51 protein-coding genes and 2 pseudogenes (1 of these 53 cut by a window edge) are annotated in these 55678 nt (G+C 66.2%); 29 read left to right on the top strand and 24 right to left on the bottom strand.

Translation table 11 applies throughout. From position 1 onward, the window contains the following. A protein-coding gene (gene ku / locus AC1Z3O_RS25530; protein WP_483518714.1) for a non-homologous end joining protein Ku crosses the window boundary here: on the top strand, window positions 1-83 show its 3' end. The gene continues 832 nt to the left of window position 1, outside the view; 83 of the gene's 915 nt are visible here — the last part of the coding sequence; the start codon falls outside the window, past its left edge; its stop codon occupies window positions 81-83. Then, a complete protein-coding gene (locus AC1Z3O_RS25525; protein WP_483518713.1) occupies window positions 80-934 on the top strand; it encodes a tetratricopeptide repeat protein in 855 nt (284 codons plus the stop codon). Before ku ends, AC1Z3O_RS25525 begins: the two co-directional genes overlap by 4 nt. Window positions 935-1246: 312 nt before the next feature. Here the strand turns inward: AC1Z3O_RS25525 and AC1Z3O_RS25520 are convergent, their stop codons facing one another. Next, window positions 1247-1693 (bottom strand): hypothetical protein, encoded by a 447-nt coding sequence (locus tag AC1Z3O_RS25520; RefSeq protein ID WP_483518711.1) that lies wholly within the window; start codon window positions 1691-1693, stop codon window positions 1247-1249. Between the two features lie 378 nt (window positions 1694-2071). Between AC1Z3O_RS25520 and AC1Z3O_RS25515 the strand changes: the two genes are divergently transcribed. After that, the gene (locus AC1Z3O_RS25515; protein WP_483518710.1) at window positions 2072-2386 is read left to right on the top strand and encodes a hypothetical protein; all 315 of its coding nucleotides are present in this window, start codon (window positions 2072-2074) and stop codon (window positions 2384-2386) included. 177 nt (window positions 2387-2563) lie between these two features. Further along, on the top strand, window positions 2564-2899 hold the full coding sequence (locus AC1Z3O_RS25510; RefSeq protein WP_483518708.1) for a GNAT family N-acetyltransferase: 336 nt from the start codon (window positions 2564-2566) through the stop codon (window positions 2897-2899). Window positions 2900-3086: 187 nt separating this feature from the next. On the opposite strand, the gene AC1Z3O_RS25505 is transcribed toward AC1Z3O_RS25510, so the two are convergent. After that, window positions 3087-3989, bottom strand: a complete 903-nt coding sequence (locus AC1Z3O_RS25505; protein WP_483518706.1) for a LysR family transcriptional regulator — start codon at window positions 3987-3989, stop codon at window positions 3087-3089. Window positions 3990-4234: 245 nt separating this feature from the next. On the opposite strand from AC1Z3O_RS25505, the gene AC1Z3O_RS25500 reads away from it, so the two are divergent. From AC1Z3O_RS25500 to AC1Z3O_RS25475, 6 genes are all read left to right on the top strand, one after another. Then, window positions 4235-5377, top strand: coding sequence for an alpha-hydroxy acid oxidase (locus AC1Z3O_RS25500; RefSeq protein WP_483521992.1), 1143 nt, complete (start codon window positions 4235-4237; stop codon window positions 5375-5377). A 57-nt stretch (window positions 5378-5434) separates the two neighbouring features. After that, window positions 5435-6112, top strand: coding sequence for an RraA family protein (locus AC1Z3O_RS25495; protein WP_483518704.1), 678 nt, complete (start codon window positions 5435-5437; stop codon window positions 6110-6112). Further along, window positions 6109-7176: a hydroxyacid dehydrogenase gene (locus AC1Z3O_RS25490; RefSeq protein ID WP_483518702.1), complete on the top strand. Its 1068-nt coding sequence runs from the start codon at window positions 6109-6111 to the stop codon at window positions 7174-7176. The genes AC1Z3O_RS25495 and AC1Z3O_RS25490 overlap by 4 nt, the downstream gene beginning before the upstream one ends. A gap of 57 nt (window positions 7177-7233) precedes the next feature. Then, entirely contained in the window at window positions 7234-8241 is a 1008-nt protein-coding gene (locus AC1Z3O_RS25485) for a tripartite tricarboxylate transporter substrate binding protein (protein ID WP_483518700.1), read from the top strand. Next, window positions 8226-9206, top strand: coding sequence for a Bug family tripartite tricarboxylate transporter substrate binding protein (locus AC1Z3O_RS25480; protein WP_483518698.1), 981 nt, complete (start codon window positions 8226-8228; stop codon window positions 9204-9206). The genes AC1Z3O_RS25485 and AC1Z3O_RS25480 overlap by 16 nt, the downstream gene beginning before the upstream one ends. Window positions 9207-10642: 1436 nt before the next feature. Next, complete coding sequence (locus AC1Z3O_RS25475; RefSeq protein WP_483518696.1) at window positions 10643-10846, top strand: cold-shock protein; 204 nt, start codon at window positions 10643-10645, stop codon at window positions 10844-10846. Window positions 10847-11039: 193 nt separating this feature from the next. On the opposite strand, the gene AC1Z3O_RS25470 is transcribed toward AC1Z3O_RS25475, so the two are convergent. Next, a complete protein-coding gene (locus tag AC1Z3O_RS25470; RefSeq protein ID WP_483518694.1) occupies window positions 11040-11360 on the bottom strand; it encodes an H-NS histone family protein in 321 nt (106 codons plus the stop codon). Between the two features lie 598 nt (window positions 11361-11958). Between AC1Z3O_RS25470 and AC1Z3O_RS25465 the strand changes: the two are divergent. Continuing rightward, window positions 11959-12079: pseudogene (locus AC1Z3O_RS25465) on the top strand (IS3 family transposase); the annotation flags it as partial. A 24-nt stretch (window positions 12080-12103) separates the two neighbouring features. Here the strand turns inward: AC1Z3O_RS25465 and garD are convergent. Together garD and AC1Z3O_RS25455 are read right to left on the bottom strand one after the other, a co-directional pair. Next, complete coding sequence (gene garD / locus AC1Z3O_RS25460) at window positions 12104-13651, bottom strand: galactarate dehydratase (RefSeq protein WP_483521990.1); 1548 nt, start codon at window positions 13649-13651, stop codon at window positions 12104-12106. Window positions 13652-13813: 162 nt separating this feature from the next. After that, a complete protein-coding gene (locus AC1Z3O_RS25455; protein WP_483518692.1) occupies window positions 13814-15169 on the bottom strand; it encodes an MFS transporter in 1356 nt (451 codons plus the stop codon). Between the two features lie 418 nt (window positions 15170-15587). Here AC1Z3O_RS25455 and kdgD point away from each other — a divergent pair, with 418 nt between their 5' ends. Then, window positions 15588-16502 (top strand): 5-dehydro-4-deoxyglucarate dehydratase, encoded by a 915-nt coding sequence (gene kdgD, locus AC1Z3O_RS25450; RefSeq protein WP_483518690.1) that lies wholly within the window; start codon window positions 15588-15590, stop codon window positions 16500-16502. An 84-nt stretch (window positions 16503-16586) separates the two neighbouring features. Here the strand turns inward: kdgD and AC1Z3O_RS25445 are convergent, their stop codons facing one another. Beyond that, complete coding sequence (locus AC1Z3O_RS25445) at window positions 16587-17534, bottom strand: LysR family transcriptional regulator (protein ID WP_483518688.1); 948 nt, start codon at window positions 17532-17534, stop codon at window positions 16587-16589. A gap of 89 nt (window positions 17535-17623) precedes the next feature. On the opposite strand from AC1Z3O_RS25445, the gene AC1Z3O_RS25440 reads away from it, so the two are divergent. The 4 genes from AC1Z3O_RS25440 (at window position 17624) to AC1Z3O_RS25425 (ending at window position 22074) form a co-directional block, all read left to right on the top strand. Further along, complete coding sequence (locus AC1Z3O_RS25440) at window positions 17624-18961, top strand: CaiB/BaiF CoA transferase family protein (protein ID WP_483518686.1); 1338 nt, start codon at window positions 17624-17626, stop codon at window positions 18959-18961. An 11-nt stretch (window positions 18962-18972) separates the two neighbouring features. Next, entirely contained in the window at window positions 18973-19974 is a 1002-nt protein-coding gene (locus AC1Z3O_RS25435) for an NADPH:quinone oxidoreductase family protein (RefSeq protein WP_483521988.1), read from the top strand. Between the two features lie 28 nt (window positions 19975-20002). After that, the gene (locus AC1Z3O_RS25430) at window positions 20003-21043 is read left to right on the top strand and encodes a tripartite tricarboxylate transporter substrate binding protein (protein WP_483518684.1); all 1041 of its coding nucleotides are present in this window, start codon (window positions 20003-20005) and stop codon (window positions 21041-21043) included. Between the two features lie 113 nt (window positions 21044-21156). Beyond that, window positions 21157-22074: a helix-turn-helix domain-containing protein gene (locus tag AC1Z3O_RS25425; protein WP_483518682.1), complete on the top strand. Its 918-nt coding sequence runs from the start codon at window positions 21157-21159 to the stop codon at window positions 22072-22074. 48 nt (window positions 22075-22122) lie between these two features. Here AC1Z3O_RS25425 and AC1Z3O_RS25420 read toward each other — a convergent pair whose 3' ends face one another. The 5 genes from AC1Z3O_RS25420 to AC1Z3O_RS25400 form a co-directional block, all read right to left on the bottom strand. Next, a complete protein-coding gene (locus AC1Z3O_RS25420; RefSeq protein ID WP_483518680.1) occupies window positions 22123-23712 on the bottom strand; it encodes an FMN-binding glutamate synthase family protein in 1590 nt (529 codons plus the stop codon). A gap of 214 nt (window positions 23713-23926) precedes the next feature. Then, complete coding sequence (locus tag AC1Z3O_RS25415) at window positions 23927-24370, bottom strand: HU family DNA-binding protein (RefSeq protein ID WP_483518678.1); 444 nt, start codon at window positions 24368-24370, stop codon at window positions 23927-23929. Between the two features lie 332 nt (window positions 24371-24702). Further along, the gene (locus tag AC1Z3O_RS25410; RefSeq protein WP_483518676.1) at window positions 24703-26394 is read right to left on the bottom strand and encodes a class I adenylate-forming enzyme family protein; all 1692 of its coding nucleotides are present in this window, start codon (window positions 26392-26394) and stop codon (window positions 24703-24705) included. A 121-nt stretch (window positions 26395-26515) separates the two neighbouring features. Continuing rightward, entirely contained in the window at window positions 26516-27478 is a 963-nt protein-coding gene (locus tag AC1Z3O_RS25405) for a cyclase family protein (RefSeq protein WP_483518674.1), read from the bottom strand. Window positions 27479-27882: 404 nt separating this feature from the next. Next, window positions 27883-28380, bottom strand: a complete 498-nt coding sequence (locus AC1Z3O_RS25400) for an Mpo1 family 2-hydroxy fatty acid dioxygenase (protein WP_483518672.1) — start codon at window positions 28378-28380, stop codon at window positions 27883-27885. A gap of 128 nt (window positions 28381-28508) precedes the next feature. Between AC1Z3O_RS25400 and AC1Z3O_RS25395 the strand changes: the two genes are divergently transcribed. From AC1Z3O_RS25395 to AC1Z3O_RS25375, 5 genes are all read left to right on the top strand, one after another. Further along, the gene (locus AC1Z3O_RS25395; protein WP_483518670.1) at window positions 28509-29240 is read left to right on the top strand and encodes a Crp/Fnr family transcriptional regulator; all 732 of its coding nucleotides are present in this window, start codon (window positions 28509-28511) and stop codon (window positions 29238-29240) included. Between the two features lie 66 nt (window positions 29241-29306). After that, window positions 29307-30164 (top strand): arylamine N-acetyltransferase family protein, encoded by an 858-nt coding sequence (locus AC1Z3O_RS25390; RefSeq protein ID WP_483521986.1) that lies wholly within the window; start codon window positions 29307-29309, stop codon window positions 30162-30164. A gap of 293 nt (window positions 30165-30457) precedes the next feature. Continuing rightward, window positions 30458-31222, top strand: coding sequence for an SDR family oxidoreductase (locus tag AC1Z3O_RS25385; protein ID WP_483518668.1), 765 nt, complete (start codon window positions 30458-30460; stop codon window positions 31220-31222). 97 nt (window positions 31223-31319) lie between these two features. Next, on the top strand, window positions 31320-33077 hold the full coding sequence (locus AC1Z3O_RS25380; RefSeq protein ID WP_483518666.1) for a class I adenylate-forming enzyme family protein: 1758 nt from the start codon (window positions 31320-31322) through the stop codon (window positions 33075-33077). A gap of 106 nt (window positions 33078-33183) precedes the next feature. Further along, on the top strand, window positions 33184-34002 hold the full coding sequence (locus AC1Z3O_RS25375) for an acid phosphatase (protein ID WP_483518664.1): 819 nt from the start codon (window positions 33184-33186) through the stop codon (window positions 34000-34002). Between the two features lie 100 nt (window positions 34003-34102). On the opposite strand, the gene AC1Z3O_RS25370 is transcribed toward AC1Z3O_RS25375, so the two are convergent. From AC1Z3O_RS25370 to AC1Z3O_RS25360, 3 genes and pseudogenes are all read right to left on the bottom strand, one after another. Then, the gene (locus tag AC1Z3O_RS25370; protein WP_483518662.1) at window positions 34103-34573 is read right to left on the bottom strand and encodes a CreA family protein; all 471 of its coding nucleotides are present in this window, start codon (window positions 34571-34573) and stop codon (window positions 34103-34105) included. Window positions 34574-34588: 15 nt separating this feature from the next. Further along, window positions 34589-35074, bottom strand: a complete 486-nt coding sequence (locus AC1Z3O_RS25365) for an acyl-CoA thioesterase (protein ID WP_483518660.1) — start codon at window positions 35072-35074, stop codon at window positions 34589-34591. Between the two features lie 169 nt (window positions 35075-35243). Continuing rightward, a pseudogene (locus AC1Z3O_RS25360) lies at window positions 35244-35526 on the bottom strand (HU family DNA-binding protein). A 568-nt stretch (window positions 35527-36094) separates the two neighbouring features. Here AC1Z3O_RS25360 and AC1Z3O_RS25355 point away from each other — a divergent pair. Together AC1Z3O_RS25355 and AC1Z3O_RS25350 are read left to right on the top strand one after the other, a co-directional pair. Then, window positions 36095-37339 (top strand): ammonium transporter, encoded by a 1245-nt coding sequence (locus AC1Z3O_RS25355; protein WP_483518658.1) that lies wholly within the window; start codon window positions 36095-36097, stop codon window positions 37337-37339. A gap of 109 nt (window positions 37340-37448) precedes the next feature. Continuing rightward, window positions 37449-38306 carry a mechanosensitive ion channel family protein gene (locus AC1Z3O_RS25350; RefSeq protein WP_483518656.1) on the top strand — a complete coding sequence of 286 codons (858 nt, stop codon included), beginning with the start codon at window positions 37449-37451 and terminating at the stop codon, window positions 38304-38306. Between the two features lie 40 nt (window positions 38307-38346). On the opposite strand, the gene AC1Z3O_RS25345 is transcribed toward AC1Z3O_RS25350, so the two are convergent. Further along, window positions 38347-39558, bottom strand: coding sequence for a Bcr/CflA family multidrug efflux MFS transporter (locus AC1Z3O_RS25345; protein WP_483518654.1), 1212 nt, complete (start codon window positions 39556-39558; stop codon window positions 38347-38349). Between the two features lie 326 nt (window positions 39559-39884). Here AC1Z3O_RS25345 and AC1Z3O_RS25340 point away from each other — a divergent pair, with 326 nt between their 5' ends. Further along, complete coding sequence (locus AC1Z3O_RS25340; protein ID WP_483518652.1) at window positions 39885-40475, top strand: hypothetical protein; 591 nt, start codon at window positions 39885-39887, stop codon at window positions 40473-40475. Between the two features lie 117 nt (window positions 40476-40592). Here AC1Z3O_RS25340 and mdoH read toward each other — a convergent pair whose 3' ends face one another. From mdoH to AC1Z3O_RS25310, 6 genes are all read right to left on the bottom strand, one after another. Further along, window positions 40593-43172: a glucans biosynthesis glucosyltransferase MdoH gene (gene mdoH, locus AC1Z3O_RS25335; protein ID WP_483518650.1), complete on the bottom strand. Its 2580-nt coding sequence runs from the start codon at window positions 43170-43172 to the stop codon at window positions 40593-40595. Further along, entirely contained in the window at window positions 43145-44614 is a 1470-nt protein-coding gene (locus AC1Z3O_RS25330) for a glucan biosynthesis protein G (protein ID WP_483521984.1), read from the bottom strand. The genes mdoH and AC1Z3O_RS25330 overlap by 28 nt, the downstream gene beginning before the upstream one ends. Before the next feature lie 578 nt (window positions 44615-45192). Next, window positions 45193-45756 carry a surface-adhesin E family protein gene (locus AC1Z3O_RS25325; protein WP_483521982.1) on the bottom strand — a complete coding sequence of 188 codons (564 nt, stop codon included), beginning with the start codon at window positions 45754-45756 and terminating at the stop codon, window positions 45193-45195. A gap of 192 nt (window positions 45757-45948) precedes the next feature. After that, entirely contained in the window at window positions 45949-46830 is an 882-nt protein-coding gene (locus AC1Z3O_RS25320; protein ID WP_483518648.1) for a helix-turn-helix domain-containing protein, read from the bottom strand. Between the two features lie 377 nt (window positions 46831-47207). Then, the gene (locus tag AC1Z3O_RS25315) at window positions 47208-47411 is read right to left on the bottom strand and encodes a hypothetical protein (protein WP_483518646.1); all 204 of its coding nucleotides are present in this window, start codon (window positions 47409-47411) and stop codon (window positions 47208-47210) included. A 265-nt stretch (window positions 47412-47676) separates the two neighbouring features. Then, window positions 47677-47898 (bottom strand): hypothetical protein, encoded by a 222-nt coding sequence (locus tag AC1Z3O_RS25310; RefSeq protein ID WP_483518644.1) that lies wholly within the window; start codon window positions 47896-47898, stop codon window positions 47677-47679. Between the two features lie 125 nt (window positions 47899-48023). Here AC1Z3O_RS25310 and AC1Z3O_RS25305 point away from each other — a divergent pair, with 125 nt between their 5' ends. Continuing rightward, entirely contained in the window at window positions 48024-49331 is a 1308-nt protein-coding gene (locus AC1Z3O_RS25305; RefSeq protein WP_483518642.1) for a hemolysin family protein, read from the top strand. A 185-nt stretch (window positions 49332-49516) separates the two neighbouring features. Continuing rightward, on the top strand, window positions 49517-49648 hold the full coding sequence (locus tag AC1Z3O_RS25300) for an entericidin A/B family lipoprotein (protein WP_483518640.1): 132 nt from the start codon (window positions 49517-49519) through the stop codon (window positions 49646-49648). 118 nt (window positions 49649-49766) lie between these two features. Here the strand turns inward: AC1Z3O_RS25300 and AC1Z3O_RS25295 are convergent, their stop codons facing one another. Genes AC1Z3O_RS25295 through AC1Z3O_RS25285 form a run of 3 tightly spaced genes read right to left on the bottom strand, consistent with a single transcriptional unit; the run spans window position 49767 to window position 52683 of the window. Continuing rightward, complete coding sequence (locus tag AC1Z3O_RS25295; protein ID WP_483521980.1) at window positions 49767-50402, bottom strand: bifunctional 4-hydroxy-2-oxoglutarate aldolase/2-dehydro-3-deoxy-phosphogluconate aldolase; 636 nt, start codon at window positions 50400-50402, stop codon at window positions 49767-49769. Window positions 50403-50426: 24 nt separating this feature from the next. Next, the gene (locus tag AC1Z3O_RS25290) at window positions 50427-51374 is read right to left on the bottom strand and encodes a sugar kinase (RefSeq protein WP_483518638.1); all 948 of its coding nucleotides are present in this window, start codon (window positions 51372-51374) and stop codon (window positions 50427-50429) included. Window positions 51375-51411: 37 nt separating this feature from the next. Continuing rightward, on the bottom strand, window positions 51412-52683 hold the full coding sequence (locus AC1Z3O_RS25285) for an amino acid deaminase (protein ID WP_483518636.1): 1272 nt from the start codon (window positions 52681-52683) through the stop codon (window positions 51412-51414). Between the two features lie 132 nt (window positions 52684-52815). Between AC1Z3O_RS25285 and AC1Z3O_RS25280 the strand changes: the two genes are divergently transcribed. Genes AC1Z3O_RS25280 through AC1Z3O_RS25270 form a run of 3 tightly spaced genes read left to right on the top strand, consistent with a single transcriptional unit; the run spans window position 52816 to window position 55596 of the window. Beyond that, a complete protein-coding gene (locus AC1Z3O_RS25280; RefSeq protein ID WP_483518634.1) occupies window positions 52816-53697 on the top strand; it encodes a MurR/RpiR family transcriptional regulator in 882 nt (293 codons plus the stop codon). A gap of 1 nt (window position 53698) precedes the next feature. Further along, window positions 53699-55150: an N-acyl-D-amino-acid deacylase family protein gene (locus AC1Z3O_RS25275; RefSeq protein ID WP_483518632.1), complete on the top strand. Its 1452-nt coding sequence runs from the start codon at window positions 53699-53701 to the stop codon at window positions 55148-55150. 53 nt (window positions 55151-55203) lie between these two features. Next, window positions 55204-55596, top strand: a complete 393-nt coding sequence (locus tag AC1Z3O_RS25270) for a RidA family protein (protein ID WP_483518630.1) — start codon at window positions 55204-55206, stop codon at window positions 55594-55596. Window positions 55597-55678 lie beyond the last annotated feature (82 nt).

Raw genomic sequence — 55678 nt, 5'->3', positions numbered from 1 at the left:
ACCTTGGATCGAAGGAGCGCAAGGGCGTGAAGCGCGCGGCAAAAGTCGATGAAGCTCCATCGCGAGTACGAGCTCGGAAGTGACGGGCCCCAATTCAGAGCATCACTACTCTCTACGCAGCCTTCAGTCTTTACTCGGCGTGTCCCGTAGAGTTGTGACCGGCTTGATCGAGGCCGGCTTCGTCAGCCCAAGCCGTGGCCCCAGGAACGAACTCCGCTTCACGTTTCAAGATGCCGTGCTGCTGCGCACGGCTTATCAACTGCAAGCGGCGAACATATCGTCGAGCAAGATTGTTCGCTCCCTGGCCAGTTTGCGAGCAAAGCTGCCCGGGGACTTGCCGCTGACGGGAATTCGTATCTCAGCAGTCGGCAACACGATTACCGTGCGATCGGGGCCCGACCAGTGGGAAGCCGATTCCGGGCAATTGTTGCTTGACTTCGAGGTAGCCCCGCTTCGTGGTGCTGTGGCGTTTCTCGACAGCGCGCCTGACAGTGCAACAAGTCGGCGGCAGGGAGAGGAATGGTTCGCACTCGCGGAGCAGTTGGCCGTGTCCGACCCGCAAGGTTCAGCACATGCCTATCGGAGAGCATTGGAATTGTCGACCGTGCCACACTACGAGGCTTACACAAATTTGGGCGTCCTGCTGGTTGAAAACGGCCGATGTGCGGAGGCGTTGAATGTGTTCGACATAGCCTTGGAACACTTCCCGGCCGATTGCTTGCTCCATTTCAACCGGGCCGTGGTATTGGAAGAACTTTCTCGCGATGCAGACGCTGCAAGCGGCTACAGAAAATGTCTAAAGCTGAATCCAGGCTACGCCGATGCCCACTTCAACCTGGCCCGTTTGAGTGAACTGCGCGGCGACAAACAAGCTGCTGTGCGGCACTACAATGCGTACCGCCGGCTCTGCAGCAATACTTTCTCTTCGGCCTAGTCTTCATCTCCATGGTGCCAATGGTGTTCGTGGTGTCTGTAGCCCCCATACCCGTACGGACCATAATATCCACCATAGTACCCGCCATCGTACGGCGCCACGACGCACCCGCCGAGCAAGGTAGATGCGGCTATGAGCAATGCGAGAATGGCTTTCATGGCGCGACCTTCATTCTTGAATAAGTACGGAGAGGCCAAGCGGCCCTACAAGCAACTGGCCCTCTTGCCCTCTCCACAAGGCTCCTGCACTCGCGCTTCGTCGCAATGGCTTCCGCCTCTGCGACTGCCCCCCGAACGTTTGAGGGGGAGCGGCTTACTGCTTCTTCGTCTTATCTACGTTGGCGGTGGCAACAGCCTTCGTTGTGCCCGACTGCGCCTCCGGCTTGGCGACATCCGCCTTGACCTTCGCTTGGTCGGCATCGCTCTTCACGTCCTTCGCTTTAGCGGCCTCGGTATTGGTAGCCCCCATCTTGCTTGCCTTGTGTTGGGCACCCTTGGCTGCAGACTTGTTGGCGTCGGCTTTCGCGCCGGCCTTCTCTTGGCCCGCGTTGGCTTTAGCCTTCGCTACGTCGGATTGCGTCCCGACACTCTTCTTGTTCTTGTCGGCTTTTGCCTGCGTAACGCTCTTTTCCTTGACGACCTTTACCTGGTCCTTCGTCGCCTCGGCTTGCGGCTGAGTCGCGGAAGCTGGGACACCAGTCTGCGCGAAAACCGTACCGACGAGGGCTGCAGAGGCGAGAGCAGCGAACAGCTTCTTCATGACGTGAACTCCTGAGGAATTTTTGGAAGCTCGGCAATGCGCCGTGCTTACAGGCAAAAACGGTACTGTCTCGAACCGAGTTGACGCCGAACTCGTGACAATCCGTAAGATTTGAAACACGCAAGCCGAAGCCGCGAGCATGCGCGGGTGCGCCTCCGCCCTTGACACGGCTCTTCGCCCTTTCGGAAGTCATCCAACCTCAGGTCCGCGCTGAAGATGCTCGCTTGCCCTCGGTTCCCTTTTTGGGGCCCGCAAAGTCCAGTCGGACGCCTGGCGGCTCGATGTCGCGTTACAGAAAGTCACCACTGTGCAAGTCCGCTAATACACCGTCGAACCATGTTGACCTAGAGTCCCTGCAAGAGAAAAAAGGAGAAAATCATGCGAAAGGCCGCAGCGCTCTTGCTTCTGGTCGGCGTTACCGCGCTTGGCTCCAACATGGCTGAGGCGCGGGTGGACGTCGGTATCGGTATTGGCATCCCTGTGCAAGCGGTTGTCGCCCCGCCGCCGGTCTACTACGAGCCAGCCCCCGTGGTCGTTCAGCCAGCGCCCGTGGTAGCGGCTCCGGCTTACTATGACGACTGGCGGGCCCGCGCCTGGAGAGAGCGCGAATGGCGCGAGCAGCGATGGAGGGAGCATGAATGGCGGGAGCGCCGGCGCGAATGGCGGCGCTGGCATGACGACTACGACAACTAGAATACGCGGGCGCCAGGCGCGTGGGGAACAGTTGGAACGCCGAGGCGCTCGTCATCAATCATTGGATCTACAGGTAATACCATGAGGCCGCGTCATGCGACCAACGCAGACCTTCGTGATGTGGAAGCATTGCTTCGGTCGTGCTCACTACCCGTCGGCGGGATACGCAGCGAGGCAGTGCAATTTCATATCAGCCGGGACAAGACGGGCCTCCTCGGCTGCGCCGGCATTGAGGTGTTCGGTGACACGGTCGGCCTGTTGCGAGGGGTCGCTGTCGCCCAGCGCGCGAGGCGGGCGGGGCTCGCCTCTCTTCTGGTTTCCGCACTGGTCGCCGATGTCCGCTTGCGTGGCATCGATACTCTGGTTGTGGGAACCAAGGCGGCGGCCGGCTATTTTTCCCGCCTTGGATTCACACCTGTTGACCGTGTTGCCGTCCCTCCGGAATTACTGGCTTCCCGTGAATTCGCTAATGCCCGTATCAGTGATACGCCTCTACTGAAGGCTGAGCTCTAGCCACACGCCACAGCACGACACCACCTGCCCGGAAGAACACGGCCGGCTTGGCGATAAGGTGATTTGATTCGGACATCAACTGCACGCAGAAGGGCTCAGCATTCATTTGGGCCACTCGTCCGGCCAGTCAAAGCACTGGGCCTTTGCATAGCGTAGCGACTGTGCTCCGATGTTGCTGACGCTGTGCCTAGACGAAACAACGCGGAGCTTGGAAGTCGATTGCGCCTCGGATTATCTCGCGCATCGCCAGAATCAAAGGCCGAGTGTCATCACGACGCCATTGCACGACATAGTGGAGCGGCTCCAGCGCGTCGCTATCCGGCAGAATTTGCAGTGCACCCCGTTCGGCAAGCGCGTCAGCCCACAACCTCGGAACGAATCCGAAACCAAGCCCTTCAACCAGCATTCCAACGACCGCACCCCAGCTATTGCACATCAAACGCCGGCCGACCATAAGTCCACGGCGAGCCAGCCATTGGTCGAGCACCCGTGTCCCCCCCGCACCAACGGGGAGCGTCAGCAATGTCTGCTCTCCCATGAGCACCCGCGGGTCATCAGTGGCAGCCAATTCGAGGAACGACTGGCTAGCGACCCACGCAAAATCCACCTGACCAATCCGCTCGGCTGCCAAGCTGCTCCGGGTCGACGGCCCTGCGAGTACCCCAATATCCAGTTCCCCGTCATGGAGACGCTGCTCCAGGACCTGGCCAATATCGACATGGGGCTCCAGCAACAGGCCCGGGTGGCGTGACGACACTTCGCGCACGAGCTTCGGCAACCAAGTTAGCCCGCTCAATTCCCCCAATCCAATACGGCATCGTCCAATCAAGCCATGACGCTGCCCCGCCGATTGCCGCAGCTCCGCGGCGGCGTGCAGCATCGCGCGAATCTGCGGCAGCATCTGCTCGCCCTGGGCGGTCAGCTCGGCGCTTCGCCCACTGCGATCGAACAACTCCACACCCAGAGACGCTTCAAGTTCGGCAATCCGTTTGGAGAGCGATGAAACGGAAAGGTGGACTCGTTCCGCAGCCACCGTGAAGTTGACGCAAGTTGCCGCCCAGTAGAAAGCCTCGAGTTGCTTGAGAGTCATGGCGTTTCCCATCGGTCGACTGCCGATACTTTCCTAAAAGCGAAATTATATCTTCATTATTTTTCGCTTTTTTCATTGCGTCCGGGTTGCTAGATTTGCTCCAAACCATAGCAATTGATTCCATGTCAGCCGCTCCCATCGACGACGCCGCACAGACTTCAGCACTTCAAGCCGGTGGTAAAGAGACGGTTGGAGCAGCTTTGACAGCACATAGTGGGCAGGAGCCCGCCTGGCTCAGGCAGCAGGTGCTGTCGCTGAAGGACTTCGAGCCTTTGGCTCGCAAGCGTTTGCCCAAGCCGCTGTACGCCTACGTAAGCGGCGCGGTCGAGGACAACATCTCCCTGAGCCAAAACCGAAGGTCGTTCGAGGAAATCGCGCTGCGACCACGCGTGCTGGTGGGAGTGTCCACTCGCGACCTGAGCTTTAGCTTATTTGGCCATCAATACGCCGCGCCGTTCGGTCTGGCCCCGATGGGCATCTCCGCGCTATTCGCATACCACGGGGACATCATCATGGCACAGGCAGCCTGCCAGGCCTCCGTACCGGCAATCATGAGCGGTTCGTCACTGATTCGGCTCGAAGAGGTTATGGAAACCGCTCCCGGGACTTGGTTCCAGGCCTACCTGCCCGGTGACATGCGCCATATCGAGGGCCTGCTGGCGCGCGTTGAAGCGGCTCGAGTCGAGACGCTCGTCATCACGGTGGACACGCCCGTGGCGGGCAACCGCGAAAACAACGTGCGCGCGGGCTTCTCAACGCCGCTGCGGCCCAGCGCAGCCCTTGCCTGGCAAGGAATCACCCATCCGCGCTGGCTGCTTGGAACCTTCGCCCGGACCCTGCTGCGCCATGGTGTGCCGCACTTCGAAAACGCCTACGCCCATCGTGGCGCACCCATTGTCTCGCGCAACGTCGAGCGGGATTTCTCCGACCGCGCCCATTTCGCATGGGACCACCTGGCCACCATCCGTCGCCGCTGGCGTGGGCAGCTCGTCGTCAAGGGCATCCTGACTGCAGAAGATGCGCGCCTTTCTCATCAGCATGGCGTGGACGGAATCATCGTTTCGAACCACGGTGGTAGGCAGCTTGATGGCGCCATTGCGCCAATGCGTGCCCTTCCTGAGATCGTCGAAGCCGTCCCGCAACTGCCCGTGATGCTCGACAGCGGCGTGCGTCGCGGCACCGATGTCATCAAAGCGCTCGCCCTCGGTGCCCGATGCGTATTTATCGGACGACCCTTCGCCTATGCGGCGGCAGTCGGTTCCCGCCATGGCATTGCACATGGCATCAGCTTGATGCAAGCCGAGATTTCTCGCGACCTGGCCATGCTGGGCATAACCCGAGTTACGGATGTTGATGCGCATTGCATCCAGCGCCCTCTTCTGAATTAAGTTGCAACTGCCAAATCATTCCAACAGGCCACTCACAGGCACACAGGAGCCCGAACGATGACCTCGCCGCATGGCTTTCGCATTCATCCACATCCCACACACACCGTCAGTTCCTCGCTGATGGAACGGTACAGGCATTTCCCAGTCGCCAATGTCAGCGACGCGATGAGCCGCACGACTGGAACCAGTCGGCTGCGCCCGTTTCATCGTCGCGACGGCAACCTGGTCGGACGAGCGCTTACCGTTCGCACGCGTCCCGGTGACAACCTCATGGTCCACAAAGCGATTGACCTCTCGGGCCCCGGCGACGTTATCGTGGTGGACGCAGGTGGCGAGGGACCCAATGCAATCATTGGCGAGATTATGCTTGCACTCGCAATCTCGCGCGGAGCAGCCGGCTTTGTCATCGATGGCTTGATTCGCGACAGTGACACGATTGGCAAGGAGCCCCTGCCGGTTTACGCACGCGGCGTCTCGCACCGTGGCCCCTATAAGGACGGCCCGGGTGAACTGCACGTACCGGTCTGCATCGACGGCATGGTGGTCCGGCCTGGCGACCTGATTATCGGTGATGGTGATGGATTGCTAGTCGTTCCCGCCGAAGAAGCCGAAGCGATTGCGGTCCGCGTGGAAGAGGTGCAGCGAATCGAAGCCGGAATTCTAGAATCGATTGCACAGGGTCGCGCGGACCGCACTTGGGTGGACCGCTCGCTGACTGACAAGGGTGTACTGTGAGCGAGTCCATCACAAAAACTCAAAGTCAGCGCCAGGTGGTGCGCTTCGACCACTGGCTCGACCCAGCTTTTAATCGCATTGTGAGCGAGGCACCCGGCGTCAGCCTGCACACATGCCAGCGCGAAGGCGCAGACGACGAGGCATGGGCACGCCTGTCCCAGGCGCACGTGTACCAGATTTCAGCCGCCAAGGACGAATTGCCCCGCCGCTGGTTCGCGACCGTGGAGTTGCTCGCGCGTTGCCCGAATCTCCTTGCGGTGTCATCAAGCGGGTCTGGGTGCGACACGATTGATATCGATGCTTGCACGGCAGCAGGCGTCGCCGTGATGAACCAGGCCGGCGGCAATGCTGATTCTGTTGCCGAGATGGCGATGGGATTGATGTTATCCGTGATGCGACGCATAGCCGAATCCGACCGTCGCATGAGAACGCATAGCACCGGCAGCCGCGAAGACCTGATGGGCCACGAACTCCGTGGACGCACGCTAGGTCTGGTCGGCGTCGGTCATGCGGGAAGCCGTACGGCAGCACTCGGCCGCGCTTTCGGCATGCGCGTGATTGGATGTGACCCCTTTCTCGATAGTGAGGAGATGGGCAAGCGAGGAGCGGAGCTCGTCTCTTTCGACGAGTTGCTGCGCTCAGCCGACATCGTGTCTTTGCACTGCCCACGCGACGCCAGCACCTTGGGGATGATGAATGCCGAGGCCTTCGCGGCAATGCATCCCGGAAGTATCTTCGTCAGTACCGCTCGTGGCGGCATTCACGATGAGGCCGCCCTGTACGGAGCGTTGTCCAGCGGCCACCTCGCCGGAGCCGGTTTGGACGTCTGGGACCGGGAACCTCCTCCTCCAGGCCATCCGCTCCTGACCCTCGAGAACGTCGTAGCCACCTTCCACACGGCGGGAGTTACGCATGACGCCCGTCGCAGAAACGCTACGCTGGCCGCTACGCAAATTGTGGAGCTGCTCGCCACAGGCGAGAAGCCCGAGCGCCTTGTGAATCCCGAAGTCTGGCCCAGAGCGAGACAACGAATGGAGGCCGCTTTGTTCGCTGCCGCAGACTGACTTAGCAATCGCCACAACAATACGCCGGCTTCATGAGGGCCGGTGAGGAGACAAACCATGCATTCCACTCCCAACTCCCGTCGTCGGCGCCTTTCCGTTTGCCTTGGCGCGTGCTCGCTCGCTGGCATGATTGGCGCTCTAGCGCCACTCGCAGCCAGGGCCGAAGCCACAGCATGGCCGAGTCGCCCAATCGAGATGATTGTCGCGTACGCGCCAGGAGGCGGCACTGACCTGGTTGCCCGCTTGCTGGCACGACACCTCGAGAAGGAGCTTGGCGCAACCATCGTCGTACAGAACAAGCCAGGCGCGGGTGGCGCCATTGGCTTTGCCGAGCTGGCACGCGCCACGCCAGACGGCTACACCATTGGCTTCATCAATACGCCGAACCTGCTGACCATTCCCATCGAACGCAAGACGACGTTCACTTGGAAGAGCTATGACCTGATCGGCAACCTGGTGGACGACCCAGGCGCATTCACCGTTAGCCAGTCCAGCAACCTGGATTCGCTGGCGGCGCTCGTAAAGTACGCCAAGGCAAACCCCGGCGCGGTCACTGTGGGCACCACGGGCGTGGGCTCCGACGACCATCTCGCCATGCTTATGTTCGAAAAGGCGTCTGGCGTAAAAATGACGCACGTGGGCTACAAGGGCGCCGGCGAAGTCCGCGGCGCCCTGGCTGGTCAGCAAATCACGATTGGCGCCATCAACGTGGGCGAGGCCTTGGCTTACCAGAAGGGCGGCACGTCTCTCAAGTTCCTGGGACAGATGGGAGCTGCACGCGCGGTGCTTGCGCCCAATGTGTCGACCTTCCGCGAGCAGGGCTACAACATCGAGCTGGCATCGTTGCGCGGGCTCGCGGCGCCAAAAGGGCTGCCGGAGCCGGTAAAGAAGAAGCTTGTCGACGCCATGGCGAAGGTTGCCGCGGACATCCAGTTCAAGCAGCAAGCTGACGCCATGTTTGCGCCACTGCGCTATCTCGCCCCCGCTGCCTATGCCGCCGAACTCGAGCGTGGGGAGGCGGGCTTCCGTCAACTGTGGAAGGAGATGCCATGGCAGGAGAAGTAAGCCGGTTCTTCCGAGCCGCGGCATGTTCCACGATACTGGCATGCCCTGCCCTCCTGTCTGCGCAGACTGCATTGCCTCCCGGTCCGATTACCATGGTCGTCGGATGGCCTGCAGGTGGCCCCTCGGACGCCGTTTCCCGTCTGGTATCTTCGCAGATGTCCAAGGCGCTGGCGCAATCCATCGTCATCGACAACCGTGCTGGTGCAGGCGGCAACATCGGCACGGACGTCGCCTCCCGCGCGAAACCGGATGGCAGCACGATCATGCTTGCCACGGTAGCCTCGCACGGCCTGAATTCCGCGCTTTACAGCCGGCTGAATCACGACCCGATTAAAGACTTTGCGCCAATTGGCCTGATTACGACCTCGCCAGGCGTGTTGCTCGTTCCCAAAGACTCTCCGTATCGTTCTGTCCGGGAACTGATTGAAAAGGCGCGCGCTCAACCTGGTCAGCTGAACTACGGCTCAGGTGGTGTCGGCTCAAGCCAGCATCTCGCAGGCGCGGTATTCAAGAAGCTGGCCAACGTGGAGGTAGTACACATCCCGTTTAAAGGGACCGCCCCTGCAATGACCGACCTGATGGCCGGCCGGGTCGACTTCGTCATCACGACGGGAGCGCTTCCATTCATCCGCTCTGGCAAAGTTCGTCCGCTTGCCGTGGCGGCGCATCAGCGACTGCCAGCGCTTCCCGACGTGCCAACATTCGACGAAGCCGGTGTAAAGGGGTTCTATACCGATTCCTGGTATGGGTTAGTGGCCCCAGCGAACACTCCAAGGCCGGCGCTGGAAAAGCTGAACGCCGCGCTGCACCAGGCCTTGCGAGACCCCGAGCTTCAAAAGCAGTTCTTGGAACAAGGCTCACTGCCGATCAAGCCGATGGGTGTGGATGAGTTCTGGACGTTCGTCAAGAAACAGATGCCCATTGCTGCAGAACAAGTTCGCATTTCCGGGGCAAAGGCGGACTAGAGAAGACTCGACAACGTCCCTACCGTTCTCGCGCTGGTGGACAATCTCCTTGATTTGCCCGGCTGATGCATGTGATGCATGAGATGCACATCCGGGTGCCACCCACATTGTCGCAGCGGTAAGCATCGGGTACGGCCGCCGAGTCCACCAGCCCTGGCGCTTTGTCGAGCTTGCCGACCGCCCCCAAAGAAGTTTCCATTGTTGCCACGGCAGACGACGGCTTAGCCATGAGGAATTTGGCCTCTCCTCTTTTACGCCAAGACACCCGTCGAACTGTCCTTAAACGGTTGGAAGATTTCGAACAGGCGTGTGGTTTTTCCTCTTTTGCCCAACTTGGTCTGAAAGCGCACGCTGCCCGTGAATACGTCGACTTCCGACTTGCGTCTGCTCCGATTGGCCTCCTAAGCTATGAACGATAGGTTGCTTCATGCGGGGGCACTATGAATCCGAGCTCCTTTGCACTAGCCCGGGCGGTCGCGTCAGCGATGCTCGTTCTGTGGCTCACTGCCTGTGCCCATACGAGCTTCCATGCGCAGACCTGTCTGTCTGGCGTCGAGGTGTCCCAGGGCGCTGGGTCCGGCAGCGGGGCCAGCGGCGTGAAGTTCGCCGGAACGTCACAGGAAGCCGCCGAATCGTGCCAATGGACAAACAGCGGCCCAGGCGGGGTCTGGACTGCCAGCATCGACCGTAGGGGCACGGCGGGAATCGGTCATGAGGTAAGAGTCGTCGGGGGCAAATGGCTCTGGAAACAAGCCGACGGCACCGTGTATGGTGGCAAAGTGACTGGGGGCTGGGTAATGTGGCCCTCTGATTTGCACCAAAGCATTGGCGGCTGCGGCTACGGAGTTGCCGAATTTAGCGTCACACTTTCGGTCCTCCAGGGGCACTCCGGTAGCGGCACCTTTGAGGGCTGCCTGGATGACACGCATTTGGACGCGACGCAGCTCCCATTGGTCTTTCCACCCCAGATTTGGGGAAGGCTGAGCATAGGTTCCCCATAGCCCTGCCCCATAACCAAGTCGTATCCACAGAAAATTGAAGACTCAGGACGTCTCCGACGAGCCCAAGCCTACACTCTCAGTTCGGCCAGCGCGTGACTGTGCAAATCTATCGGCGGACGTACACTCGCGTGATACGACATCTTGGCCGGGCATCTATTGCGGGACGTCGATACCATTTGGGCTGAGTAACCTCAGCTTGTGCACTTCATCGCAGTTGGCGGTCCGCAGCGACGTGTCCGGCCCCTCTCGCAACCGGCGCTACGCCATCCTCATCTCGCTAACCCAGAGGTAAACCCTGGGATGCCGCCTGCGCTCCTCTTCAGCTATGCTGGCAGTTTGGAGCGCTGTACTGCAGTCAACCCGTGTGTCGGGGCTGGGATTCTGGGGCGGAGTGTCTCAGAAGGCAGCCCGTGTGCATCCTATTGAGAGGACGAGATGGCGACTGGCACTGTGAAGTGGTTCAACAACGAAAAAGGCTTTGGGTTCATCACCCCTGACGACGGCGGACCGGACTTGTTTGCCCACCAGTCGGAAATCCAAGGTTCTGGATACCGGTCGCTCGATGAAGGTGCCAAGGTCGAATTTGAAATCAAGCAGGGGCCGAAAGGCCCGCAAGCCTCGCAGATTCGCAAACTATAGTCGCCTGCTTCCCTGCTCAGCCTGAACGACAAAGCTCTCCGCTAATGCGAAGAGCTTTTCTGTTTTCAGGGCGAGTGGTGCCTCTCGGTGCCCTGCGCATGGGACCTCGCCAACGCCCAGTCGCTCGCCGGAGGGAAGCTGCTGGTAGTAGGTCTCTACCAATGTGCTTCAGCCGCGACGACGCAGCACGACGCTACTCTGCAATCAGGAATTTCGCCCGATTCTTGCCGAGCCATGCCGGCGCACGGCCCCGTCCCGACCAGGTCGCTCCGGTCTTCGGGTCCATATATTTCGGCGGCAGCCCGGACTTCGCCTTCGGCGCAGCATTCGCCTTGCCGACACCAACCGGTCGTCCACGGCGACGCTTGGTGGCAATGTCATCGACGGTCAGCTCATACTCCGCCATCAAGCTCCGGATTGTCTCGATGACGCCAGCAACTTCAGTTGCGCGAACTTCCGCGAGCTGGGCCTCGAGCGCTTCCTTTTCTGCCATCAGCTGCTTGTAGGTAGCCATGATGTCTCCATTCCTTAAGTGGTCATTTCTTATCCTACATTGTTCACCAACAATTTTGATACTTTCGCAAATCCAACATGCTGAATCACTATTAAGTCAGCACTGAAATTTCGTCTCGGAATGCTCTGCTTCCGCCCTCTTGGCAAGGCATGCAGACGCCTCTTTGTCATCGGGCAGGCGTGCTGCTCGGCCGACACCTGGGCTGTCTGGTCCGCTTTGTCATCACCCTACCAAATAAGAGACATACGCCGAGCGAAAATGTTGTCAGCGACGACTCAGCGTCGAAGTACACCAACGTGCGAGCGCCTGCCCCTATACCGCGTTATATCGGGGGGATAATTATCCGAATCTGGATAACTGGAGATAACGTCCTTCGCTATGTGTCGGAGTCGGCGCCGCCCGCTCCCGGTTGCCTCAAAGCCGACGCCGAAAGTTCTCGCATTCCATACCGCCTAATGGGGCGTTCCAGAATATCAGTTTGACCGCACAGGGTCGCGGGCACCTTACGAACCGACAAGTAGCTCTTGAATGGCCCCGAGTCCCGTACACGCTTAGAGGAGAGCCATCGTCGCCCGCGATTGGAGCGGCCCCCTGAAACGAAGTACTCGGTGTAGCGCGCTCGAACGTGGCAGGCCCGGCCTGCGGACTGGGTGAATGGCCGTCGCGCCAGGCCGACCGATGACGCCGACCTGATCGACGAAATTCGGCGTGTGGTGGCAGCAGATGTCGGGACAGACGCCCGCTCAAGTCACCGGAGCCGGATTGAACAGCGCCAGCGCATTGTGCAGCTTGTGGTGCTCGGCCCAGGTCTCTTTGCGACCGCTGGCCACATCCAGCATCAGCCGGAACAGTTCCCAGCCCACCTCCTCGATGGTGGCCTGGCCGGTGGCGATGCGCCCGGCGTCCACGTCCATCAGGTCGTGCCAGCGGCGCGCCAGGTCGCTGCGCGTGGCCACCTTGATGACGGGCACCTCGGCCAGGCCGTACGGCGTGCCGCGGCCGGTGGTGAAGACGTGCAAGTTCATGCCGGCAGCCAGCTGCAAGGTGCCGCAGATGAAATCGCTGGCCGGCGTGGCCGCGTAGATCAGGCCCTTCTGGCGCAGCTTCTCGCCCGGCGCCAGCACGCCGCTGATCGGCGCACTGCCCGATTTGACGATCGAGCCCATGGCCTTCTCGACGATGTTGGACAGGCCGCCCTTCTTGTTGCCCGGCGAGGTGTTCGCGCTGCGGTCGACCCGGCCGCGCTCGAGGTAGTGGTCATACCAGGCCATCTCGCGGATCATGGCCTGCGCCACTTCCGGCGTGGCCGCGCGCGCGGTGAGCTGGCCAATGCCATCGCGCACCTCGGTCACCTCGGAGAACATCACGGCGGCGCCGGCGCGTACCAGCAGGTCGGTGGCATAGCCCACCGCCGGATTCGCGGTCACGCCGGAAAAGGCATCGCTGCCACCGCACTGCACACCGACCACCAGGTCGGACACCGGGCAGGTTACGCGGCGGCGGGCGTTGAGCGTGGCCAGCTGCGTTTCGGCCATCTTCATGATGGACTCGATCATCGAGGCGAAGCCCACATGCTGCTCGTCCTGCAGGCAGACCACGCCGACCTGCACCTCGCCCGCCCCGGTCTGGATCGGGATGGTGCCCGGCGGCATCAGGCGCTCGGGCTGCAGCTTCTCGCAACCCAGGCTGACCATCATGGCGGTGCCGCCGAAGTTGGGGTTCAGCGCGATATTGCGCAGCGTGCGTATGGGCACCACGGCGTCCGGCGCGTCGATCGCCACGCCGCAGCCGTAGGTATGCTCCAGTCCGATGACGTCGTCCACGTTCGGGTAGCGCGGCAGCAGCTCTGCCTTGATGCGGCGCACGGCATGCTCGACCACGCCGGACACGCACTGCACCGTGGTGGTGATGGCGAGGATATTGCGCGTGCCGACCGAACCGTCCGCGTTGCGGTAGCCCTCGAACGTATAGCCTTCGAGTGGCGGCATCGGCTCGGCGGCGCGCGTGCAGATGGGCAAATCGTCCAGCTCCGGCGCGGGCGGCATCTCGATCACCCGCTCATTGACCCAGGAACCACGCGGCAGATCGCGTGATGCGTAGCCGATCACCACGTTGTAGCGGATCACGGGATCGCCCGCGGCCAGGTCTGCCAGCGCCACCTTGTGGCCCTGCGGCACGCGCTCCCGCAGCACCAGGCCGCAGGCAAACACGCTGCCCTCGGGCAGGCCGCCGTCGTTGGCCACGATGGCCACATTGTCCTGCGGGTGCATGCGGATGTAGAGCGGCGCCATGCCATTCCCTTCCTTGCCCTCTTGTGCGCCCGGCGCCGTCCGGCCCTGGGCGATGCTTGTGCTTGCTCGATCCGACATCACTGCGTCCTTGCTGCTCGTAATCATCGCGCGGCCGTGCCGCGCATCGTTGCCCGTGCGACGGGCCAACCGCGCCGGCCGGCCTCACGCATGTTTCAGTTCCACGCGGCGGATTTCCTTGACGATCACCAGGTAGCTGATCACGGTCACCAGCGCATTGATGCCGACGAACACCAGCGCGCCATTGAAGGAGCCCGTCGCGCTCAGGATATAGCCGATCACGATCGGCGTGACGATGCCCGCCACGTTGCCGAACATATTGAAGATACTGCCCGCCAGCCCGATCACTTCCTTGGGCGCGGTATCCGCCACCACGGCCCAGCCCAGCGCGCCGATGCCCTTGCCGAAGAAGGCCAGCGCCATGATGCCGACCACCAGCCACTCGCTGTCGACGTAGTTGCAAGCCACCATGCTGATCGAGAGCAGCATGCCCAGCACGATGGGCACCTTGCGCGCCATCGTGAGCGAACGGCCGCGGCGCAGCAGCGCGTCGGAGATCACGCCGCCCAGCACGCCCCCCAGGAAGCCGCAGATCGCCGGCAGCGAGGCGACGAAGCCGGCCTTCAGGATGGACATGCCGCGCGCTTGCACCAGGTAGACGGGAAACCACGTCAGGAAGAAGTAGGTCAGCACATTGATGCAGTACTGGCCCAGGTAGACCCCGGCCAGCATGCGGTTGGACAGAAGCTGGCGCGCATAGAACCACTTGCCCGGACCGGCCTGCTCCTGCCCCGCTTGCGCCCCCTCGTTCATGTGGATCAGGCCGCCGCCCTGCTCGATGTACTCCAGCTCGGCGCGGTTCACCGCAGGATGCGTGGCCGGGCTGTGCACCAGCTTGAGCCACAGGAGGGCGAGCGCCATGCCGAGCACGCCCATCCACAGGTAGACGTGATGCCAGCCCAGCGCGTGGGTCAGCCACGCCATCAGCGGCGTGAAGACCACCGCGGCAAAGTACTGCGCCGCATTGAAAATGGCCGATGCGGTGCCGCGCTCGGCCGTGGGAAACCAGCTCGCCACGACCTTGGCGTTGGCCGGGAAGGCCGGCGACTCTGCCAGGCCCACGGCAAAGCGCAGCATGAACAGCACCGTCACCGCGGCGCCAACGGTGGCGAACATGCCCAGCCAGCCCTGCATCAAGGTAAACAACGACCACACGAAGATGCTGACGGCGTAGACGCGCCGTGCGCCGAAGCGGTCCAGCAGCCAGCCGCCCGGGATCTGCGCCATCACATAGGCCCAGCTGAAGGCGGAGAAGATATAGCCCATCTGCACGGCGCTGAAGCCGAATTCCTGCCGCATGGCTGGCCCGGTGATGGACAAGGTGGCACGGTCGGCGTAGTTGACCGTGGTCACCACGAAGATCATCAGCAGGATCCAGTAGCGAACGCGGCTGCGGCGCGCGGCCTCGCCGGCCGCGGAAAGGGATTGGGTGAGTTGCATCGGGTCTCCTCACAGCGGCAAACGAACCGGATACGTATCGACTGGCCGGTACGCTGTGATATGTCATCGTATGACTTGGATTATAGGGAGACGGCCTACGCAGAAGATTCCGTGTTTACCCTAGGATCGTTCGCCAGACGATGTCAGATCATCTCCGCGAGCCCGGCGAACCGGCCGCAACGGCCTCGCATCCGCCGCATCCGCGCTACTGCACGGGCCGAGGACAGACTCCGCGTTGCCGCTCTGCCCTGCCCTTCGCCACTTCGACATCTATCGCACCACACCTCGCGTTTTCCTTGACGCGGTTTCCGTGGAGCCAGCTTGCGTCGATCTCCATCTAGTTGTACGATGACATATAACAAAACGCGAAACATCATCCGTCAACCCATCGCCCTCACGGCTAACCGGACGCAAGCCCATGACCACACCGCAAGAACTGAAGCAGATCGTCTCCGAAGGCCTGCTCTCCTTCCCCGTCACCGACTTCGATGCCCAGGGCAATTTCCGCCCCGAAACCTATGTCGAGCGGCTCGAATGGCTGGCCCCCTACGGCGCATCTGCCCTGTTCGCCGCCGGCGGCACGGGTGAGTTCTTCTCGCTGACGCCCGACGACTATTCCAACGTGATCCGCACCGCGGTGGAAACGTGCGCGGGCAAGGTACCCATCCTGGCCGGCGCGGGCGGCCCCACGCGCACCGCCATCGCCTACGCGAAGGAAGCCCAGCGGCTGGGCGCCAAGGGCATCCTGCTGATGCCGCACTACCTCACCGAGGCCTGTGAAGCGGGCATCGGCGCCCACATCGAGGAAGTCTGCAAGGCCATCGACATCGGCGTGATCGTCTACAACCGCGCCAACTCCCGCCTTACCGCCGACATGCTGGAGCAAGCGGCCGACCGCTGCCCCAACCTGATCGGCTTCAAGGACGGTGTGGGCGAGATCGAAAACATGGTGCGCATCCGCCGCCGCCTGGGCGATCGCCTGTCGTACCTGGGCGGCCTGCCCACCGCCGAGGTCTATGCCGCCGCCTACAAGGCGCTGGGCGTGCCGGTCTATTCGTCCGCCGTGTTCAACTTCATCCCGAAGACGGCGATGGACTTCTACCGCGCCATCGCGGCGGACGACCACGCCACCGTCGGCAAGCTGCTCGACGAGTTCTTCCTGCCCTACCTGGAAATCCGCAACCGCCGCGCGGGCTATGCGGTCAGCATCGTCAAGGCCGGCGCCAGGCTGGTCGGCCGCGACGCCGGACCGGTGCGCGCACCGCTGACGGACCTGGATGCCCAGGAGATGGCGCAGCTCGACGCGCTGATCCGCAAGCTGGGCCCCCAGTAAACCTGCCGCACCCGGCAAGCCCGGGTGCATCCTCATCCTGCTCCGGCCGGCCGCCGCGTGCGCCCCGCGCCGCGGCTGCCTGCGTCAGATACTCACCGGCTGCGACTGGCTCCCGCCCCACTCTTCCTCCCGCCCCGCCAGCCGCTCGCGGATGAAATCCATCAAGGTGCGCGTGGCCAGCGTCGGAAAGCGGTTCGGCGCAGTCAGCATGTAGATGCTGTCGCCCACGCCCTCCGGCTCGCAGGCGGGCAATACCTCGACCAGCTCGCCGCGGCCGATGTGCTGCCAGACCGCGTAACGCGGCAGCAGCGCCACGCCCAGCCCGGCCAGCACGGCCTCGCGCAGGAAGGGGTAGTCGCCGGACTGGATGCGCGGCGCCACGCGCAGGATCAGCGGTGTATCGGCCGACATCAGCTTCAGGTCGAAGCGCCGGCCGAACGAGGCAGGCGCGATCAGTTCGCAGCCAGCCAGCTCGGCCGGGCTGGCGATCGCCTCCCGCCGCGCCAGGAAGGCAGGCGTGGCGCACAAGCACCAGCGCACCGCGCAGAGGCGCCTGGCCACGTGGTCTTCCGGCGGGGCGGAGGTTATCTTGAGCGCCACGTCGACCTCGGCCGAGATCAGGTCGCCGATGTAGTCGTTGATCAGCACGCGCAGCGAGATGGCAGGGTGCTGCTGCGCGAATTCCAGCAGCACCTGCGCCAGATAGAGGTGGCCGAGCCCGGTCGGCAGGCGGATGCGCACGTCGCCGCGCACGGTCTGCCCCAGGCTGTCGATGGAGGCACCGGCCGCCTGCAGTTCATCGAGCATGCGCACCCCGTGTGCATAGAGCAGGCGCCCGGCCTCGGTCAGTTCGACATGCCGCGTGGTGCGCCGCATGAGCTGCGCCCCCAGTTGCTGCTCCAGCAGCTTGAGCCGACGCGACACATTGGAGCGGGTCATGCCGCAACGCTCGGCGGCGGCAGTGAGCGTCTTCGACTCGACCAGCGTGACGAAGAGGCGGACCAGGTTCAGGTCCAAGGAATTGTCAATCATCAGTCAACACGGGTGGCACAACTTGGCGGATTGTTCGAATGCGGGGTGCGACCTAGCATAAGCCATCGCCCGCAACCTGCGTCGTTCCGATGACAACGAACACTGCCCCCCTCCTTCCGCCAGGCACCTCGCCCGCCGGCGAGACCGCTCAGACCGATCACCACGACCTGCCGTTCGCCGGCCTGCGCGTGCTCGACATCAGCCAGGGCATCGCCGGCCCCTACTGCGCGCATATCCTGTGGCAGCAGGGTGCCGAGGTGGTCAAGGTAGACCCGCCGGCGGGCGACTGGGGCCGCCACGTCGGCGTGGTGCGCGGCGAACTCAGCGCGCTGTCGGTGGCCTACAACGGCGGCAAGCGCAGTGTCTGCATCGATGCGTCCACCGAGGAAGGCAGGCACCTGCTGCGCACGCTGGCGCACCAGGCCGACATCCTCGTGCAGAACTTCCGCCCGCAGGTGGCCGAGCGGCTCGGCGTAGGCTATGCCACCCTCGCCGAGCAGCAACCCTCCCTGGTCTACGTCTCGATCAGCGGCTACGGCGCGGACGGCCCCTACGCCGACTACCCCGCTTCGGACTCGGTGATGCAAGCCGACAGCGGCTTGATGTTCACCAACCGGGCAGCCGACGGCACGCCGCGCCGCGTCGGCATGCTCCTGGCCGATGCCGCCACCGGGCTGTACGCTGCGCAGGCCGCCGCCGCCGCGCTATGCCGGCGTTTTCGCATCGAAGCCAGCCAACGGCAGGGCCAGGCCTTGCCCGGCGCCCACGTCGAACTGAGCCTGTTCGATGCCTGTTGCGCGCTGCAGGCCAACAATATCCTGGAGTATGCGATCCAGGGCGCGGTCGCGGCGGGCCCGGTCAGCGCACCCAACGGCGTATTCGCAACGCGCGACGGCAGCATCAGCGTGCTGGCGCTCAACAATGCCCAGTTCGCAAGGCTCTGCCAGGCGCTCGAGCGGACGGAATGGCTGCAAGATGCCCGCCTGGCCGACAACGCCGGCCGCATGGCGCATGCCGGATGGCTCAACGCCGAGGTGGCCCGGCGCCTTGCCTGCCATGACACGGCGCACTGGCTAGGCGTGCTGCAGGCGCACGACGTGCTGCACGCCCCCGTGCGCGACTACCAGCAGGTGCTGGACCACCCCCAGGCCGCGCAGCAAGGCAGCTTCCAGCCGCTGTCGCAGCCGGGCCTCGGCATCCTGCCCTTCGCCGGCATCCCCGCCCGCCGGCTGCGCCGGGCGCCGGGCGCTGCGCCCCGCATCGGCGAGCACACCGAGGCCGTGCTGCACGAAGCGGGCATCGCGCCGGCGCAGCTTGAGGCCTGGCTGCGCAGTGGCGTGATCCGGCAGGCGCTGCCGCCGGCCGATGCGCCGGCCGGCGCATCGGCCAAGGTGGCGAACGCCGGACTACGCGGAGGCTCAGCATGAAGCCCGGCACGATGCGCGCCTTGAACTGTGATGCCTTCGGCCCGCCGGAATCCGTGCGGCTGGCCGAGATCACCCGCCCCGCGCAGGACGATGCGCATTCGGTCACGCTGGCCGTCGAGTACGCCAGCGTCAGCCATGCCACCGGCCTGATGGTGGCGGGCCGCTACCAGACCCGGCCACCCCTTCCCTTCGTGCCCGGCACCGAGGCGGTCGGGCGCGTGCTGTCCTGCGGCGCGGCGGTGACGCGGCTGCGTCCCGGCGACCGCGTGGCCGCCATCGCCGACTGGGGCTGCTTCGGCGAGGCGGTCCAGCTTCCCGAATACACCGTCTATCCGGTGCCGGACGGGCTCGATGCGCTGCAAGCGCTGCCGGTCCCGCTCTCCTATGGCACCGCCTACTGCGGCCTGGTCTGGCGCTGCGGCCTGCAGCCCGGGGAAACCGTGCTGGTGCTCGGTGCGGGCGCCGGCGTCGGGCTGGCGGCCGTTGAGATCGCGAACCAGCTCGGCGCTATCGTCATCGCCTGCGCCAGCACCGATGCCAAACGTGCCGAAGCGCTCCGGCGCGGAGCGGCCCATGCGGTTGCACCGCAGGATCTCGCCGCCCAGGTCAAGCATCTCACCGGCGGCCGAGGTGCCGACGTGGTAGCAGACCCGGTCGGCGGCGACCTGTTCGACCAGGCCCTGCGCGCCGCCGCCGCCAATGCCCGCATCCTCAGCATCGGCTTCGCCAGCGGACGCATCCCGCAGGCGCCGCTGAACCTGTTGCTGGTGAAGAACCTGACGCTGCACGGCTTTTTCTTTGGACGCTATATCGGCTGGACGCCGGCCAACGAGCGCGCCCAACACGCCGCCGCGCTGCAAGAGGTGATGCAGACCCTGTTCGGCTGGGCGCGCGAAGGCAGGATTCGACCGACCGTGTCGAAGGTGTACCCGATGACCGGCCTGGCCGACGCGCTGCACGCGCTGGAAGCCAGGCAGGTGGTCGGCAAAGTCGCGATAAGAATCGAGCAATAAGAATCGAGCAATCCGAGGAGACAAAACCATGCAAAGACTTGCCGCGGGCGCCTGCGCCCGCCTGACGAACCCTGGCGCGGCACGCCGCGCTCCGGCGCGGGTGCTCGCGCTGCTGGCTGCGCTGGGCACGGCGGCCATGCTGTGCGCCCCGTCCGCCGATGCCGCCGATGTCTATCCGCAGCGGCCCATCCGCCTGGTCCTGCCTTATCCGCCCGGCGGCCCGACCGACCTGCTGGCGCGCGTGGTGGCCGTGCGCATGGGCGAAACACTGGGACAGACCGTGGTGGTCGACAACAAACCCGGCGCCAGCGGCATGATCGGTGCGGAAGCGGTGGCCAAGGCGGCACCCGATGGCTATACGATTCTGGCCAATGCCTCGTTGCACGTGATCAACCCCAGCATCTATCCCAAGATGCGCTACGACGCCTTCCGCGACTTCGTGCCCGTCACCCAGATCGCCGACGTGCCGCTGGTGCTGGTGGTCAACAATGAGTCGCCGGTCAGGACCGTGCAGGACCTGATCGCGCTGGCCCGGCAAAAGAATGGCAGCCTGAACTTCGGCTCGGCCGGCAACGCCTCAGCCCAGCAGCTCGCCGGCGAGTCGTTCAAGCTGGCTGCGCATGTGACGATGCAGCATGTGCCCTACAAGGGCAGCTCCCCCGCGCTCACCGACCTGATGGGCGGACAGATCCAACTGATGTTCGACTCTATGCCCTCGGCCATGCCCTTTATCAAGTCGGGCAAGCTGCGCGCCGTGGCGGTCACGACCAGCAAGCGCGCCCGCGCCCTGCCCGATGTGCCGACGGTAGCCGAGTCGGGCCTGCCGGGCTTCGACATCAGCACCTGGTACGGGCTCTGGGTGCCGCGGGGCACGCCGCCGGCGGTAGTGGAGAAGCTTGCGGCCAACGCCGCGCTGGCGCTCAGGCAGCCGGAAGTGCAGCGCCAGTACGCCGAGATGGGCGCCGAGCCGGTCGGATCCTCGCCCGCGGAGTTCGCGCGCTACACGGTGGCCGAGGGCCGCAAATGGGCCGAGATCGTGCGCCGCTCCGGAGCCAAGGCCGACCAGTAGGCGCAAGCGGCAACCCCGGGCGATGCCCGAAGGTGGCGGTCATGGCCGCCACCATTGGACAGATGCCCCCGCCCGGCGGGAAAATGGCGGGATCCGGCGCCTGCCATTGCCCGATGAGAACCGTACCCACCTACTCCCTCTACGGGGTCAACTCCAACGAGCCGCTGCTGGAGCAGCTGCATTTCGAATCGATCCCGGAGCGCAGCCGCGTCAATGACTGGGAAATCCAGCCGCACCGGCACGAGCGTTTCTTCCAGATCCTGTACGTGCATCACGGCGCGGGCGAAGCGCTGCTCGACGAGGAGCGGGTGCCGCTGGCCGACCGCACGGTGGTGGCGGTGCCGCCGCGCTGCGTGCACGGCTTCCGCTTCACGCCGGACGTGGATGGCATCGTCATCACGATGACCGACCACTACCTGCGCAACCTGCTGGCCGGCGTGCCCGATGCGCTGCCGCTGTTCGCGCGGCCCTTCCATGACCGGCTGCGGGCCGGCCCCGCGAGCGGGACGACCGCGGACGATGACAATGTCCTGGCCGGCGCGCTCGGCCTGTTCCGCGCGGAAATCCATGCGGTTTCGCTATGGCGGGGCGCCGCGCTGGCAGCGCTGCTGTCGTTGATGCTGGTGGGCATCGCCAGGCGGCGCGCCGGCGGATCGGCGGCCGAAGCGGCGCCCGCCGAGGGACGCACCGCGCGGCGTTTCCGGCAATTCCAGCAATTGCTGGAGGCGCAGTTCCGCCAGCACCAGGACGTCGGCCGCTACGCCGCGGCGCTTGGCGTGTCGCCGACCCAGCTCAACCGCATCTGCCGCCAGCAGGCCGGCAGCTCGGCGCTGCAGCTGATCCACTCGCGGCTGATCGTGGAGGCGCAGCGCGACCTGCTCTACAGCGACCTCGACATCAAACAGATCGCGGCCACGCTGGGCTACACCGACGCCGCCTACTTCGCGCGCTTCTTCATGCGGCACGTGGGCCAGACACCCACCGCCTTCCGCCAGCACGGGCGCGCCCGCCTGCCTGCGCCAGGCGCCTGAGCGCCTGCGCAAGCAGCCGACACACGCTCGCCGCCCCGGCCGAGGGCGCTACAGCGTGAAGCTGTCGGCGCGCGCGAGCCGCCAGTACTTCTCGTAGAGCTGGTAGCGGTAGTTGCCATTGAGCAGGTCGCCCGGCGCCAGGAATTTCAGCAGGTCGGACAGCAGGTGGATCTCATTGGCCGAGACACGGCGCACGATATGGTGCGCGCGCAGCTCGGACGGATGACTCAGCCCCGCCGCCTGCAGCAGTTCCTGCAGTGCGTGCAGGGTGTGGCGGTGGAAGCCGGCCACGCGCTCGGCCTTGTCGGGCACCACCACGGCGCGCTGCCGCACCGGGTCCTGGGTGGCCACGCCCACCGGGCAGCGGTCCGTGTGGCACTTCTGCGCCTGCACGCAGCCGAGCGCGAACATGAAACCGCGCGCCGAGTTGCACCAGTCCGCGCCGATCGCCAGCGTGCGCGCCACGTCGAAGGCGGTGACCAGCTTGCCGCTGGCGCCGATGCGGATCTTGTCGCGCAGGTTCACGCCCACCAGGGTGTTGTGCACCAGCAGCAGGCCTTCCTGCAGCGGCGTGCCGATATGGTCGACGAACTCCAGCGGCGCCGCACCGGTGCCGCCCTCGGCGCCATCCACCACGATGAAGTCGGGCAGGATGCCGCTTTCCAGCATGGCCTTGACGATGCCGAAGAACTCCCAGGGATGGCCGATGCACAGCTTGAAGCCGGTCGGCTTGCCACCCGACAGATTGCGCAAGCGCTCGACGAACTGCAGCAGCCCCAGCGGCGTGGAGAACTCGCTGTGCCCCGCTGGGGAGATGCAGTCCTGCCCCATCGGCACGCCGCGCGTGGCGGCGATCTCAGGCGTGACCTTGGCGGCGGGCAGTACGCCGCCATGGCCCGGCTTGGCCCCCTGTGACAGCTTCACCTCGATCATCTTGACCTGCGGCGAGCGCGCCTGCTCGGCGAACTTGTCCGGGTCGAAACCGCCGTCGGGCCGGCGGCAGCCGAAGTAGCCGGATCCCACCTCCCAGATCAGGTCGCCGCCTTCCTCGCGGTGGTAGGGCGAGATCGAGCCCTCGCCCGTATCGTGGATAAAGCCGCCGATGCGAGCGCCCCGGTTGAGCGCGCGGATGGCGTTGCCGGACAGCGCGCCGAAGCTCATCGCCGAAATATTGAAGACTGAGAGCTCCACGGGCTGGGCGCGCCCGGCGCCCACCGTGATGCGGAAATCCGCCGATTCGATGCGGCTGGGTGCCAGCGAATGGCCGACCCATTCGTGTCCGACCGCGCGCACGTCCAGCTCGGTGCCGAAGGGCCGGCTGTCCACCTCGCTCTTGGCGCGCTGGTAGACGATGCTGCGCTGCTGGCGGGAAAAGGGCATCTCGCCCGTATCGTCTTCGATGAAGTACTGCCGGATTTCCGGACGCACGAACTCGAAAAAGAAGCGCAGGTGGCCCCAGATCGGGTAGTTGCGCAGGATGGCGTGGCGCGTCTGCGTCAGATCATGCAGGCCGACCAGCAACAGCACCGCGGGCAGCAATGTCCACCAGAACGAGACGCGGTGCGCGAACGCAAGGCCGGCCAACACCACCAGCCCCAGCGCGGCCGCCCAGACCGCGCCGTAACGACGAGAAAACATGGGAACTCCTTGAGCACCGGCACTACGCCGGCAACCGGGAGATTATCCCACCCATCCGGCAAGCCTCGCCGTGTGACCCGGCGACGCCGGCCGCTCCCCTGTCCCATCGGCCGCCTCTGCCGCGTGCGGACGGCGGGCCCGCGTGGCGGGCCCTGAATGCAAAAAAGGGAGCCGCGAAGCGGCTCCCTTTCAAGCTTGGACTGCGAAAGGCGAATTACAGCGCAGCGTCCTTCAGCTTCTTCAGCGGGCGGACCTTGACCTTGACGCTGGCCGGCTTGGCCGGGAACCAACGCTCTTCACCGGTGAACGGGTCCTTGCCGAAGCGCTTCTTCTTGGCCGGCACTTGCTGCGCCGTGACCTTCAGCAGGCCGGGCAGCGTGAATTCGCCGGCGCCCTTCTTGTGCAGCGCGCTGACGATGGTGTTTTCCAGATGGGCCAGAACCGTCTTCACGGCCTTGGCTTCCAGTTGGGTTTGAGCAACCAGGTGAGCGACCAGGCTCGACTTGTTGAAGGTTTCCTTCAGCGGACGCGGGGTCGGCGCAGCGGCCGGCGCGGCCTTCTTGGCAGCAGCCTTCACGGGAGCCTTGGTTGCCGCAGCCTTCTTGGCAGCGGGCTTGGTTGCAGCAGTCTTCGCGGTCGGTTTCGCTTTGGTCGCCATATCGATATTCGTAAGTTGAACAGAATAGTGCCGGCCGGTTCGTCGCTGCGCATCGCGGTTGCGATTCGTGCAAACGTACGTCCCATGCCGGCGCCCACTGAATCATAGCGGAAACTAGGGGACGTCAAGGGGTTTTCGTGCGTGTGAAGCGGAAAACCGAGTGAAAACCCCGTATTTTGTCGCTGCTTTACCTCAGCGCGATGGGCCAACACGGGCACGCAGCAGGTTCTTTACCGCACGACGAACGCTGCTCCGCCGCGCTGGCGTGGTCCGGGCGAGGGACGGCGCCGCAGGATCGCCGCGCCGCCCTGCCCCCCTTCGCCCATCGGCCGCTAGCCGCGCAGCTCCCGCCGCAGGATCTTGCCGGTCACGGTCTTCGGCAGTTCGTCGATGATGGCCACGATGCGCGGGTACTTGTAGGCCGCCATGCGTTCCTTGCAGTAGGCCACCAGTTCCTCCGGCGTTGCCTGTGCCTGCGGCTTCAGGCTGACCACGGCCTTGACGGTCTCGCCGCGGTAGTCGTCCGGCACGCCCACCACCGCGGCCTCGCGCACCGCCGGGTGCGTGTAGAGCACGTCCTCCACCTCGCGCGGCCAGACCTTGTAGCCGCCGGCGTTGATCATGTCCTTCTTGCGGTCGACGAGGTAGAACCACCCGTGCTCGTCCATGAAGCCGACGTCGCCGGTGCGGAAATAGCCGTCGACGATGGCCTTTGCGCTTTCCTGGGGCTTATTCCAGTAGCCCGGCACGATCATCGGCCCGCGCGAGATGATCTCGCCCACCTCGCCTACCGGCAACGGACGGCCTTCGTTGTCGCCGATATAGGACTCGACATTGAAGGCCGGCACGCCGACCGCCAGCGCGCCGGAGGCGGGGTCAACCGGCGCCTCGCGCCCGAAGGGCACGACGTGCGTGGGTGAATTGGTCTCGGTCAGGCCGTAGCCGTTGTGGATGTAGTGCCCGAAGCGCGCGCGGAAGGCTTCCACCACGCTGGGCGGGATCGGCGCGCCGCCGGAGTAGATCCGGGTCAGCGTGGCGAAATGCTCCCGGGTCGCCTGCGGGTGATTCATCAGCGCGATGAACACGGTGATCGAGCCGATGGTGAAGGCCACGCGATGCTCACGGATGGCATCCAGCACCACGCCCGGCTCGAAGCGGCAGGCAAGCACCAGCGGCGCGGCACAGATGAAGGCCGCCGCGATATGGCCGACCAGGCCGGTGATATGGAACAGGGGCGCCACGCCGAGGATGGGCGCGCCCTCGCGCAGCGAGATCCAGTCACGGTAGACCTGGGCATTGAATGCCACGTTGCCGTGCGTGTTCATTGCCCCCTTGGGCACGCCGGTGGTGCCGGAGGTGTAGACCAGCATGGCGATATCCGACGGGCCGAGTGAAACCGATGGCGGCCTGCGCCCGCGATAGGCGGCGATGACCGTCGACAGATCCTCGGCGCCTGCGCCCGACTGGCGCCGGGCATTGGCAAACAAACGGGCGTCGTTGCGGGTCTGGTACTCCAGCTCCGAGGTGGTCATCACCGCGGGGATCACCGCCGGCTCGCCGCGCGCGGCCAACTCGGTCTCCTGCGCCAGCAGCGGGCGCACCACGTCCGCGTATAGCGATACGTGGCAGACCAGCATCCTGGCACCGGAATCGGCCAGCAGCAGGCGCAGCTCGCGCGCCCGGTTCATCGGGTTGACGGGCACCGCGATGGCGCCGATCTTCCAGGCCGCCAGCAGGGCAATGACGAACTGCGGCACGTTCTGCAGGTAGATCGCGACCCGGTCGCCGCGCGCGCAGCCACGCTCGATCCAGGCGCAGGCCAAGGCATCGGACCAGGCATCGAGCTCGGCATAGCTCAGGCTGCCGTCGAAATACAGGATGGCGGGACGGTCGCCGGCACGTGCCGCGGCGGCGCCGAACACGCTCAGTGCGTCGGTGAACTCCGGCGTGATGGTTTGCGGCTGACCGGCCTCGTAGAGGGCCAGCCAGGGCTTGCTGTCATAGGGTGTGGCATTGGGTGTCATGGGACCCTTCCCGGATGCTGGGGGGCGACGGCGCGCACGGAATGGCGTGCCGCCAGCGGAACGCGCCCGGCGCGTAGGCCGGGCGCGGACTAGCGCGTGGCGCGCGAACGCGGCCTGGCGCCTACTTGATCACCACCGGGTTGACCGGCGCGCCGCTGCCGTTGACCACCTTGAGTGGTGCCGCCGTGTACAGGAAGGACCATTGCCCGTCGTCGGCGCAGTCTGCGGCGAGCGGGTCCAGCTGCGCGATTTCGGTCAGCGTCACACCCAGGTTGCGCATCAGCGCATTGTGCAGCGGCAGCGCCACGCCCGAAACCGGATCGACCGTGACCTCGTTGGCGATCGTGTCCGTCACCAGGTTCGGGATCTCCATCTTGTGGAACCAGTCGACCAGTTCGGGGCTGTAGGTCAGGCCCGGCTCGACGAAGTTCTGGTAGAACTCTGCCTGGTCGCGCTCGTAGAAGGAGCCGATCCAGCCGGTACGGACGATCAGGATGTCGTGCCTTTCGATGCGTACGTCCTGGGCTTCGGCCGCTTCGAGCAGGTCGCGGTGCGTGAAGGTCTCGCCCGGATCGAGCACGGCCTTGCCGCGATGGCGCGCCATGTCGATCAGCACGCCGCGCCCCACTACGCCCCGCTCGGCGATGGGCAGCACACTGGCCTTTTCCATGCCGCCGATGGTCGATTTGGCATCGTAGCCGTTCCACAGCTGGTCGCCGTACCAGACGTGGCCCAACGCGTCATACTGCGTCGAGCCCTGCAGGTACATGATCATCATGTCGTCCGCATACTCGGCCTCGCCGGGGAAGACTGGGGCCTTTCCGCACAGGTAATGGCCCTTGTCCATCACGTTCAGGCGGCGTGCCTGCGCGCGGCCCGGCCATACCGGATCGCCCTTCGGATTGCCCATCTGGATCTGCAGCGTGAAGGTCTTGCCCGACTTCACCGCCGCCACGCCGCGCAGCACTTCGGCCTGCGTCAGGTAGTTCAGGGAGCCGACCTCGTCGTCGGGTCCCCACTTGCCCCAGTTCTTCGGCGCATCGCGCAACAACTCTGCCACCTGTGGAACGTTCTTCGATTCCATGCCTTGTCTCCTTTCAGTCGCACTTCGAGGGAAAAGCCACCGGCGCAATGGTCATGTCGACGATTCATGGCCGACCATGCGTCGGACCTATAAATTAGAACGGTCGTGCGTTTTCTTTGCGGACGAGTGTAGTGCAGTACGAATGTGGTGTCCACGCGCGGCGGGCGGACACGCTGCGCACTGCCGTCGCGACATGGGGGCACGCGCAGGGCGCGATGGCGACACGGCTCAGTTATCGAGCCAGTCCGCTGAGCGGTGGATCGAGCTATGGGTAGGAGTGGAGGACGAAGACCAAGGCATGCCACCCGAGGCAAGCGTGCTGGCGGCCGATCGCATCGGCCGCCAGCACGAGAGCGCGGCAGGTCAGCGATCGGCTAAGGATGAATGCGGGCCGCCGGGGCGACTCAGTGCGCGCGGGCCTCCACCGCATCGCGCGTCTCGCGCGCCAGGCCCAGCCAGAACGCGGCCTCGGCCACCAGGAACAGCGGACCGACGATCAGCCCGACCAGGTCGTCGACGAAGGCCGGCTTGCGGCCTTCGAAATAGTGGCCGATGAACTGGATGATCCAGCCCACCACGAACAGGCCGATGCCCAGCCACAACCATTGCGCGGTGGGCAGCGCTGCGATCCAGGCGCCGGCCTGGAGGAAAATTCCGACAATAGCGATCATTGCCAGCCCGAAACCCAGTGACAGGCGCAGGTAGAACAGGCAGGACAGCGCGTAAAGCACCATCGCCGGCGTCAGGAAGGCGGTGCCGCCGGCAAGCGGCAGCGCCGGGCGGCCCAGCAGGGCGGTGACGGCAAGCACGATCATCGGGATGCCGATGAAATGCGTCATCACATTGCGCGGGTCGCGATGATAGGCCGCGTAGCCGGCCAGGTGCTCGATCAGGGTCTTCATTGGGTCTCCTCGCGCGCCGCATGCCAGGGCGGCGCGGCGCTTTGTCTGGCCGTATAGTATTAGCCTGCGCTGGCGGGGTCTGTCCGGTTTTTGACAGTCCGCCCCCGCCACGCATGGAGACATCAACGATGGACGTTGCACATCAGTCGGCCCGCATGCCGCCCCCGCTTTCCCCCGACCCGTTCGCGCCGGTGCAGGCCGGCGCGTGGTTCAGCTCGCTGCCGCCGGCGCTGCGCCAGGCGCTGCTGGAGGATGGCGTCTGCCGCACGCTCGCCGCCGGCCAGGCGCTGTTCTCGCGCGGCGATCCCTTCGAGGGCCTGTACTGCGTGCTGAGCGGCACGGTGCAGGTCGACGTGGTCAGCGCCGCCGGCAAGGCCGCGCTGCTGAGCCTGCTCGAGCCCGGCGCCTGGTTCGGTGAGATCTGCCTGTTCGACCGCCTGGAGCGCACCCACGATGCGCATGCCGCCAGCGCCGCCACGGTCATGCTGGTGCCGCGCGACAAGCTGCTGCATCGCCTGCAGGCGCATCCGCAATGGTGGCCGGAGTTCGGCCGCCTGCTCGCTGCCAAGACCCGGCAGGCCTTCCGCTACGTCGAGGAAGCCCAGCTGTTGCCACCGCTGGCGCGCACCGCGCGCCGCCTGGCAGCGCTGGCGCAAGGCCACGCCGGCACGGCGTGCGAAGCGCAGCAGAGCGGGCCGTGCACGGTGCGCATCCCGCAGGAACAACTGGCGCAGATGCTCGGCCTGTCCCGCCAGACCGTCAACCAGGCCTTGCGTGACCTCGAAGCGCGCGGCTTGCTGCGCCTGCACTATGCGGGCATCGAGCTGCTCGACCCCGTTGCGCTCGCCGCGCTCGGCTAGCGCCCGATCCCGACACATACCCGAACCGCACCCGGCCGCATCGCGCCGGGCCACCCGCCCCCGACCATAATGACACTCGACCCCGATCGCCTGTCCGCCTATCTTTCGCACATCGGCGCGGCCATGCCCGCCGCGCCCGACCGCGCCGCGCTCGACTCGCTGATTGCCGCGCAGCTCGCCCGCATCCCGTTCGAGAACGTCGATCCGCTGCTGCGCCGCACGGTCAGCATCGACCTCGCCTCGGTCTTCGACAAGCTCGTCACGCGCGGGCGCGGCGGCTACTGTTTCGAGCTCAACACCCTGCTGGCGGGCGCGCTGGCAGCGCTGGGCTACCGCGTGACGCCGCTGGCCGCGCGGGTACGCTGGCAGGTGCCGGAGGACGTGCTGACCACGCAGTCGCACATGCTGCTGCGGGTGGAGGCGGCACACCGCAGCTATATCGTCGATGTGGGCTTCGGCGGGCCGACGCCTGGCCGCGCGCTGGCCCTGGACGGCGCGCCCGACGACAGCCAACCCTATCGCCTGGCACCGGTGCCACCGGCCGCTGGCACCGGCGCCTACGCCGCCTTCGATCTGGAAGCGGGGAGCCCAAGCGGCTGGCTCAAGGTCTACCGCTTCGACCTGCAGCCGCAGCACTGGATCGATTTCGAGCCGCGCAGCTGGTATGTGTCGACCCACCCCGACAGCATCTTCCTGCGCCGGCTGATGGTGGCCCGCTCGGTGGGCAGCACGCGGCTCACGCTCGCCAACGGCGACTTCGCCGCGCGCGAGGCCGACGGCAGCGTGCGCCGCGAGCGGCTGGACGGCGCGCCGCAGGTGCTGGAGGCGCTGGCGTCGCGTTTCGGCCTGGCGCTGGATCCCGCCACGCAGGAAGCGCTCGCGCAAGCGCTTCCTGCGATGCTTGCCGAAGTCCGCGCCACCTAGGCTTGCCGCATCGCATCCGGCGGCGCAGGCTGGAAAGGGACGCGGAAAGCCCTGCGTTTTGCAGTGCAGGCGCCATCATGCACCGCGCGCATTGCCGGCAGAAAGAATGCTGATATGCCTGCTGCCGTGGGGTTTTGCCTGTGGACTGCGCTGCGCGGCCTCACACATAATGTACCGGTCGGTAAGTCAGCGCCCGGTCCGCAAGGCGCGGCCAGGCCGCCGACGCATCGCAAGCGACGCAACGCAAAAGAGCGCCGCCCGCCAAGGCCGGGGGCGCATCATCAGGAGACACCATGTCATTGTTTGATCTGACGGGCAAAGTTGCCATCGTCACCGGCTCCTCGCGCGGCATCGGCCGTGCCATTGCCGAGCAGATGGCCGTGCAGGGCGCCAAGGTCGTCATTTCCTCGCGCAAGGCAGAGGCCTGCCAGGAAGTGTGCGATGCGATCAACGCGCGCCACGGGGCCGGTACCGCCATCGTCGTGCCCGCCAACATTTCGTCCAAGGAAGACCTGCAGCGCCTGGTCGACGAGACCAACCGTGTCTTCGGCAAGATCGACGTGCTGGTCTGCAACGCGGCCTCCAATCCCTACTATGGCCCGATGTCCGGCGTCAGCGACGAGCAGTTCCGCAAGGTGCTGGACAACAACGTGATTTCCAACCACTGGCTGATCCAGATGGTGGCGCCGCAGATGATCGAGCGCAAGGAAGGCTCCATCATCATCGTGTCTTCGATCGGCGGCCTGCGCGGCTCGCCCACCATCGGCGTGTACAACGTCTCCAAGGCCGCCGACTTCCAGCTCGCGCGCAACCTGGCGGTCGAGTTCGGGCCGCACAATGTGCGCGTGAACTGCATCGCGCCGGGCCTGATCAAGACCGACTTCGCCCGCGCGCTGTGGGAAGACCCGGAGCGCTACAAGCAGTCGACGCAGGGCGCGCCGCTGCGCCGCATCGGCGAGCCGATCGAGATCGCCGGCGCGGCCTGCTACCTGGCCTCGGCCGCCAGCACCTTCATGACCGGGCAGGCCCTGGTCGTCGACGGTGGCGTGACCATCTGATCTGACATCCGGGCAGTCCCGCAGCGCTGTCCCGGCGCCCCGGGCCAGCGCCCCGGGGCGCCCGTCCCCCAACCTGCCTGCAGACAGGGAGGTAGTCATGACTAGCCCTTCGCCGGCCGGCTCCTGGCCGGTCGTCAGCCTGGCCGAGGCGCACGCGCGCCTGACGGCGCCCGGCTCCCCGTTCGAGACCGAGACGGTCGTTATCCGCGGTATCCCCACCACCACCTGGAAGAACGCGCCGCCGACGCTGCGCGAACTGTTCCTGCTCGGACGCCGCCATGGCGACAAGATGTTCGTCGTCTATGAGGATGAGCGCGTCTCCTATGAAGCGTTCGCGCGTGCCGCGCTGACCGTGGCCGACGCCCTGGTGCGCGACGGCGTGCGCAAGGGTGACCGCGTGGCCCTGGCCATGCGCAACCTGCCGGAGTGGCCGGTGGCCTTCTACGGCGCGCTGCTCGCCGGTGCCATCGTCACGCCGCTCAATGCTTGGTGGACCGGCCCCGAGCTGGAGTACGGGCTGGCCGATTCCGGCTGCCGCGCCGCCATCGTCGATGCCGAGCGGCTGGAGCGCATCGCACCGCATCTGGGCGCGTGCCCTGCACTGGAAAAGATCTACGTCTCGCGCAGTGCCGGCGCCCTGCCCCCGGTACCTGCCGGCGTGCAGCTGGTCGCGCTGGAGGCCCTGCTCGGCCCGTCCTCGGACTGGCGCGCCCTGCCGGAGAAGGCCCTGCCCGACGTCGCGCTGGTGCCCGATGACGACGCCACCATCTTCTATACATCCGGCACCACCGGCAAACCCAAGGGAGCCATCGGCACGCATCGCAATGCCAGCGTGGTGGCAATGGCCGGGACGCTCAGCCCGATGCGCAATTTCCTGCGCCGCGGGGAGCCGATTCCTGCGCCGGATCCGAACGCGCGGCAGAAGGGGTCATTGCTGTCGGTCCCCTTCTTCCATGTGACCGGCTGCATGTCCGTGCTCAACGGCACCATCGCCAATGGCGGCAAGATCGTGCTGATGCACCGCTGGGACGCGGTGCGCGCGATGGAACTGATCGAGCGCGAGCGCTGCACCTCGGCGGGCGGCGTGCCCACCATCGCGTGGCAGATCATCGAGCACCCGGAGCGGAATCGCTTCGACCTGTCCTCGCTGGAAGCCGTCAGCTACGGCGGCGCGCCGGCGTCGGCAGAACTGGTCAGACGCATCAAGGAAGTCTTCCCCGCCTCGGCGCCGGGCATCGGCTGGGGCATGACGGAAACCTCGGCCACCTTCACCAGCCATAGCGCAGAGGAGTATGTGCACCGCCCGGAAAGCGCGGGGCCCGCGCTGCCGATCGGCGAGATGAAGATCGTCGACGAGATGGGCAAGGCGCTGCCGCCCGGCCAGACGGGCGAACTGTGGGTGCGCGGCGCCAACGTCGTGCGCGGCTACTGGAACAAGCCCGAGGCCACCGCGCAGACCTTCATCGACGGCTGGCTCAGGACCGGCGATATCGCGCGCCTGGATGAGGAAGGCTACCTCTACATCGTCGACCGCATGAAGGACATGCTGATCCGTGGCGGCGAGAACATCTACTGCATCGAGGTGGAGAGCGCGCTGTATTCCCACCCGGCGATCATGGACGCGGCCGTGGTCGGCATCGCGCACAAGACGCTGGGCGAGGAACCCGGTGCCGTGGTAAGCCTGAAGGCGGGCGCAAGCCTGAGCGAAGCGGAGCTGCAGGATTACCTGCGCGAGCAACTGGCGGCGTTCAAGGTGCCGGTGCGTATCCTGTTTTGTCCCGATATGCTGCCGCGCAATGCCAATGGCAAGATCCTGAAGTCCACGCTGCGCGCGATGTTCGCTCCGCCGGCCTGAGGCCGCCGAGACAGCAACGCCCCGAATGCGGCAGGGTGCAGGAAATCAACAGGAGGACAGGCCCATGCAAGCATTCCGACGAGCCGCATCGCCCAGGCGACGCAGCATGCCCGGCGCCCTCGCGGCCCTTGCCGCCATGGCGCTGGCCGGCTGCGCGACGCCTGGCGGCAGCCCGATCGGGCAAGTGCCGGAGATCCGGCCCGGCATCCTTGCCGGCTACCTGCAGGCCAAGGACCGGCCCGACAGCCTCGCGCTGGTCCCGCCACCGCCCGCGCCCGGCTCCGCCGCGCAGGCACTGGACGACGAGGTGGCCCGCCGCAACGCCGCGCTGCGCGACAGCGCGCGCTGGCAGCTCGCCGCGGGAGACGCCGTGCTCAACTTTCCGCAGGCAGCCGGCGCCTTCAGCTGCGCGCTCGGCGCCCCGATCAGCGAACAGGGCACCCCCCACCTCTACACCCTGATGCGCCGCACACTGGCCGACGCCGGCCTGTCCACCTACGGCGCGAAAGACCGCTACCAGCGCACGCGGCCCTTCGTCGCCAACCGGCAGCCGAGCTGCACGCCGCAGGAAGAGGCCAAGCTCGCCAAGGACGGTTCCTACCCGTCGGGCCACAACGCGATCGGCTGGGCGTGGGCGCTGGTGCTGGCCGAGCTCGCGCCGGACCGCGCCGATGCCCTGCTCGCGCGGGGCCGCGCCTACGGCGACAGCCGCCTGGTCTGCAACGTCCACTGGCAGAGCGATGCCAACGAAGGCCGCATGATGGGCGCGGCCACCGTGGCACGGCTGCACGCCGACCCGGTATTCCAGGCCGACATGGCAGCGGCACGCAGGGAACTGGCCGAGGAGCGCGCGCGCGGACTGCCGCCCACCCAGGACTGCCAGGCCGAGGCCGCCGCGCTGGCGCCGCCACTGGCAGGGCGCTAAGGCTCGGGCGCGATCTCGCCGTTGGCCTGGGGCACCTCGCGCGCCATGCGCGAGGCCATAGCAATGGCTTTGTGCTTGGCGATCCGCGCTCGGGGGGCCGTCACTTGACCGGGATCGGCGTCGAGGCGACGACCGGCACGGCGGTCACGCTGTTCTGCGGACTGCCGCTGACGATGCGGTCGGAATAGGTCAGGTAGACCAGGGTATTGCGCTTGCGGTCCACCGCACGGATCACGTGCAGGGTCTTGAACAGCATGGACATGCGTTCCGAGAAGACATTGTCCTGCTGCCGCAGCGGCCCCTTGAACGCGATCGGCCCCACCTGCCGGCAGGCGATCGACGCCTCGGGCGGATCTTCGGCCATGCCGAGCGAGCCCTTGATGCCGCCGGTACGCGCGCGTGACACGTAGCAGGTGATACCGTCCACCTGGGGGTCGTCATAGGCTTCGATCACGACCTTGTCGGAGCCCGTCATGCGGAAATTGGTACTGACGCTGCCGATCTCCTCGGCATGCGCCGCGGCAGCCTGGAGCAGGCAGCAGGCCGCCAGCGCGGTTATGGTGATGCGCATCGCCTTCCCCCGTCCTCAGCTCGCCGAACCCTTGATCTGATGCTGGCGCGTCTCCATCTCCTGGCGCAGTGCCCGGCGCTGCTGCGCGGCGGCGAAGCGCTCGCGCTCCACGTTGTCACGCGGCTCCAGCGGCGGCACCTCGGCCGGCTTGCCCTCGTCGTCGACGGCCACCATGGTGAAATAGCAGCTATTGGTATGGCGCACCAGCTTGCTGCGGATGTTCTCGGTCACCACCTTGATGCCGATTTCCATCGAGCTGCGCCCGGTGTAATTGACCGCGGCGAGAAAGGTCACCAGCTCGCCCACGTGGATAGGCTGGCGGAAGGTGACCTGGTCCACCGACAGTGTCACCACGTAGCGCCCGGCGTAGCGGCTGGCGCAGGCGTAGGCCACCATGTCCAGATACTTCAGGATCGTGCCTCCGTGCACATTGCCGGAGAAGTTGGCCATGTCCGGCGTCATCAGCACGGTCATGGAAAGCTGGTGGGGGAGTTCGTTCATGATGCAACCTGGTACCAAGGAAAGGCCGGCGCCCCGCGGGCGTGGCCGGTGCGGGCAGTTTACCGCGGAACCCTTTCCCGGCTATGACACGGCGACGCGGCGATGCGCGCCATCAAATAAAAAGCGGCCCCGAAGGCCGCTCAGTCGCGAAGCACCTACCTCGGACGACTTACTTCTTCTTGTTCACGGCGTCCTTGAAACCTTGGCCTGCGGCGAACTTGACGGTCTTCGCAGCCGGAATCTTGATGGTCTCGCCGGTGCGCGGGTTGCGGCCGGTACGCGCGGCGCGCTTGCCCGAGACTGAAGCTGCCGAAGCCCACCAGCGTCACCGAGTCACCCTTGGAGACGGCTTTCTTGATATTGTCCAGCGCCGCATTCAGCGCGCGTTCTGCGGCAGCATTGCTCAGTTCCGCGTCCGCGGCGATGGCAGATACCAGTTCACCTTTATTCATGGCTGATTTCCCTTGTTGGTCGTCTTGACCGGCTACTCCCCCGCCAGGCGGCGGATCACCGATCGGCGCAGTCTAATCTGCCCTTCGCGCTCAGAGCAATCCCCAGTGGCACCGACGCAACGAAAAAACCCGCAAATCCTTCGCCGACAGGCCTTGCGGGGGATTTGACGGGCATGCAGACGGGTCCTCCCAACCCCTCCAATGTAAACAACTGTAATCGCCGGCATTCCCCGAACCCGCTGCCTCGCCATCGGTCCCTGCCCGGCCGAGCCCGCCGGCACACCAATGTGGTGCATTGCACCGAATCCGATCACGACGGCAGGCCCTGCCGCCTCCTTCTGGCGCATCGCCCCGCATCGGTGCACACGCCGGCGCGACAAGTTGCCCGCCGGCGCCTCGCCCGCGCAGTGGCGGCGCCGCCCAAGGGCCTGATATTGGCCTGATGCCAGCCGAAATCCGCCACGCCCCCCCACCAGAACAGTGCGCACGCACCATGACGCTGCGCATCCAGCCCCATCTTGGAACGCTTTTTGCATACCCATGCGCCTATTTTGAGCACGAGGGTTTCATGGACAACTTGAAGAGCGGCACCGACGCCCTGTTCATCCTGCTCGGCGCGATCATGGTGCTCGCCATGCACGCCGGTTTTGCATTTCTCGAACTGGGCACCGTGCGCAAGAAGAATCAAGTCAATGCGCTGGTCAAAATCCTGGTGGATTTCGCGGTCTCCACCATTGCCTATTTCTTCATTGGCTATACGGTGGCCTATGGCGTGAATTTCATGGCCGGCGCCGATGTACTGGCACAGCGGAACGGCCATGAACTGGTGAAATTCTTCTTCCTTGCCACCTTTGCCGCGGCCATTCCGGCGATTATCTCGGGCGGCATCGCCGAGCGCTCGCGTTTCAATCCCCAATTGATGGCGACATTCGTGCTGGTCGGCTTCATCTACCCCTTTTTCGAGGGCATTGCCTGGAATCACCGCTTCGGCGTCCAGGACTGGATCACCTCGCTGACCGGCGCGCCCTTCCACGATTTCGCCGGCTCCGTCGTGGTCCATGCGGTGGGCGGCTGGATCGCCCTGCCCGCCGTGCTGCTGCTTGGCGCGCGGCGCGGCCGCTATCAGAAAGATGGCCGCATCAGCGCGCATCCCCCCTCGAACATCCCGTTTCTCGCGCTGGGCGCCTGGGTGCTGGCGGTGGGCTGGTTCGGCTTCAACGTGATGAGCGCGCAGACCATTGACAAGATCAGCGGGCTGGTAGCCATCAACTCCCTGATGGCCATGGTTGGCGGCACCCTCGCGGCCTGGTGGGCTGGGCGCAACGACCCGGGCTTTGCCTACAACGGCCCGCTGGCCGGCCTGGTCGCGGTCTGCGCGGGCTCGGACCTGATGCACCCGCTCGGCGCACTGGCCACCGGCGCTGTCGCGGGCGTGCTGTTCGTCCACGTGTTCACGCTCGCCCAGAACAAATGGCATATCGACGATGTGCTCGGCGTATGGCCCTTGCACGGTTTGTGCGGGGCCTGGGGCGGCATCGCCGCAGGCATCTTCGGCAGCCACGCGCTGGGCGGCCTCGGCGGGGTTTCCCTGGGCGCCCAATCGATCGGCACGGTGCTGGGCATCGTGGTGGCGTTGGTCGGCGGCACCGTGGTCTACGGCACGCTGAAGAAAGTGGTCGGCATCCGCCTGGATCCCGAGGCGGAATTCAACGGCGCCGACCTCTCCCTGCACCGCATCTCGGCCACCGCCGAACGCGAGACCAAGCTGGTAGACCCGTTCAGACGCTTCACCATTGTTTGCTTGAACTTCTGATTTTGGCAGCGCAATAATGATTTTTGCCCGTGCGGTGGCACCGCCGCCGCGGGCAACGATCCGTCGATCCGCGATCGACCTCTGTCGAGCCAGCCGGGAGAACAAGCAAATGGAAACCGCAACGCTGACGAAGTTCCAGGAAACGGTCACCACCTACGCTACCGAATTCGGCGTCAAGATTCTCGCCGCCCTCGCCTTCTGGATCATCGGCCGCTGGCTGATCCATTTTGTCGTCCGCATGGTCCAGGGCTCGCTGTCCAGGCAGAAGGTCGATCCGACGCTGCTGCGCTACGTCGGCTCCATCGTCACCATCACGCTGAACGTGGTGCTGGTGATCGGCATCCTCGGCTATTTCGGCATCCAGACCACCACCTTCGCCGCCCTGATCGCGGCGGCCGGCGTGGCCATCGGCATGGCCTGGTCCGGCCTGATGGCGAACTTCGCGGCGGGCGCCTTCCTGATCGTGCTGCGTCCTTTCAAGGTGGGCGACTTCGTCACGGTGGCCGGGATCACAGGCACCGTCAAGGAGATCGGCCTGTTCTCGACCGTGCTCGACGCCCCCGACAATGTGCTCACCGTGGTCGGCAACAACAAGATCTTCTCCGACACCATCCAGAACTTCACCGCCAACCCCTATCGCAGAGTCGAGCTGAAGGCCCAGCTTGCCGGCAGCACCGATCCGGCGGCCGCGGCCATCCTGCTCAAGGAGCGCATCGGCGCCATTCCCAATGTGCTGGACAAGCCGGCCGTGGACGTGGAAATCCTGGAATTCACGCTGGTGGGCCCGGTGCTGGCGGTGCGGCCCTACTGCAACAACGATCACTACTGGCAGGTCTATTTCGACACCAACCGCGTGATTCGCGAAACCTTCGGCCAGGCCGGATTCGCCGCCCCGATGCCCGCGCAGATGGTGGTGGTGCAGAACGGCGCGGCCGGCGCCGCTGGCGCAACCGCGCACGCGGCCTGAAGGGCGCGGGGGGCGGCCCTCGCCGCGTCGTTCCGGTGCGTCAACCCCGCGACACCCCGCTGCTGCCGTAGGCGCGCATCGCCACGGCGCCGACCCCGCACACACCCATCACGGCTGCCAGCGGCAGCGCGCTGCCCTCATGCCACAGGCTGACGGCGGCGCCGGCCAGCGTGCCCAGCGAGAACTGCAGCGTGCCCATCAGTGCGGAGGCGGTGCCGGCGCGATGCCCCTGGTGCGCCAGCGACAGGGCGGAGGCATTGGGCAGGACGCAACCCAGTGCCGCGATGAACAGGAAGAAGCCACCCAGCAGGACCGGCAGCGTGGCCCAGCCCGCCAGGCCGGCGGCGGCCAGCCCCAGCCCCGCCACGCAGGGCACGCACAGGGCACCGCGCAACACCCTGTCCAGCGCATGACGGCGCACCAGCCGCGCGTTGAACTGCGACATCGCGATCAGCCCGAAGGCGTTGGCGCCGAAGATGAAACCATAATGCGAGGGTGCGATGCCGTGCAGCTCGATCAGCACGAAGGGCGAACCGGCGATATAGGCAAACATGCCTGCCTGCGCAAAGCCGGCCGCCAGCGAATAGCCAAGAAACTCGCGATCGCGCAGCAGTTCGCCGTAGCTGGCAAGTACATGGCCTAGCCGCAACGGCACGGCACGCGCCGGATCCAGCGACTCCTCCATGCGCAGATGCACCAGCAGCAGGATGGACAGGCTGGCGGCGACCAGCACCCAGAAGATGGCGCGCCATCCGAGCGTCTGCAGGACGAAGCCGCCGAGAATCGGTGCCAGGATCGGCGCCAGTCCCATGACCAGCATCAGCGAAGAAAAGGCGCGCGCCGATTCGTGCGCGGACAGGCGATCACGAACCACCGCGCGCGCCACCACCATGCCGGCGCAACCGCCGAGCGCCTGCAGGAAGCGGAACAACATCAACGCCTCGACATCGCGTGCAAGGGCGCAGCCGGCCGCGGCCAGCGCATAGAGGCCCAGCCCGGCGTACAGCGGCGGCTTGCGGCCAAAGCGGTCGCTGATCGGCCCATAGAAGGCCTGGCCGAGGGCCAGGCCCACGAGGAAGGTGCCGAGGGTGAGCTGCACCCGGCCGATGTCGACACCGAGGTCGGCGGACAGCGCCGGGAAGCTCGGCAGGTACATATCGATGGACAGGGGGCCGAGCGCCGTGAGCGAGGCGCAGACCAGCAGCCAAAGCGGAAAGCGCGAGGACTGCTGCGCGCTTGCGGATGACGTCATGAGCGTTTGAGGGTTCCCGGAATGCCTTTACCCTGGCGGCGCGGACTCGCCCGCCGGGGCGCGAAGCCGCAATTGTTGCACAGCATAACGAAGTCGGCCCGCGCGCCGCTGCTGCCCGCGCGAGGGCCATGCCGCGGCGGCCTCCCGCCATACGCTGCACGGCCCCGCTCCGCTTGCGCCGATTCCATGTGTGGTGCGGCTTTCACGGCAGCCGGGGGGAAGGGTACAATGCGGCCTGTCGACGAGGCTGCGGCCGACGACCGCAGGCCAGACAAGCATGGCCAGCGGTTGCCGGCCATGGCCTGGTCCGGGCAACGTTTTTCTGCATGAGAACACGACTAACGCCGCTCCTCGCTCTGCTCGGCCAGGCCGCTTCGCTGGCGCTGCTGCCATGGACGCCGCCTGCTGCGGCGGCACCCGCCGCATCAAGAGCCCAGGCCCAGCCTGCCCAGCCGCCCGCTGCGGCTGCGCCGGACGAGGCCGAACCGCTGGCACGCATGCTCAAGGGGGCGGCAACGGGACAGAACACGGGGGCGGCTGGCATCCCTGAACTGCTGCGCAACACCAATCGCCCGGACAGCGTGCTGGCCCGCGCCTGCCGTCAGCTCAACGATGCATTGCCGATCGATATCGATACGGAAACCCGCTTGCGCCGCTGCCAGACCGTGCCGGGCAAGCATGTGCTGTTCCAGCTCGAGCTGGTCAACTACCGCGGCCCGATGCTGGATCTCGCCAGCTTCGAAGTGAACTACGCCGCGCCACTGCAGCGTAATATCTGTGCAAACCGGGATGTGGAAATCCTGACCAAGCTGGGCATCAGCATGATGTTCCGCTATATGACGCGCAACGAACGGGGCGAACGCCGCGTGGGCGACGTCTATATCAACGCGCCGATCTGCGCGACGACCCAGCGCTGAAGGTCCGGTGCTGAAGGTCCGGCGCCTATGCGGCGCGGGCGCCGAAGGCCCCTCCCGGGGCCGGCGGCCTGGTCACGCGATGCGCGCCGCGCCGCCATGTGGCGCTCTCCCCTGAGTTCAGGCCAGTGCGGCAAGCGGACGCAGCGGTACGACGTTGTCGGCCACGCGCTGCGCCACGGCGCGCGTGCGCTTCCAGCTTTCGTGCGCCAGCGGCGAACCCCAGACCAGCGCATGCAGGCGCGCCAGCGCAAGCGGGTTGCCCAGCAGCAGCAGCTTCTGCGCAGGCGTCAGTGCCGCCGGACCGCTAGTCAGCGCCTGCTGCAGCAAGTCTTCATACCGTGCATGCGCGGCCTCGGGCTGGATCGGACGCGCCGTGCCGGTGGCACACATCAGCGCGTTGGTCACCGGGTCGACCACCGCGTCGACGAAATCGGGGCCGGCATGCGCCGTTTCGACGTAGCGCTGCGTGTCTTGCATCTCGCGCGGCACGCTGACCTCTTCCGGAATGACGAAGAGATTCGCACGGCGCAGGGCACGGCCCAATGAAACGCGCGACAGGAACACCGAAAGCGGAATCGACAGGGCCAGCGAACCGACAATGGGCAGCAGCCACCAGATGAAGGAGGGGTTGAGCCGGAACACCAGCGCCCCCCAGCCCAGGCCCAGCAGCGTGTGCCAGCCATGGCGGCGCGCAGCCTCGCCCCAGCTGGTCTGCGCGTCCTCGCGCGGGGGCGATTTCCAGGTGATACCCCAGCCGCTATAGGCGGCCACCACGAACTTGGTATGGAACAGCATGCGCACCGGCGCCAGCAGCGCCGACAGCACCACCTCCATCACCATGCTTGCCAGCAGCGCCATGCGTCCACCATAGCCCTGCGCCTGGCGCATCAGCAGAAAGACACTGGCCAACTTGGGCAGGAACAGCAGGGTCGCCGTCGCGGAGAACAACGCCAGGGCCTTTTCCGGATGCCACTCCGGCCAGATCGGGAACAGCTGGTAAGGCTGGGTGAAATACTCGGGCGGCACCAGCTCATGCTTGGCGAGCAGCGCCGTGGACAACAACAGGAACAACAGCCACAGCGGCGCCGAGGCATAGGCCATCATGCCCGTCAGGAACACCGCGCGGTGCACGGCATGGAAGCCCTGTTTCATCCACAGGCGGAAATTCATCAGGTTGCCCTGGCACCAGCGCCGGTCGCGCTTGAGTTCGTCGAGCAGGTTGGGCGGCAGTTCCTCGTAGGAACCGGCCAGGTCGTAGGCGATCCACACGCCCCAGCCCGCGCGGCGCATCAGTGCGGCCTCGACGAAATCGTGCGACAGGATCTCGCCAGCCAGCGGCCCCTTGCCCGGCAGCGGCGCCAGTGCGCAATGCTCCATGAAGGGCTTGACGCGGATGATGGCGTTATGGCCCCAGTAGTGAGATTCACCCAGCTGCCAGTAGTGCAGCCCCGCCGTGAACAAGGGACCATACACGCGCGTCGCGAACTGCTGCACGCGCGCGTACATGGTCTCGCGGCCTACCGCCTGCGGCGCGGTCTGGATGATGCCGGCACCCGGGTTGGCTTCCATCAGCCGCACCAGCGTGGCCAGGCAGTCGCCGCTCATCACGCTGTCGGCATCGAGCACCACCATATAGCGATACTTGCTGCCCCAGCGGCGGCAGAAGTCCGCCACGTTGCCAGTCTTGCGCTTGACGCGGTGCCGGCGCCAGCGATAGAAGATGCGCCCGAAGCCGCCGACTGCGCGGCAGGTTTCCATCCAGGCATCGGTTTCGGCCACGCGCAGGTCCGGATTGCCGCTGTCCGAAAGAACGAAGAAATCGAAGTTGTCCAGTTCGCCCGTGCGCCCGAGCGATTCGTAGGTGGCGCGCAAGCCGGCGAACACGCGCGTGACGTCCTCATTGCAGATCGGCATGATCACTGCCGTGCGGGCGTCGGCAGCGATCGGGCCCGCAGCGGCGGCACTGCGCGAGATCAGATGGCGGTCGCCGCCCTTGGCCAGCACCAGGAAGCCCATCATCGCCGTCCAGAAACCGGCCGAGACCCAGGCAAACAGAATCGTGAACAGCGACAGGATGGCGACCTCGAGCGGGTCCCGTCCGTGATAAGGCAGCACATGCGCCATGAAGTAGGTGGCCAGCACGGTCTGTGCCACCACCAGCGCCAGCAGCACCCAGCGCCGATGCGAGCCGGCCGGATGCCAGGTGCCCAGCGCGTCCGGGCCATCGTGCAGTGTGTCCCAGACCGCGGGGACGGGCGAGCGGCCCGTCAGCCGGCGGCCGACATTGCGCAGCCAATGACCGAACACATGCGGCGGCCAGGGCTTGGGCACCATCGAGGCGCGCTGCGGGCGCGGGCCGGTGTCCACGTGCACGGTGCCGTCGCCGCGCCGCTCCAGTTGCGGATGGGCGCCGCGCTTGGCACCGGCGCCATAGGCCATGGTGAAGCGCTGTCCGACCGAGGCGTAGGCATCGTCCGGCTCACTGCCATTGGGGGATTCAGGTGCCGGGGCCGTCCCGGCCGCAGCCAGCCTGGCCTGCAGCGCATGCATGGTCGCCTGCGCATCGCCACCACCGGCGCGCGTGGCGTCGTCGAGCAGCGCCTGGCGCTGCTCTGGCGAGGCCGGCAGGCGTTCGACATAGCGTTCGCACGCCGCCGCCTGGCCTCGCTTCACTCTGGGGGTAAGATGTAGCTCCACGTCTCGGATAGGGTTGTGTTGCCATTACGGAGGTAGCCGCGCAGTTCCACCGGCTTGCCTTCATCCTTGCGCCGCAGCACAAGGGTCATGCGGTAGCCGCCGGTAGCGTCGTTGCGCTGCGTGACACGCTTGAGCACCTCCCCGTTGCCGTCGGCCGAAATCACGGCGTCGACGTGCGCATCGGGTGGCAGCTTCTTGAAGATGGGTCCTTCGAAATCGACCTGCAAGGAAAAGCTGTTGTCGTCGGCCTTGCGCGTCAGGCCCTGGCCGCGCCGCGTCTGCGTGACCCAGGACAGCGGCGGCGTACGCTCGCTACCCTTCTGCCACAGCAGCCGGTACTCGAAGTCGAAGGGCTGCTTGGGCTTGGGCGGATTGTCGGGCACCCAGAAGGCCACGATGTTGTCGTTGGTCTCGTCGGGCGTGGGGATCTGCACCAGTTCCACCCGGCCCGATCCCCAGTCGCCCTTGGGCTCCACCCAGGCGCTCGGGCGCCGCTCGTACCAGGAGCCGATCTCCTGGTAGCTGCTGAAATTTCGGTCGCGCTGCATCAGGCCGAAGCCCTGCGGATTGGTGGCCGCGAAGGACGTGACCATCAGCCGCTTGGGATTGACCAGCGGGCGCCAGATCCATTCGCCGGTGCCGAGCTGGACCGACAGGCCATCCGAATCGTGCACCTCGGGCCGGAAATCCGGCGACGTCGAAGGTTGGTTCTCGCCGAACAGGTACATGCTCGTCAACGGCGCCAGGCCCAGCTTGGTCACGTTCTCACGCAGGAACAGCCGCGCCTTGACGTCCATCGCGGTCTCCTCGCCCGGCTTGACGATAAAGCGGTAGGCGCCGCTCACGCGGCGAGAGTCCATCAGTGCGTAGATGGTGAGCTGCTTGTCGCCGGGTGCGGGACGCTCGATCCAGAACTCGACGAAATGGGGAAACTCCTCCCCCGAGTTGAGCGCGGTGTCCACTGCCAGCCCGCGCGCCGACATGCCATACCACTGGTCCTTGCCGAGGGCGCGGAAATAGCTCGCACCGAGGAAGGACAGCACTTCGTCCTTGCGCTTGGCCTGGTTGATCGGGTACAGCACGCGGAAGCCGGCGAAACCGAGCTTCTTCGCCTGTGCGGGGTCGATCTTGTGCGGGCCGTAGTTGAACGCCGCCGGATCGAACTTGATCTCGCGCACATTGCCGCTCACCACCTCGTTGATCCGGACCGGCCGATCGAACACCATGCCTTCATGGAAGAACGACAGGTCGAACGACGAGCGGTTGTTGCGCCAGGGCGAACGCTCGGGCTTGAACTGGATCTCGTGGTAACGCTCGAAGGACAGCTCGCGCAACTCGCGCGGCACGTTCGACGATGCCTGCTTGTAGGGCGTGCTGGCCAGCTGGCGCGCACGCGCCGCGACCGTATCGAAGTCGAAGGCATGGGCCGTCGCCGCCACCATCCCCAGCAACAGGGCGGCAAGGGCGGAAAGGCTGCGCTTCCGGCGCAGGACGCGCACGGATGTGGAACGGAAGACCGCTGCGATCCTGCTGGGCAGCGCAAAAGTATCTGACATGAATGCCGGTGTGATGAATGCCGGTGTGATGGCTTGAAACGAAGCGGACTGCGGAAACGATGTTGCAAGAGACGCGCCAGCCGCGTGGGGAAGCCCCTCCTTCGTCGATGGCGGCAAGCCTGACGAGCGAGGCTTTTTCTTGCTGCAATGCGCAAGAAATACCTTAGCAAGCGGAGTCTTAGAAGTCACGTTTCGTGCCAGAAACGTTTGCAACTTTTTGCTACAGGGTTGCCCGATCGCCGCTTCCCGTAAGGCTTTGCGGGCGATGCGTCACCCTTGCCGATGACTGTCCGCGAGCACACTGCGCTTGCCTCGGCACATACGGCCAGCGGCTGCCTGCGGGCACCCTTCGATGCGTGCCCGCAGACCGGGCGGCCGGCGGAAATGGCATGCGTCCCGGGCGCCACGGGCGGCGATCCGGGACGATCGGTAGCAGTGAATGACTGGATCAGTGAATGACCAGATCAATGGCAAAGCCGATTCATCAGGTCGCCCGCGATGGTGCCGCTGGCGGCAGCCTGAGGGGCGCGGGACTCCGGCGCGCGAATGCTGTAAAGCGCCTCGCCGCGCGCATAGCGCTTGGGGTACAGGGTCTGATCGACGACCGCGTAGGTCGATGTGGAGCAGTCGAGCACCATGCGCTTGAGCGACGAAGCAATCGGCTCGCCGGCGGTCGTGCGGATCACGCCGCCGGACGGCGCATTGCGCATCAGTACGACGCCGACCTGGCTGTCACGGCGGCGAACCGAGGTGGTATCGAAATAGGTGATCACGCCATTGGCGCCCATCAGGGGCAGCCAGCGCTGCGGATCGGGCGCAGCGGGATCCGGGGCCGAAAGCAGAGCACACCCTTCGCGCGGCGTGGAGCGGAATACGGTGTCCCCGCTCGCGCTCTCGCATTGATAGAGGCCAGCAGCGGCAGCCGGGCGCGTGGCGGCGGCATTGCTCACGCCTTGCGCGTGCGCCGCCATGTACAGAGCGCCGCCGGCGAGCAGCGCGGCGGCACGGAGAAATCGGTGAAACAGCATGGGCTTGCCCTCATAAAGACGGGAAAAAACAGCCCGCATTGTCGCACAGGCTTCACCGGCTGCCTGTATGGCCCCCCGCGCGGGCCGCTGCGCGCGCATGTTGCAGGGCGAGGCAGGCAGCGCCACAGGCATGCAGCAATGGCCCGCAACGCGCAGGGAGACTCGCTCCCCGGCGCATGCCGAGACCGGGATTCAGCGCCCGCCACGGCTCGCCGTCGCTTGCGCCGCCAGCGACTCGAAGACCTGGCGCGAGGCGTCGTCGGTCGGGAAGAAACACTCGATCCGCAGCTCCTGCAGGCTGGCGTCCTGCGGGATGCCCAGCGTGGTCAGCGTCGAGAACAGGGAGGCCTTGAGGCCGGGCGCCGACAGCACTACGGGCAGCACGGGCGGCGGCGGGCCGTCGGCCCCGTCTTCCTCGAACAGCGGCGCGCCGCCCGGTCCCACCATATCTGGGTGCCAGGCTGAGATCCGCGCGAAGATCTCGCGCGCCATGCGGTCGTGCGCCTGCACCTGCAATTCCTGCCAGACCCGGCGCAGCAGGTAACGCCCGACCTGGCGCGCATTTTCAATCGACTGCCACAGGCCGCGCGGATCGAATACCGTCAGCATCAGGTTGATGCGCCCGCCGCCCTGCTCCAGCGATGCCGGCGCCTTGCCCGCCAGCAGCAGCGCCAGCATGCGTTGGTAGGCCTGGTTGGCATCGACCAGGTTCCAGAAACGGTCCAGCACGACGGCGGGATAGGGTTCCTGCTTGGCCAGGATCAAGGCGATGGCCTGCTGCACCATCCGCGCCGGCGGCGCGGCCAGCCCCTGCTCGCTGTAGGCGGGCGCGAAGCCGCCGGCCAGCAGCAGGCGGTTGCGCTGGCGCAGCGGTACGCCCAGCCGCTCGGCCAGTGCCAGCACCATCTCCCGGCTCGGCCGCGCCCGGCCCGATTCCAGGAAACTAATATGGCGTTGCGATACGCCGGCCGCCTGTGACAGCGCCAGCTGGCTATAGCCGCGCCTGCCCCGCCAGTAGCGCAGCAGCGCGGGGAAATCCAGGGCGGACTCGGAAGCGGGGGTCAGGGTGTCCATGGCGGTATTACAGCACGCCGGATGCGGCACCGCGACTACCTGCGAGGTAGTTGTGGCGATTCAGGCGAAGTCTGTTGCAAATCAATTTAACAGGCCTGCTTCTAATCTCCCGAAAAGAAACCGTGCTGGCCCTCCCAACCCCGGAAATACCCCTCCAATAGGCGGATGAAGAGCAGCGAACCGCGCGCCTAAAGTAATTCCGTCGCACCACGGGGGATGTGACACGTTCGCTGGCATTCCCCCTTCCCACCCGGCGAAGGGGGATTTCTCGCCAGAACAATCGGCGAGCGGACGAAGTCCGTCGAGGGGCAGCTCAAGCCGTCGCCCCGCGCAGGCGAAAGTCTGCCCCTTTGTGCAAAGTGCGGCGTGAGCCTCTGTCACGGGTGGTCGTCAACCCACGCCTTCGCCCAGGCAATTCCGGCGGCCACCGCTGCCTCGAAGGTCGGATAGTAGCCGAGCGGTTCCGAGCCCTCTATCAGCGAGCCGCCCCGCTCAACTCCGCCTTGCGCTTCGAATGACCCATCGGCCAACGGCCTGGCATGCCCGCGAACGATGTACCCCCTGTACTCTTCGATGGCCATGCCGCCCTCCTTTCCCGGTCAGATTGAGAATCGCGGGCCATCGGCGGTCGCGGGGCGCCGAGTGGGTCGGAATCAAGACGGCCGTCTGAGGGAATTCCAGTCGAGTGATAGATCGAGTGCTGGGCGATTGGATTAACAGCCCGCGCCAGATAATGCGCCCAGGAATTTTCCATTGCCTGCCAGTTAATCATCGCCATTCAGCACGGCGCGCACGCCCCGCTGCCGCGCCGCCTGCATTCGCCTGCATTCCGCCCACGAGCGGCGTTCAATCCACCTCACCGGCATCGATGGTGCGCATGGCGGCGGCCTCGGCCATGGCCACCGCCGCCTCGGCCGTCGGCGCGATGCCGACCTCCTCCCGGTAGTAAGGCACGCTTGCCGCTTCGCCGAAGGCATCGGCGATCACCACCAGGCCCAGGTAACCGTTATCGGCCGGCACGGCCTGCGCCAGCACCGCGTATCCGCCATACTCGAAGCGACGTTCCATGGACGCATCCTCCGCAGATTCCCTCTCGGCAATCATAGGACAAGCCCGTAGATGACCACGGGCTGACATGCGCGAATGGTATCCTTGACGTTTTTCACCCCCGCGCGCAAAGGGCGTGCACCCTGATGGAAATTGCCATATTACTGGCGCTGATTCTGATCAACGGCTTGTTCGCCATGTCCGAAATCGCGCTGGTGACGGCGCGCAAGGCGCGCCTCCAGCGCCACATCGAAGACGGCGACCGGGGCGCGATCGCGGCGGTCAAGCTGGGCGAGGATCCCACCCGCTTCCTTTCCACCGTGCAGATCGGCATCACGTCCATCGGCGTGCTCAACGGTGTGGTCGGCGAGTCCACGCTGGCGCAGCCATTCGGCGTATGGCTGCAGGGACTGGGCCTGCACGCCCCCACCGCGGGCTACGTGGCCACCGCCATCGTGGTGGCGGGCCTGACCTATTTTTCCATCGTCCTGGGCGAACTCGTGCCCAAGCGCCTCGGCCAGCTCGCGCCCGAGGCCATCGCGCGCGTTGTCTCGCGCCCCATCTCCTGGCTGGCCACCGCCTCGACGCCGCTGGTACGCCTGCTGTCCGGCTCCACCCGGCTGATGCTGCGCGTGCTTGGTGCGCAGAGTGCGCGCGGCCCGGCTGTCACCGAAGAAGAAATCCACGCGCTGCTGGTCGAGGGCTCCGAAGCCGGCGTGATCGAACAGCAGGAACACACCATGGTACGCAATGTGTTCCGCCTCGATGACCGCCAGCTGACCTCACTGATGGTGCCGCGCGGCGACGTGGTCTGCCTGGACGTCGAGGTGCCGCTGGAAGAGAACCTGCGGCGCATCGAGGAATCCGACCACTCGCGCTTCCCGGTGGTGCGCGGCGGCATGCACGACCTGCTCGGCGTGGTCAGCGCGCGTCAGTTGCTGGCGCGCCGCCTGCGCGGCGAGCCGGCCGACCTGACGGCGGTGCTGCAGCCGGCGGTGTTCGTGCCCGAGAGCGTGACCGGCATGGAACTGCTGGAGAATTTCCGCTCCTCGGGTGGCCAGACGGCCTTCGTCATCGACGAGTACGGCGAGGTGCTTGGCCTGGTCACCCTGCAGGACCTGGTCGAGGCCATCACGGGCGAGTTCAAGCCCGAGAGCGCTGACGAAGAATGGGCGGTACAGCGCGAGGACGGCTCCTGGCTGCTGGACGGCCTGATCCCGATCCCCGAAATGAAGGACCGGCTCGCGCTGCGCCATGTCCCCGAGGAGGACAAGGAGCGCTACCACACGCTGTCCGGCATGCTGCTGCTGCTGCTCGGCAGGCTGCCCCAGACTACGGACAGCGTCGAATGGGGCGGTTGGCGCTTCGAGATCGTCGACATGGACGGCAAGCGCATCGACAAGGTGCTCGCCACGCGGCTCCCGCCTGAGCAGGAACTGGAGACGACTGGCTGAGGCGCCCTGGCTGCCGCAGCAGGTGCCAGCGCGGAGGCGCTGCGCTCCTGGCTGGCACACGCCGCCCGGCTTGTCGAGCCCATCGTTTGCGCAGTTACAAATTGGCACATTCATCCGCCAATACGCCTCGCGGCGACGGTAAAATTACTACCAAGCCATAAATCGCAAATGAAAAGGAGCCTGGCGTGAAGAAAGGATGGATCTGGTGCGTGCTGTTCGCGACCCTGCTGGCGGGGTGCAATACCATGGCCGGCCTGGGGCAGGATATCCAGAAGGGCGGCCAGAAGCTGGAAAGCGCCGCCGACCGTTCCAAGTAAGGTTGACGGTCGATGACACCATGTGCGGCGGGCGGTCCCGCCGGCGCACACGATGCAGGATGCAAGCCGGGCCTTGGCCCGGCTTTTTCATGGCCCTCACCCGGCGAACTGCAGTACTTCAGCGCAACGCCGCCGCCTGTTGCGCCAGCGCGCGGATACGCGTCCAGTCTCCCGCCGCCACGGCGTCCTTGGGCACCACCCACGAGCCCCCCACGCAGACCACATTCGGCAACGCCAGGTAGTCCTGCGCCTTGGCGGCGTTGATACCGCCGGTCGGGCAGAAGCGCAGCTGCCCGAACGGTCCATACAGCGATTTGAGCATCGGCACGCCGCCGGCCGCCTCTGCCGGGAAGAACTTCAGGAAAGAGAACCCGGCCTCCAGCGCGGCCATTGCCTCGCTGGCGGTGGCCACGCCGGGCAGCAGGGCGATGCCCTCGCCCTGCGCAGCGACGGCCAGCGCCGGCGTCAGGCCGGGCGACACCGCGAATTGCGCGCCGGCCTCGCGCACGGCCTTCAGCTGGCCGGCGTTCAGCACCGTGCCGGCGCCGACGCAGGCTTGCGGCAAGGCTGCCGCCACAGCGCGGATGGCGTCCAGCGCCACCGGCGTGCGCAGCGTGATTTCCAGCACCGGCAGGCCGCCGGCCACGAGCGCTTCGCAGACATGGAGCGCCTCGTCGACCGAGGCGAATTCAAGCACGGGAATGACGGGAACGCCGTCCAGGCGCTGGAGCAAAGGGGAAGCATTGGCTTGCATGGCAGTCATGACAGTCCGAAAGGGTCAGACAGGGGGTTGAGGCGGCAGCGGCACGGGGCTGCCCAGGCGCCCCAGCACGGCCTGCGCGCAGGGAATGGGCGCCACCGCGCCGTAGCCGGTGGTCGATAGCGCCGCGGCCACGTTGGCGTAGCGCGCCGCGGCGAAGGGATCGTCGCCCGCCGCCAGGCGCGCGATGAAACTGCCGCCGAAGCAGTCGCCGGCACCGGTGGCGTCGAGCGCGCGCACGGGGTGCGGCGCCACCATCGCGCGCGCTTCGGGCGTGGCCACGTAGGCCCCCTCCTCGCCCAGCTTGAGCGCGACCAGGCCGATACCGCAATCGAGCAGATAGTCGACGACGGCATCGCGGTCGTCCAGGCCGGTCAGCACGGTGATGTCGTCCCAGCTCGGCAGGCATACGTCGGTAAGCGTGAAGGCTTCGCGCATGATGCCGCGCGCGCGCCCCAGCGACCACAGCCGCAAGCGCAGATTGGTGTCGAGCGAGACCTTGACGCCGGCCTTGCGCGCATGGGCCATCGCCGCCAGCCCCGCATCGCACGCGCTCGTGCTGATCGCCAGGCTGATGCCGGACAGGTGCAGGTAGCGCGCCTCGGCGATGGCCTGCAGCGGCAGGTGCTCGTGGCTGTAGCGGCTGGCCGCCGAGCCGGCGCGCAGGTAGTCGAAGTGGTGGCCGCGATGGTCGTGGCTGACGAAGTAGACACCGGTGGGCGCCGACGGGTCGATGCGCACGTGCCGCGTGTCGACTCTTTCGTGCGTCCACAACGCCAGCAGGCGTTCGCCGAAGCCGTCTTCGCCCACCGCGCTCAGGTAGCCGGTGCTGGCGCCCTGGCGCGCCGCGGCGATGCAGAAGTTCGAGGTATCGCCGCCGAAGCCCTGCAGATAGTGCTCGGGCCGGTCGGGCTGCTGGTTGAACTCGACCAGCGGCTCACCGAAGGCGAGTATGTCGATGCTCATGATGCGGTTGGTCTCCCCGGCCGGCGGGCCGGCGCGGTCAGAAGAAGGTCTGCACGACGTCGACGACTCTCAGCTTGTCGTCGAGCACCGGGATGTGGCGCCATTTGTCGAAGGTCAGGCACGGATGCGAGATATCGAAGGCGATCATGTCGCCCACGCGCAGGTCGTCCCCGGGCTGGATGCGCAGGTAGGCGTGCTGATCCATCATGCCCGTCACCTCCCAGTGGGCCGGCGTCTTGACCGGCCCGGCGCTTCCCGGCCGGTAGCTCTGCGCCGGGATGGGCATGCCGGCATCGTAGGCGGCGTCGCGCTTGCCCATACCGATGATGGCCAGGTCCGGCTCGGGCAGCGACTGCACATAGGCCCAGACCTGCAGCGCCGGCAGCAGGCCTTCGTGCATGCGCCGCGCGACTGGATTGGCGGCCAGGATGCGTTCCTGGGCGGCGCGGTACGCGCCGACATCGTGCGTGAGATAGCAGCCAGGGCGCAGCACGAGGTCCACCGCGGTGCCGGCACGGGCGACCGCGAATTCCTCGGCCACCACGTCATACCAGGCGGAACCCGCACCGGACAGGATCGCCGGGCTGCGGCCGAAGCGGCCGGCCTCGAGCAACTGCCGCGTCACGGCCACCGCGCGCTGCAGCAAGGCGCGGATGTCGCTCTCTTCCTTGAGCACCCCTTCATACAGCTCCACGCCGGCCAGCGACAGCGCCTCGGGCCAGCGCGCCAGCGCGGCCAGGACCGCTTCCTGCTGCGCGGCGTCGCGCACGCCGGTACGGCCGCCCGCCACGCCCAGCTCCAGCAGCACCTGCAGCTTCTGGCCGCGCGCCTGGAAGTAGGCGCCGAGCTGGTCGACCAGCTCCGGCGAATCCACCAGGCAGAAGAACTCGAAATCGGGATCGCGCAGCAGATCGGCCACGATCTCCATGTTCCGGCGGCCGACCAGCTGGTTGGCCATCAGCACGCGGCGCACGCCGTGCGCATGCGCGGCGGCGGTCTGATGCGCGGTCGCCAGCGTGATGCCCCAGGCACCTGCGGCGAGTTGGCGCGCGAACAGCTTGGGCGCCATCGTGGTCTTGCCGTGCGGCGCCAGTTGCATGCCGTAGCTTTCGGCGAAGCTGCGCATCCACGCCAGGTTGTGCGCCAGCCGGTCCTCGTAGAGCACCGCGGCGGGCAGGCTCAGCGTTTCGTCGAGCAGGCTCCAGCCCAGGCCCGAGCCCGCGTCGCCCGGCGCCAGCGGGGCGTCCAGCTTGCCCAGGGCCTTGTTGAGGGGGTCGATGATGCCCGCCTGATACTTTATTTCACGCATCGTATCTCTCACCTTTTCCTTACCCTGAAAGGGTCCTGCGAAATTCCGATTGACGTAATCATAGCCTTGAAATTACGATATTTCACCTTTGTTATAAAGTAACACGCCAAGCCGCCACGGCAACCAGCCAACATGAGCCCCACTTTCGACATCCTGACCCGCATTGCCGAACGCGGCCCCGCGCTGCGTCTGGCCGAGCAGAAAGTGGCGCAGGTGATCCTGGCCGACCTGGCCGGCGCAGCGGCCACCAGCATCAATGAGCTGGCGCGCAAGGCGGGTGTCAGCGAGGCCAGCGTCACCCGCTTCGCCAAGGCCATCGGGTGCCGCGACGTGCGCGACCTGAAGCTGCGCCTGGCCCAGGCCACCGCCGTCGGCCAGCGCTTCCTGCAGCAGCCGCCGGCCGAGCCGGCACCGGCCACGCTGGCTGGCAGCATCCACGCCGACGCGGTGGCCTCGCTCGACGCCAACCTGAAGCTGATCGACGCCGAGCGCATCGAACACGCGGCCCGGCTGTTGCTCGGCGCGCGCATGATCTACGCTTTCGGCATGGGCGGCGGCTCCACATTCATGGCGGACGAGGCGCGCTTCCGTCTGGCGCGGCTGGGCCGGCCGGTGGCGAGCTACCAGGATGCACTGCTGCAGAAGATGGTGGCGGCGACGCTGGAGCGCGACGACGTGGTACTCGCCTTCTCGGCCACCGGCGAAGTGCCGGAGCTGCTGGCGAGCTGCGACGTGGCGCTGGAGTATGGCGCGCGGCTGGTCGCGGTGACGGCGCTGGGCTCGCCGCTGGCAGCGCGTGCGCACGTGCTGCTGCCGGTGCGCTCGCTGGAGACGGATTTCATCTTCAAGCCTTCGGCATCGCGCTACGCCATGATGCTGGTGATGGACGTGCTCGCCACCCAGCTCGCGCTGTTGCAGCAGGAACCGAGCAAGGAGCGGCTGCGCCGCCTCAAGTACGTGCTGGACGCGCACCGCGGCACGCACCGCGACGGCCGGCAGCCGCTGGGAGACTGAGATGCCCCACGCCTTCGACACCCTGATCCGCAACGTGACCCTGGTCGACGGCTCCGGCGCGCCAGCGCGCCTGGCCGACGTGGCGCTGCGGGATGGGCGCATCGCCCGCATCGACGCACCCGGGTCCATCGACCGCGACGCCGCCGCGCGCGTGGTCGAGGGACACGGCCTGGTGCTGGCGCCCGGCTTCATCGACGTGCACACCCACGACGACACCAACGTGGTGCGCGAGCCCGGCATGGCGCCCAAGCTGTCGCAAGGCGTGACCACCGTCATCGTGGGCAACTGCGGCATCAGCGCGGCGCCGGTCACGCTCAAGGGCGAGCCGCCCGACCCGATGAACCTGCTGGGCGGCGCCGATGCCTTCCGCTACCCGGACTTCGCCGCCTACGTGCGGGCGATCGAGGCCGCGCGCCCGGCCGTCAACGTGGCGGCGCTGGTCGGCCACACCGCGCTGCGCAGCAACCAGATGGACCGCCTCGACCGCGCGGCCCGTCCCGAAGAGATTGCGGCGATGCGCGCCCAGCTCGAAGACGCGCTGGCGCACGGCGCGCTCGGCCTGTCGACCGGGCTGGCCTATGCCAATGCCTTCTGCGCGCCGACCGAGGAAGTGCTGGCGCTGGCCGAGCCGCTGGCGGATGCGGGCGCGCTGTATGCCACCCACCTGCGCAGCGAATTCGCCGAGATCCTCGACGCCATGGACGAGGCCTTCCGCATCGGCCGCCACGCGCGCGTGCCGGTGGTGATCTCCCACCTCAAGTGTGCCGGCGTGCCCAACTGGGGCCGCAGCGGCGAGGTGCTCGACGCGCTGGACGCCGCGCGCCGCTGGCAGCCCGTCGGCTGCGACTGCTACCCCTACACGGCCAGTTCCTCCACGCTGGACCTGAAGCAGGTCACCAGCGAATTCGACATCACGGTCACCTGGTCGGAGCCGCATCCCGAGATGGGCGGACTGCTGCTGGCCGAGATCGCCGCCGAGTGGGAGGTGGACCTGTTCGAGGCCGCGCGCCGGCTGCAGCCCGCCGGCGCGGTCTACCACTGCATGGAAGACGCCGACGTCGACCGCATCCTGAGCCACCCCGCCACCGTGATCGGCTCCGACGGCCTGCCCAACGATCCGCTGCCGCACCCGCGGCTGTGGGGCGCCTTCCCGCGCGTGCTGGGCCACTACGCCCGCGACCGCGAGCTGTTCCCGCTGGCGGTCGCCGTCAACAAGATGACCGGACTGCCGGCCGAGCGCTTCGGCCTGGCCGGGCGCGGCCTGGTGCGCGAAGGGTACTGGGCCGACCTGGTGCTGTTCGACGCGGACACCATCCAGGACGCCGCCACCTTCGCCGACCCCATGCAGCCCGCCGAGGGCATTGCCGCGGTCTGGGTCAACGGCGAGCTGTCCTGGCAGGAACGCCAGTCCACCGGCACCCGCGCCGGACGCTTTCTTGCACGCGGCGCCTGAAGCGCGCCGCCCTCCCCCTCTATCCTTTCCCACACGGTTTCACAGGAGTACCCATGGACATCAAACGATACGGCGTCGAAGGCGGCACCGGCACCGGCGGCCAGCACATGCCATTCGCGCGCGCGGTGGAGGCCGACGGCTGGCTCTACGTTTCTGGCCAGGTGCCGATGGTGGCAGGCGAGGTGATCGACGGCGGCATCGTGCCGCAGACCCACCAGGCCATCAAGAACGTGCTGGCCATCCTGGCCGATGCCGGCTACGGCCCCGAGCACGTCGTGCGCTGCGGCGTCTGGCTGGACGATGCGCGCGACTTCGCCTCGTTCAACAAGATCTTCAAGGAATACTTCGGCGCCAATCCGCCGGCGCGCGCCTGCGTGCAATCGAGCATGGTGGTGGACTGCAAGGTCGAAGTGGACTGTATCGCCTACAAGAAGCCGTCGGCCTGAACCGGCGCCGCCGCAGCCCGTCCATGGAAGGCGGGCGCGGCCTGATTCAAGCAGCTTTCTCAAGCTTTCTCAGCTTTCTACC

Source organism: Cupriavidus sp. 09_S30, assembly GCF_056930435.1.
Note: the sequence above shows the minus strand (reverse complement) of the source record. Positions and strands in the feature narration are given on the sequence as shown.

What these genes read in the sequence shown, in the direction of transcription:
- AC1Z3O_RS25440 (WP_483518686.1), top strand. Translation starts at nt 17,624, where the DNA reads ATGACAACGAACACTGCCCCCCTCCTTCCGCCAGGCACCTCGCCCGCC.
- AC1Z3O_RS25275 (WP_483518632.1), top strand. Translation starts at nt 53,699, where the DNA reads ATGCCCCACGCCTTCGACACCCTGATCCGCAACGTGACCCTGGTCGAC.
- AC1Z3O_RS25515 (WP_483518710.1), top strand. Translation starts at nt 2,072, where the DNA reads ATGCGAAAGGCCGCAGCGCTCTTGCTTCTGGTCGGCGTTACCGCGCTT.
- AC1Z3O_RS25380 (WP_483518666.1), top strand. Translation starts at nt 31,320, where the DNA reads ATGACTAGCCCTTCGCCGGCCGGCTCCTGGCCGGTCGTCAGCCTGGCC.
- AC1Z3O_RS25365 (WP_483518660.1), bottom strand. Translation starts at nt 35,074, where the DNA reads ATGAACGAACTCCCCCACCAGCTTTCCATGACCGTGCTGATGACGCCG.
- AC1Z3O_RS25310 (WP_483518644.1), bottom strand. Translation starts at nt 47,898, where the DNA reads ATGGAACGTCGCTTCGAGTATGGCGGATACGCGGTGCTGGCGCAGGCC.
- AC1Z3O_RS25430 (WP_483518684.1), top strand. Translation starts at nt 20,003, where the DNA reads ATGCAAAGACTTGCCGCGGGCGCCTGCGCCCGCCTGACGAACCCTGGC.
- AC1Z3O_RS25425 (WP_483518682.1), top strand. Translation starts at nt 21,157, where the DNA reads ATGAGAACCGTACCCACCTACTCCCTCTACGGGGTCAACTCCAACGAG.
- AC1Z3O_RS25330 (WP_483521984.1), bottom strand. Translation starts at nt 44,614, where the DNA reads ATGGTGGCGGCGACGGCCCATGCCTTCGACTTCGATACGGTCGCGGCG.
- AC1Z3O_RS25320 (WP_483518648.1), bottom strand. Translation starts at nt 46,830, where the DNA reads ATGGACACCCTGACCCCCGCTTCCGAGTCCGCCCTGGATTTCCCCGCG.
- AC1Z3O_RS25395 (WP_483518670.1), top strand. Translation starts at nt 28,509, where the DNA reads ATGGACGTTGCACATCAGTCGGCCCGCATGCCGCCCCCGCTTTCCCCC.
- AC1Z3O_RS25355 (WP_483518658.1), top strand. Translation starts at nt 36,095, where the DNA reads ATGGACAACTTGAAGAGCGGCACCGACGCCCTGTTCATCCTGCTCGGC.
- AC1Z3O_RS25325 (WP_483521982.1), bottom strand. Translation starts at nt 45,756, where the DNA reads ATGCTGTTTCACCGATTTCTCCGTGCCGCCGCGCTGCTCGCCGGCGGC.
- AC1Z3O_RS25295 (WP_483521980.1), bottom strand. Translation starts at nt 50,402, where the DNA reads ATGCAAGCCAATGCTTCCCCTTTGCTCCAGCGCCTGGACGGCGTTCCC.
- AC1Z3O_RS25470 (WP_483518694.1), bottom strand. Translation starts at nt 11,360, where the DNA reads ATGGCTACCTACAAGCAGCTGATGGCAGAAAAGGAAGCGCTCGAGGCC.
- AC1Z3O_RS25410 (WP_483518676.1), bottom strand. Translation starts at nt 26,394, where the DNA reads ATGACACCCAATGCCACACCCTATGACAGCAAGCCCTGGCTGGCCCTC.
- AC1Z3O_RS25350 (WP_483518656.1), top strand. Translation starts at nt 37,449, where the DNA reads ATGGAAACCGCAACGCTGACGAAGTTCCAGGAAACGGTCACCACCTAC.
- AC1Z3O_RS25485 (WP_483518700.1), top strand. Translation starts at nt 7,234, where the DNA reads ATGCATTCCACTCCCAACTCCCGTCGTCGGCGCCTTTCCGTTTGCCTT.
- kdgD (WP_483518690.1), top strand. Translation starts at nt 15,588, where the DNA reads ATGACCACACCGCAAGAACTGAAGCAGATCGTCTCCGAAGGCCTGCTC.
- AC1Z3O_RS25370 (WP_483518662.1), bottom strand. Translation starts at nt 34,573, where the DNA reads ATGCGCATCACCATAACCGCGCTGGCGGCCTGCTGCCTGCTCCAGGCT.
- AC1Z3O_RS25405 (WP_483518674.1), bottom strand. Translation starts at nt 27,478, where the DNA reads ATGGAATCGAAGAACGTTCCACAGGTGGCAGAGTTGTTGCGCGATGCG.
- garD (WP_483521990.1), bottom strand. Translation starts at nt 13,651, where the DNA reads ATGGCGCCGCTCTACATCCGCATGCACCCGCAGGACAATGTGGCCATC.
- AC1Z3O_RS25270 (WP_483518630.1), top strand. Translation starts at nt 55,204, where the DNA reads ATGGACATCAAACGATACGGCGTCGAAGGCGGCACCGGCACCGGCGGC.
- AC1Z3O_RS25385 (WP_483518668.1), top strand. Translation starts at nt 30,458, where the DNA reads ATGTCATTGTTTGATCTGACGGGCAAAGTTGCCATCGTCACCGGCTCC.
- AC1Z3O_RS25455 (WP_483518692.1), bottom strand. Translation starts at nt 15,169, where the DNA reads ATGCAACTCACCCAATCCCTTTCCGCGGCCGGCGAGGCCGCGCGCCGC.
- AC1Z3O_RS25305 (WP_483518642.1), top strand. Translation starts at nt 48,024, where the DNA reads ATGGAAATTGCCATATTACTGGCGCTGATTCTGATCAACGGCTTGTTC.
- AC1Z3O_RS25520 (WP_483518711.1), bottom strand. Translation starts at nt 1,693, where the DNA reads ATGAAGAAGCTGTTCGCTGCTCTCGCCTCTGCAGCCCTCGTCGGTACG.
- AC1Z3O_RS25400 (WP_483518672.1), bottom strand. Translation starts at nt 28,380, where the DNA reads ATGAAGACCCTGATCGAGCACCTGGCCGGCTACGCGGCCTATCATCGC.
- AC1Z3O_RS25445 (WP_483518688.1), bottom strand. Translation starts at nt 17,534, where the DNA reads ATGATTGACAATTCCTTGGACCTGAACCTGGTCCGCCTCTTCGTCACG.
- AC1Z3O_RS25480 (WP_483518698.1), top strand. Translation starts at nt 8,226, where the DNA reads ATGGCAGGAGAAGTAAGCCGGTTCTTCCGAGCCGCGGCATGTTCCACG.
- AC1Z3O_RS25415 (WP_483518678.1), bottom strand. Translation starts at nt 24,370, where the DNA reads ATGGCGACCAAAGCGAAACCGACCGCGAAGACTGCTGCAACCAAGCCC.
- AC1Z3O_RS25280 (WP_483518634.1), top strand. Translation starts at nt 52,816, where the DNA reads ATGAGCCCCACTTTCGACATCCTGACCCGCATTGCCGAACGCGGCCCC.
- AC1Z3O_RS25435 (WP_483521988.1), top strand. Translation starts at nt 18,973, where the DNA reads ATGCGCGCCTTGAACTGTGATGCCTTCGGCCCGCCGGAATCCGTGCGG.
- AC1Z3O_RS25315 (WP_483518646.1), bottom strand. Translation starts at nt 47,411, where the DNA reads ATGGCCATCGAAGAGTACAGGGGGTACATCGTTCGCGGGCATGCCAGG.
- AC1Z3O_RS25345 (WP_483518654.1), bottom strand. Translation starts at nt 39,558, where the DNA reads ATGACGTCATCCGCAAGCGCGCAGCAGTCCTCGCGCTTTCCGCTTTGG.
- AC1Z3O_RS25285 (WP_483518636.1), bottom strand. Translation starts at nt 52,683, where the DNA reads ATGCGTGAAATAAAGTATCAGGCGGGCATCATCGACCCCCTCAACAAG.
- AC1Z3O_RS25340 (WP_483518652.1), top strand. Translation starts at nt 39,885, where the DNA reads ATGAGAACACGACTAACGCCGCTCCTCGCTCTGCTCGGCCAGGCCGCT.
- AC1Z3O_RS25475 (WP_483518696.1), top strand. Translation starts at nt 10,643, where the DNA reads ATGGCGACTGGCACTGTGAAGTGGTTCAACAACGAAAAAGGCTTTGGG.
- AC1Z3O_RS25375 (WP_483518664.1), top strand. Translation starts at nt 33,184, where the DNA reads ATGCCCGGCGCCCTCGCGGCCCTTGCCGCCATGGCGCTGGCCGGCTGC.
- AC1Z3O_RS25290 (WP_483518638.1), bottom strand. Translation starts at nt 51,374, where the DNA reads ATGAGCATCGACATACTCGCCTTCGGTGAGCCGCTGGTCGAGTTCAAC.
- AC1Z3O_RS25495 (WP_483518704.1), top strand. Translation starts at nt 5,435, where the DNA reads ATGACCTCGCCGCATGGCTTTCGCATTCATCCACATCCCACACACACC.
- AC1Z3O_RS25420 (WP_483518680.1), bottom strand. Translation starts at nt 23,712, where the DNA reads ATGTTTTCTCGTCGTTACGGCGCGGTCTGGGCGGCCGCGCTGGGGCTG.
- AC1Z3O_RS25505 (WP_483518706.1), bottom strand. Translation starts at nt 3,989, where the DNA reads ATGACTCTCAAGCAACTCGAGGCTTTCTACTGGGCGGCAACTTGCGTC.